The sequence below is a fragment of the Stenotrophomonas sp. TWI700 genome, assembly GCF_039673645.1.
Taxonomy (GTDB): Bacteria; Pseudomonadota; Gammaproteobacteria; order Xanthomonadales; family Xanthomonadaceae; genus Stenotrophomonas; species Stenotrophomonas maltophilia_AA.
The window spans coordinates 57,243-102,707 of record NZ_JBDJMB010000012.1 but is presented as its reverse complement, the minus strand read 5'-3'; the positions used below and the strand labels follow the sequence as shown (position 1 = coordinate 102,707).

The following is a 45,465-nucleotide window of genomic DNA, read 5'->3' as shown; positions in this document are numbered from 1 at the left end:
GGCGGGGGGCCGGAGCTCCACCACCACGCCTAGCCTTGGGGTGCCCCCCCTCCCCGGGTGGTTGCCGCCCCGGGGCCGCCACTACCTTGAACTGTGGCCCCGGCGCTCGGCCGGGGCCCTCCCGCATCAGCCCAGAATCCCAGGCAGATCCAGCCCCTTCTCCTTCGCGCAGTCCACCGCGATCTCATACCCCGCATCGGCATGCCGCATCACGCCCGTGGCCGGGTCGTTCCACAGCACGCGCGCGATGCGCTTGGCCGCGGCCTCGGTGCCATCGCAGACGATGACCATGCCGGCATGCTGAGAGAAGCCCATGCCGACGCCGCCGCCATGATGCAGCGACACCCAGGTGGCGCCGCTGGCGGTGTTGAGCAGGGCGTTGAGCAGCGGCCAGTCAGAGACAGCATCGGAGCCGTCCTGCATGGCCTCGGTTTCGCGGTTGGGCGAGGCGACGCTGCCCGAATCCAGATGATCTCGGCCGATCACCACCGGCGCCTTCAGTTCGCCGTTGGCGACCATCTCGTTGAAGGCGAGGCCCAACCGATCACGATCGCCCAGGCCGACCCAGCAGATGCGCGCGGGCAGGCCCTGGTACTTGATCTTCTCGGCGGCCATGTCGAGCCAGCGGTGCAGGTGCGGGTTGTCCGGGATCAGTTCCTTGACCTTGGCATCGGTCTTGGCGATGTCCTCCGGATCGCCGCTGAGTGCGGCCCAGCGGAACGGGCCGATGCCGCGGCAGAACAGCGGGCGGATGTAGGCGGGCACGAAGCCGGGGAAGTCAAATGCATCTTCCACGCCTTCTTCCAGCGCCATCTGGCGCAGGTTGTTGCCGTAGTCCACCGTCGGTACGCCGAGCGAGTGGAAGCCGAGCATGGCGCGGATGTGGTTGGCCATCGACGCGCGCGCGGCGGCTTCGACTTCCTTCGGCGCGGAGACGCGCTTCTCGTCCCATTCCTCCACGGTCCAGCCCTGCGGCAGGTAACCGTTGACCGGGTCGTGCGCGGAGGTCTGGTCGGTCAGCAGGTCCGGCTTCACGCCGCGGATCAGCAGCTCGTCCAGCACGTCGGCAACGTTGCCGAGCAGGCCGACCGAGAGCGGCTTCTTCGCGGTGCAGGATTCCTCGATCAGGCGCAGCGCTTCGTCGAGGTCATCGGTCCAGGTGTCGAGATACCCGGTGCGCAGACGCATCTCGATGCTGCTCTTGCGGCATTCCACCGCGAGGCAGGAAGCCCCGGCCATCACCGCGGCCAGCGGCTGCGCGCCGCCCATGCCGCCCAGGCCACCGGTGAACAGCCATTTGCCGGCCAGACTGCCGTTGTAGTGCTGGCGGCCCATTTCCACGAAGGTCTCGTAAGTGCCCTGCACGATGCCTTGGGCGCCGATGTAGATCCAGCTGCCCGCGGTCATCTGGCCGTACATCGCCAGGCCCTTCTTGTCGAGCTCGTTGAAGTGGTCCCAGTTGGCCCAGCGCGGCACCAGGTTGGAGTTGGCGATCAGCACGCGCGGGGCATCCACGTGGGTGCGGAACACGCCGACCGGCTTGCCGGACTGCACCAGCAGGGTCTGGTCATCCTCCAGCCGCTGCAGGGTCTCGATGATTTTGTCGTAGCTTTCCCAGTCGCGCGCGGCGCGGCCGATGCCGCCGTAGACCACCAGCTCCTGCGGGCGCTCGGCCACGTCCGGGTGCAGGTTGTTCATCAGCATGCGCAGCGGGGCTTCGGTCAGCCAGCTCTTGCAGGTCAGCGTGGTGCCGGTCGGGGCGAGGATGGTGCGGGTGGAATCGAGACGGGTCATGCAGCACTCCGGGACGTAGCGAAGTCGAGACAGGCATCGAGCACCTGCTGCAGCGTGGCGCGCAGCGGGGCGGCGTGATCGGGATCCAATGGCGTGGGCCAGCTGTGCTCATCCACGGCCTCGGGCTCGTGCATGTAGCCGCGGCAGGCCAGCTCCATCTGCAGCGTGTGCACGCCGCCCGGGATGTCGCTGTAATGGCGGGTGATGTAGCCGCCCTTGAAGCGGCCGTTGCGCACATGGCTCATGCCGCTCATCGCGCACAGGTTGTCGACCACGTCGGTCAAGGCGTTGTCGCAGGTGGTATCGCCGTTGGTGCCGAGGTTGAACTGCGGCAGCTGGCCATCGAACAGGTGCGGGATGTGCGAGCGGATCGAGTGCGCGTCGTACACCACCACGGTGCCGTGCTCGGCGCGCAAACGCGCGATCTCCGCGGCGAGCGCATCGTGGTACGGCACGAACCAGGTGTCGCGGCGGCGCGCGATCTCGGCCTCGTCCGGTCCGTGGCCATCCCGGTACAGCGGCTGGTTGTCGAAGGTGGTCAGCGGGCACAGGCCGGTGGTGTTCTGGCCCGGGTACAGCGAGGTGCCGCTGGGGTCGCGGTTGACGTCGATGACCGAGCGCGACACCGCCGTGCGCACCGTGGTGGCGCCCATCTGCTGCGCGAAGGCATACAGCTCGTGCACCCACCAGTCGGCGTCGCGACGGGCCAGCCACGGCGACAGGAACTGCGAGGCCAGTGCATCCGGGAGTTCGGTGCCGGTATGCGGGAAGCTGACGATCAACGGCACGTCGCCGCGGTGGATCTGCAGCCAGTCCGGATGCGCGGTCATGACAGCGGCTCTAGGGGCGGCAGGATGTCGCCGAGGCCTTCAGCGAGCACGCCGCTGCGCACCAGATTAGTGGCGGCGACCATGTCCGGATGGAAATAGCGGTCGTCTTCCAGCGTCGGCACCTGCGCGCGCAGGCGCTGGCGGACTGCTTCCAGCGCGTTGCTGGAGCGCAGCGGCGCGTGGAAATCACAGCCCTGCGCGGCGGCGAGCAGCTCGATGCCGATCACGTTGGCGGCGTTTTCGGCCATCGCCATCAGGCGGCGCGCACCGTGTGCGGCCATCGAGACGTGGTCTTCCTGGTTGGCCGAGGTCGGGATCGAGTCGACGCTGGCCGGATAGGCGCGCTGCTTGTTTTCCGAGACCAGCGCAGCGGCGGTGACCTGCGGAATCATGAAGCCGGAGTTGAGGCCGGGCTTCGGGGTGAGGAAGGCGGGCAGGCCGGACAGCGCCGGGTCGACCAGCATCGCGGTGCGGCGCTCGCTGATCGAGCCGATCTCGCATACCGCCATCGCCAGCATGTCCGCCGCGAAGGCGACCGGCTCGGCGTGGAAGTTGCCGCCGCTCAGCGCCTCGTTGGTATCGGTGAACACCAACGGATTGTCGGAGACGCCGTTGGCTTCGATCGCCAGCGTGGTGGTTGCCTGGCGCATCACGTCGAACGCGGCGCCCATCACCTGCGGCTGGCAGCGCAGGCAGTACGGATCCTGCACGCGCACGTCGTTGTCGCGGTGCGATTCGCGGATCGCCGAGCCCTGCATCAGGGTGCGCAGCGCGGCGGCGGTGGCGATCTGCCCGCGCTGGCCGCGGATGCTGTGGATGCGCGGGTCGAACGGGGTGTCCGAGCCCTTGGCCGCTTCCACCGAGAGCGCGCCGGTGACCAGCGCCGCACGGAACACAGTGTCGATCGCGAACAGGCCGGCCAGTGCGTAGGCGGTGGAGTACTGGGTGCCGTTGAGCAGCGCCAGGCCTTCCTTCGCGCCGAGCACCAGCGGGGCCAGGCCGACCTTGGCCAACGCCTCGGCAGCCGGCAGGCGCTCGCCATCGACGAAGGCTTCGCCGACACCGATCATCACGCTCGCCAGATGCGAGAGCGGGGCCAGGTCGCCCGAGGCGCCGACCGAGCCCTGGCACGGAATGACCGGAATGAAATCGTGCTGCAGGAACGCTTCCAGCAGGGCCAGCGTCTGCGGGCGGATACCCGAGGCGCCCTGGGCCAGGCTGGCCAGCTTCAGCGCCATCATCAGGCGCACCACGGGGGCCGGCATGGGCTCGCCGACGCCGGCCGCATGCGAGAGCACGATATTGCGCTGCAGGGTTTCCAGATCCTCGCGCTCGATGCGCACGCTGGCCAGCTTGCCGAAGCCGGTGTTGATGCCATACACCGGGGCGCCCTTGGCGACGATGTCGGCCACCGTCTGCGCACTGCGCAGCACGGCCGCGGCCGCGGCCGGGTCCAGCCGCACCCGCGCGCCGTCGTGGATGGCGCGCCATTGCGCCAGGGTCACGGCGCCGGGGTGCAGGGTCAGGGTAGTGCTCATGGAATCTCCAGACATCACAGGGTTCATGCGGGTTGGCCGCGCATCACGCGGGCGTGCAGGGGGTTGAAGCCCATGCGGTAGACAAGGTCGGCGGGGGCCTCGATGTCCCACAGGGCGAGGTTGCAGTCCAGGCCGACCGCCAGCCGGCCGATCCGGTCCTGCCGGCCCAGTGCACGTGCCGCTTCGCGGGTGAACCCGGCGATGCATTCGTCCACGGTCATGCGGAACAGGGTGGCGGCCATGTTCATCGCCAGCAGCGGGCTGGTCAGCGGCGAGGTGCCGGGGTTGGAATCGGTGGCCAGTGCCAACGGCACGCCGGCCGCGCGCAGTGCGGGGATCGGGGGCAGGGTGGTGTCGCGGGTGAAGTAGAACGCGCCCGGCAGCAGCACGGCCACGGTGCCGGCGCTGCGCATCGCGGCGATGCCGTCGGCGTCGAGGTGTTCGATATGGTCGGCCGACAACGCACCATGGCGCGCCGCCAAGGCAGCACCGTGCTGGTTGCTGAGCTGCTCGGCGTGGATCTTGATCGCCAGCCTGTGCTGTTGCGCGGCGACGAAGACCTGCTCGGCCTGCGCGGCGCTGAAGGCGATGTTCTCGCAGAACACGTCCACCGCTTCGGCCAGTCCGGCGGCCGCAACGGCCGGAATCATGACGTTGCAGACCTCGTCGATGTACTCCTGCGCCTCGCGGCCCGGCGGAATCGCATGCGCGCCGAGGAAGGTCGGCACGATCTCGACCGCGCGCCGGCGGCCCAGCTCGCGCGCGACCTGCAACTGCTTGGTCTCATCGGCGAGGGTCAGCCCGTAACCGGATTTGATCTCGATCGTGGTGATGCCTTCGGCCAGCATGGCGTCGAGCCGGGGCAGGCTGGCGGCGAGCAGGTCGGCCTCGCTGGCGGCGCGGGTGGCGCGCACGGTGGAGACGATGCCGCCGCCGGCGCGGGCGATATCGGCATAGCTCACGCCCTGCAGGCGCTGCTCGAACTCGCCGGCACGGTTACCGGCATAGACCAGATGGGTATGGCAGTCGATCAGGCCGGGGCTGATCCAGCGCCCGGCGCAGTCGATGCGCTGGGCCGGCTGCAGATGATCGGCCGAGCCGGCCGCCCCCACATGCACGATGCGGCCATCGGTGGCGGCGATGACGCCATCCTCGATTACGCCCAGGCCCGGGCCGTCGACGGTGATCAGGTTGGCGTGGTACCAGAGGGTGTCACAGTGCATGGCAGCAACCACATCGGTGTATATGTCTATACAATATAGGCGCCTCTTCCGGGATGTCCAGTGATGCCAGCCAACCCCGCACCGATCCTTCGTTTTCACGCTGCCCGCGCGCTGCTGCCACACGGCTGGGCGCGCGATGTACGCATCCTCAGCCAGGGCGGCACGCTTCTCGAGGTGACCGAAGGTGCGTCGGCCGAGCCGGGCGATATCGCGCTGGCGATCGCGCTGCCGGGCCTGGGCAACCTGCACAGCCACGCCTTCCAGCGCGGCATGGCCGGGCTGACCGAGATCGGCGGCAACAGCGGCGACAGCTTCTGGAGCTGGCGTGAGCTGATGTACCGCTTCCTGGCGCATCTGCAGCCCGAGGCCATGCAGGCGATCGCCGAGCAGGCCTATGTGGAGATGCTGGAATCCGGCTTCACCCGGGTCGGTGAGTTCCATTACCTGCACCATGGTCCGGACGGCGCGCCGTATGCCAACCGCGCCGAGATGGCCGAGCGCATCGCCGCCGCTGCCCACTCAAGCGGGATTGGCCTGACCCTGTTGCCGGTGTTCTACGCGCATGCCGATTTCGGTGGTGCCGCGCCGAACCCGGCCCAGCGCCGTTTGATCCACGACGTCGACGGTTTTGCCGCGCTGCTGCAGGGCTGCACGCGCGCGCTGCAGGGCCAGGACGATGCGGTGCTCGGTTTCGCCCCGCACAGCCTGCGCGCGGTGACCGGCGAGGAGCTGTCGGCGCTGCTGCCGCTCAACCAGGGGCCCGTCCACATCCACATCGCCGAACAGACCCGCGAGGTCGATGCCTGCGTGGCCTGGAGCGGCATGCGCCCGGTGCAGTGGCTGTACGAGCACGCGCCGGTGGATGCGCGCTGGTGCCTGGTCCATGCCACCCACATCACCGAGGCGGAGATGCGGCAGATCGTGGCCAGCCGTGCGGTGGCCGGTCTGTGCCCGATCACCGAGGCGAACCTGGGCGACGGGCTGTTCCCGATGCAGGCCTTCGCGCGTGCCGGTGGCCGGTTCGGCGTGGGCTCGGACTCCAACGTGCTGATCGACGCGGCCGAAGAACTGCGCCTGCTCGAGTACGGCCAGCGCCTGCAGCTGCGCGGGCGCAATGTGCTGGCCCCGGGCGATGGTCAGTCCACCGGCCGCTGGCTGTACGAACAGTCGTTGAACGGTGCTGCGCAGGCCTTGGGCGTGAGCACCGGGCTGCAGGCCGGCGCGCCGGCCGACCTGGTCGAACTCGATCCGGACCACCCGGCGTTGATCGCCCGCGACGGTGATGCCTTGCTTGACAGCTGGGTGTTCGCCGCACGTAATGGCGCCGTGCGATCGGTGTGGCGCCAAGGGCGCCAGTTGGTCCGTGACGGTCGCCACCCGCAACGCGAGGCGGTGGCCGCACGGTTCGCCGCGGCACTTCGACCGTTGTTGGGGGTCTGATCCGACCCTCCCATGCAGGAATCCAGAGTGACGGGCAAGAAAGCAGCAACCCTCAATCAGCGCATCCGTGCTGATCTGGAAAGCCGCATCCTCAGTGGACAGTGGGAGCCTGGCTTCCGCATCCCCTACGAACACGAGCTGATGGAACAGTACGGCTGTTCGCGGATGACCGTGAACAAGGTGCTGACCGCGCTGGCCGAGAGCGGCATGATCGAGCGCCGCCGCCGTGCGGGCTCGTTCGTCGCGCGCCAGCCGCCCCACCTGGAACAGGTCGCGCTGGAAATCCCCGACATCGCGATGGCGGTGGAAGCGCGTGGCCATCTCTACGGGTACCAGCTGCTCGAGCGTGCCTACCGGCGCCCGCGTGAGCAGGTGGCCGAGGAAACCACATTGGCCGGCGGCGAGAAGCTGCTGGCGATCCGCTGCCTGCACCTGGCCGATGGCCGGCCGCTGGCGCTGGAGCACCGCCTGATCAGCCCGGTCGGCGTGCCGGAGGTGCTGGCGGTGGACTTCGAGACGACGGCGCCGGGCAGCTGGCTGCTGCAGAACGTCTCGTGGACGCGCGCCCAGCACCGGATCAGTGCCTGGGGCGCCGATGACGCGGCAGCGACGCTGCTGCAGGTCAAACCCGGCACGGCGTGCCTGGTCATCGACCGCCTCACCTGGCGCGGCGAGCAGCCGATCACCTGCGTGCGGCAGATGTTCCTGGGCGATGCCTACGATCTGGTCGCCCGGTTCTCGCCGGGCGCGCGGTGAGCCTTACAGCGTCGTGCACTGCCGCCAGCGGACCGGCTCATCCACGCCCGGGCGCGGGTTGAGCTGGATGCGCACGGTGCGCAGCGCCGGATAGCGGACCACTTCCTCGCAGATCAGCGGCCAGATCGTGTCGATCTCGCCGGTGCGGTTGATCGCCAGCGTCTGCCGGGTCAGCCAGATGCCGCTGGCCACGCCGGGGCGGGTAGCGACGTTACGTGACAGTTCCTGCTGATAGCGGTCCAGCGTGGCGTCGTCCGGGTTGGCGTCCATCGCTGGCGCGGCGGTATCGGCGGCGCGGTCTTCAGCCGCCTCAGGCGCTGGCGGGGCTGTCGTCGCCGCCGCAGCGGGCTGGGCGCTGCCCGCTGCGGGTGCTGTCGCTGCCCACTCCTTTTCCAGCCCGGCGGTCAGCGAGCCCAGCCCGACCAGCAGGCCCAGCGTCACCGCCCCCAGCGCTGCGATCGAGATACGGCGGATCGCCTCGCCACGGGCACCGGCCTCGACACGGGCTTCCATGTCGCCCGGCAGGTAGGGCTTCAGCAGCGGCCACAGCAACGGGCCGTCGAGCACCTCCACCCCCTGCTTTTCAGCGGCGATGCGACCGTCGCGCTCGACCTTGCCCTCGGTGATCAGGATCCCGCCACGGGCACCGGCCAGGCGCGCGGCGGCGCCCAGCTCGTTCACCGCCGCCGTGCCGATCCGGTAGGCGCGGCCGTGCTTGCACGACAGCAGCCAGCGTTGCGGGCCATCGTGCATCAGGAAATCGCTGCGCGGTTCGCGGCTGTCGGCGGCCTCGTCGGGCACGTCCTGCAGGCCGCGCTGCTCGTGCATCGCACGCCGCACGATCAGGGAAAACTCGCGCCAGTGCATGCCGGCCAGGGCATTCAGGCCGAGCTGGGTCTCCTTGCGCTTCCGTTTGATCAGCCAGAAGTAGGCCGTGGCCACGAACCAGGCGATGAGGGCCAACAGCAGGGCCAGGATCCAGGAGAGCATGCAGGGGGATATGAACAGGGAAGTACGACAGACAGTTTATATGCGCCTTTGCACGTCTGCGGCGCGTCGTTTCCGGGGCGTTTCGCATCCGGCGATCACGTCAGTGACGGCGGTCTCACTTTGCGCCGATCCGCCCACCGGGCGCCCACAAAAAACCCGCCAATCCAGAGCCGTGAGGGGAGGGAACAAACGGCGGTGGAAGCGATTGGCGGGTCGGTTTCGATTGTCAACAAAGTTCTGCTGCTTTGCAACAATCGCGGGATCAGGCGTCGGAGGTGGGCGACTGGTGGGTGCCCGGCGACGGTGCGCCGGACGGCGAGGCATTGCGGGCCTCGGCCCGGTTGACCCGGGTGTTCAGCGCATCGATGCGGGCATTGAGCGCGGCGACATCCTCGGCGGTCGGGATGTGCAGGCGCTTGAGCACGCCCTGGACCCGGTCATCGAAGGCCTTCTCGACCTTGTCCCAGGTGCCGCTGGCCTTCTCGCGGGCCTCGCCGAGGTGCTCCTCGACATTGTCGCGCCAGCGCGGCGCATCGCCGGTCTGCTCGCGGTTGCGGGCCTCGATGTTCTCGCCCTCCTTGACCAGGTTGTCGAAGACGCGGCTGCCTTCGGCCTGCGCACGCCCGAAGGCGCCCAGGCCCGCCAGCCAGATCTGCTGGGCCGAATCGGTCAGCTTGCGCGAGAAGCGCTCGGCCTGATCCTGCAGCGAGGGCTTCTCGCCGGGGATGCGATCGTCGAAGTCGTTGGGTGAATTCATGGGGCGATCCCTTGGGTGGACACCCCTGGATCGTATGCATCGCCGGCTTCAAGCGATGTGATGGCCGGCGCCTGTGCGACGCCGGGCCGGGCGTCGGTTCAGCCGAGCTTTTCCTTGAGCACGCGCTGGATCTCGCTCTCCACCATGCCCTTCATCGCCGACAGCAGGAAGCCGAGCTTGGCGGTGACCTGCACCTGCCCGGGCTGCAGGGCGATCTCGCCGTCCACGCCGGAGCCGCTGAAGTTCAGCACGTCGCCGACCCAGTTCGATTGCAGGCCGAAACGCTCGGACAATTTGGCGGCGACGTCTTCGATGGCCTGGCGCGCATTTTCAGCGGGCAGGGAATGGGGATGACGGATATCGATGCTGGACATACGGACTCCTGGCGGACAACAGCGCGGATTTGGGCGTGCATTGTGCGCATCCTCAGGCACAACTCCAAGGTCTGCGTCACACTTCTTCTTCCCTGACATTCAACCTGCTAGGCTGCGCCGCGTGCAGAACCTGCTAGTTCACTTCACTCAACGCCAACACCCCGACCAGCCGCTGCGGCCCGGGGTGCAGCGCATCGTGCGTCATGCTTCGGGCACTGTCCGGCTTGGCGATGACACCCCCGGCACCCTGCTGCTGGCCCAGTTCTGCCTGGACGACCGTGGCCTCTGGCTGCAGGTGGCCAACGGCATCCGTGGCATCCACGTCAACGGCCGCCCCGTGCGCCGGATGGCGCTGCTGCGCGCCGGCGACGCCGTCTACGCCGATGGCGTGGAGATGGTGGTGCAGGGCGATTGCGAGGCGCTGGTCCATGCGCCGCCGCGCAGCGACGATGGCGGCGACGACCAGCGCCTGCTGCGCGGGGTCGGCGGCCAGCACCACGGGCGCAGTTTCACCCTCGACCGCCCGCGCGTGATCGGGCGCGGGCCCGAGGCGGACATCGTCATCGACGACCCGGCCTTCGCCGAGCAGCACGCGCGCCTGGAACAGCACGGCGAGCGCCTACTGCTGCGCGACCTGGGCGCAGGCGAGTCCACGCGGGTCAATGGCGTCACCGTTCGCCATTGCTGGCTGCAGCCCGGCGACCAGCTGGTCTTCGATGCCCAGCACCGCTTCGTGCTCGAAGTCCCGCACGACGGCCGCAAGCGCATCGTGATCGAGGAAGAGGACGATGGCTTCGAAGCACGTCAGCGCCCTGAACCGGTCGCGGCGCCCAAGCGCGTGAGCCGCTGGCCGTGGCTGTTGGCCAGTGCATTGCTGTTGGCGGCCGCCCTTAGTGGCCTCCTCTGGTTTGGGGCGAGGTAGTGCCGGCCGCTGGCCGGCAACCAAGCACGCCCGGCGTGGGCCATTAGATTCGTTTGCAACCAAATTCGCCTTGTCCTGCAAGGCCTAAAGGCTGGTGCGCTGCGGCATACTAGGGGTCTTGCCCCATAGGTGTGACATGACGCGCGCGTTCAATTTCAGTGCCGGCCCTGCAACCCTGCCGGAATCGGTCCTGCGCCAGGCGCAGGAAGAGATGTTGGAGTGGAACGGCGCGGGCGCCTCCATTGTCGAAATGAGCCACCGCGGCCCGGAGTTCATGGCCGTCGCCGCCCAGGCCGAGGCTGATCTGCGCCGCCTGATCGGCATCCCGGACGACTACGCGGTGCTGTTCCTGGCCGGTGGCGCGACCACCCAGCAGGCCCTGCTCGCGCTCAACTTCGCCCAGCCCGGCCAGACCGTGGATTACGTGCTCACCGGGCACTGGGGCAAGACCGCGATCAAGCAGGTCAGCCCCTATGTCACGGTCAATGTCGCCGCGAGCAGCGAGGCCAACGGCTTCCACGACATCCCGGCGCGGGCCGGTTGGCAGCTCTCCGATGACGCGGCCTACGTGCACATCACCGCCAACGAAACCATCCACGGGGTCGAGTTCCGTGATACCCCGGACGTGGGTGACGTGCCGCTGTTCGCCGATTTCAGCTCCTCGATCGCCAGCGAACCGCTGGATGTCAGCAGATACGGTCTGATCTATGCCGGCGCGCAGAAGAACCTCGGCCCGGTCGGCGTATCGGTGGTGATCGTGCGCCGCGACCTGCTCGAGCGCAGTGGCCAGCCGCGTGCGGACATCTTCGATTACCGCTCGCACGTTGCCCGCGATTCCATGCTCAACACGCCGCCGACCTGGAACTGGTACCTGGCCGGGCTGGTGTTCCAGTGGATGCTGGCCGAAGGCGGCGTGGAAGAATTCGCCCGCCGCAACGCGGTCAAGTCGGGCCTGATCTACGGGGCGATCGACCAGTCCGGCGGCTTCTACCGCAATGAAGTCGTCCCGGCCGCACGCTCGCGCATGAACATCCCGTTCTTCCTGCCTGACGAGGCGCTCAACGCGCGTTTCGTCAGTGAATCCAAAGCCGCCGGCCTGCTGGCGCTGAAGGGTCACAAGGCGGTCGGCGGCATCCGTGCTTCGCTGTACAACGCCATGCCGGTGGAGGGCGCGCAGGCGCTGGCCGCCTTCATGCGCGATTTCCAGCAGCGCAACGGCTGACGCATTCGTTTTCCCCGGGGCGCTCGCCGCCCCACTGCACCGGAACCCCCAGATGGCCACCAAACCCGCCAAGCCCAAGGCCGCCATGCCGGCGCCGACCCCGCCCAAGGCTGCTGCCCCCGCGAAGAAGGCCAAGGCCACCAAGCGCGATGCTGCGCCGGCCGTTGCCGCGCCCGTGCTGTCGGACGTGCGCGCCAAGATCGACCATATCGACCGCAGCATCCAGGCGCTGATCGCCGAACGCGCCAACTTCGCCCACCAGGTCGGCAAGGCCAAGGGCAAGCTCGCCGCGGCCGTGGATTACTACCGCCCCGAGCGCGAAGCGCAGGTGCTGCGCATGGTGGTGGACCGCAACGAAGGCCCGCTCAGCGATGAAGTGCTGGTCCACGTCTACCGGGAAATCATGTCCGCCTGCCTGGCCCAGCAGGAACCGCTGAAGATCGGTTACCTCGGCCCGGAAGGCACGTTCAGCCAGCAGGCGGTGCTCAAGCATTTCGGCCGCTCCGCGCTGGGCCTGCCGCTGGCCAGCATCGAAGAAGTCTTCCAGGAAGTGGAAGCGGGCAACGCCGATTTCGGCGTGGTGCCGGTGGAAAACTCGGGGCAGGGCACGATCCAGATCACGCTGGACATGTTCCTGACCTCCAACCTGAAGATCTGCGGTGAAGTGGAGCTGCGCGTGCAGCAGTACCTGATGTCGCGCAGTGGCCGGCTGGAGGATGTCGAGCGCGTGTACGGCCACCCGCAGTCGTTCATGCAGACCTCTTCGTGGCTGCGCGCGAATCTGCCGAAGGCCGAGAAGATTCCGGTCTCCAGCAACGCCGAGGGCGCGCGCCGCGCCCGCAATGCCGAAGATGCCGCCGCCATCGGTGGCGAGAGCGCCGGGCATGTGTACGGCCTGAAGAAGGTAGTGACCAAGCCGATCCAGAACGACGCGGACAACACCACGCGCTTCCTGGTCATCGGCCGCAACATCTTCCCGACCTCCGGCCACGACCGCACCTCGGTGCTGGTGTTCATCCACGACAAGCCCGGTGCGCTGTTCGACGTGCTCAGCCCGTTCGCGCGGCATGGCATCAGCATGAACCGGATCGAGTCGCGTCCGTCGCACAACGCCAAGTGGGAATATGGCTTCTTCATCGATCTGGCTGGCCATGTCGAGGACGAGGCGATGCAGGCGGCCCTGGCCGAACTGAAAGCCCACTCGGCGCAGATCAAGATCCTCGGCTCCTATCCGGTCGCCGTGCCCTGATCCGAACGGCGCAGCCGCTTCGCGCGCTGCGCCCGGTCCGGCGTCCCCCTGGGCGCTGCGGCCCCTCCCGCACTCCGTTGCATCGCCGCCGCGGCGGCCCGCCCCATAGGATTTCCGATGACCGCTTCTCCGTACTGGATCGCCCACAAGGGCCAGCCCCTGCAGGGCAGCCTGACCATTCCCGGCGACAAGTCCGTCTCGCACCGCTCGGTGATGTTCGCCGCGCTGGCCGATGGCGTCTCGCGCATTGACGGTTTCCTGGAAGGCGAAGACACCCGCGCCACGGCGGCGATCTTCGCGCAGATGGGCGTGCGCATCGACACCCCGTCGCCCTCGCAGCGTGTCGTACATGGCGTCGGCGTGGATGGACTGAAGGCGCCGGGCGCCCCGCTGGACTGCGGCAACGCCGGCACCGGCATGCGCCTGCTGGCGGGCCTGCTGGCTGCGCAGCCCTTCGATTCGGTGATGGTCGGCGATGAATCGCTGTCGCGCCGTCCGATGCGCCGCGTGACCGGTCCGCTGGCCGAGATGGGCGCGAAGATCGACACCGAGGCCGACGGCACGCCGCCGCTGCGGGTGCACGGTGGCCAAGCGCTGCGCGGTATTGGATTCGCCTCCCCGGTGGCGAGCGCGCAGGTCAAATCCGCGGTGCTGCTGGCCGGTCTCTATGCCGACGGCGAAACCTCGGTCACCGAGCCGCACCCGACCCGCGATTACAGCGAGCGCATGCTGCGCGCGTTCGGCGTGGACATCGAGTTCTCGCCGGGCAAGGCCCGCCTGCGTGGCGGCCAGCGCCTGCGCCCGACCGATATCGTGGTGCCGGCCGATTTCTCCTCGGCGGCGTTCTTCCTGGTGGCCGCGAGCGTGATTCCAGGCTCCGCGCTGCGCCTGCGTGCGGTGGGCCTCAACCCGCGCCGCACCGGCCTGCTGGCCGCGCTGCGGCTGATGGGGGCCGATATCACCGAAGAGAACCATGCCGAGCAGGGTGGGGAAGCGGTGGCTGATCTGGTGGTGCGGCATGCGCCGCTGCACGGCGCCGAGATTCCCGAAGCGCTGGTGCCGGACATGATCGACGAGTTCCCGGCGTTGTTCGTGGCTGCTGCCGCCGCGCAGGGCAACACCGTGGTGCGCGGTGCGGCCGAACTGCGGGTCAAGGAGTCGGATCGTCTTGCCGCGATGGCGACCGGCCTGCGCACGCTGGGCGTGCAGGTGGACGAAACCGAGGACGGCGCGACCATCCACGGTGGCGGGGTGCTGGGCAGCGGCACCATCGAAAGCCACGGCGACCACCGCATCGCGATGGCCTTCGCGATTGCCGGCCAGCTCAGCAGCGGCGAAGTGCGGGTCAATGACATCGCCAACGTGGCGACGTCCTTCCCGGATTTCGATGGCCTGGCGACCGGTGCGGGTTTTGGGCTTCGCGCCGGTTGAGATAATGCCGGGACCTGCCGCTGCTGCGTCCAGATGTCGGGTATGCGTGGTTGCCGGGCAGCGCCCGGCACTACCTCGGCCTCGCGCCGTCGCGGTGCTTGGCAGAACAGAAAAGGGAGGCCATTGGCCTCCCTTTTCGTTCCTGCTTCAGCGCATCAGGTCAGCGCTCGGTGCGGAAATCCACCGGCACGCGAACCACGCTGGCGACGGCGCGGCCGTTGTGCATCGCTGGCTCGAACTTCCAGTCGCGCACGGTGGTCAGCACCGCGCGATCCAGATCGCGGTCACGCGTGCCGCTGCGCTGCACGATGTTGGCTTCCGTCACCTGGCCGCGGGTATCCACATTGAGGCTGGCCACCACGCTGCCCTCCACACCGCTGCGCAGGGCAGTACGCGGGTAAGCCGGCTTCACGTTGCTTGCCAGTGGACGGGCTTCGCGGTTGCGCACGGCGGGGGTCGCCTTGCGCTGATCGGCGGCCGGTGCGGCCTGGCGTGCCGCCGGGGCGGGCGTCGTTGCGACGGGTGCGGTTTCAGTGGCCGGCAACATACGCTGGCCCACCGGTGCATCGGTGGTATCGCCCGGGGTGGCATAGCGCAGCCACACCAGCGCGGCGGCGAACATCGCCACGATCAACGCGACCCACAACCAGGGCGACGTGCGGCGGTTATGGGGCTCATCGATCACGTCGCGCTGATGCTGCGGCGAGCGGGGCATGTCCGGGGCATGGGTAACACTCATGGCTGACTCCTGGTGTCGATGTGACACCTGCAGTCTTGCCCGTCCCCGGTTGCGGATGTGTCAGCGCACCGTCAACGCGATGACTGCATTCCCATCGAGGTTCAGTTTGCTGAGCCGTTGCAAAATCGCCGCGTCACGCGGCGATGCATCACTGCGGCGTGAAGTCGAAGGGCACTTCCAGGCTGCCAGGCACTGGTACGCCGTTGTTCTGCGCCGGTTGGAAGCGCCAGCGGCGCACCGCGTCGGAGGCCGCGCGGTCAAGATCGCGTGAACCGCTGCGCTGGATCAACGTGACTGCCGAGGGATACCCCGTGGCATCCACATCCACGCGTACCACCACGGTGCCGCGGTCACCGCGGCGCAATGCGGCGGGCGGATAGCTCGGCGGCGGCGACTGGTCGGCGATCGGCTGCGGGCGATCGCTCGGCGTCATCGCGGTCGGCGCTGCCGGTGCGGTGGGCGCAGCGGGCGCGGCCGGCGGCGGGGGCGGCGCGGTCTCCACCAGCTGCGGCTTTTCTTCGTTGGCCGGCGGGGCCTTGGCATCGGGCATGTCGCTGGAGCCGGCAGCGGCGGCCAGCGGCTCGGGCAGCGGCACCACCTCGGCCACCTGCGCAGGGGTCTGCGCGGCCGGGTCGGCCTTGTAGAACTCGTTGTTGCGGCTGCTCAGCCACACCACCAGGAACAGCAGCAGGCCTGCGCCGAATGCGATCGCGGCGATCAGGAGACTGCGGCGGGGCAGCTGGAAGGTGATGTTCTTGCCAGAAGTCGAGCGGGAAGCAGACATGGGGCATACCGTATGGATCACCGCGATTCTGCCACGCCCGGGATGAACCGGCGGCAGAAAAACGCATAACAGGCGATAATCCCCCTCCGTACCCGTCGACCCCTCTGCCGCCATGCTCGATCCAGCCCTGCTCCGCCAACAGCCCGCCGACCTTGCCGAACGCCTGCGCTCCTCGCGCGGTTTCGAGCTGGATGTCTCCGGGCTGGAGTCGCTGGAGGCCGATCGCAAGCGCATCCAGGTGCGTACCCAGGAGCTGCAGAGCCTGCGCAACAGCCGTTCCAAGGCCATCGGCCAGGCCAAGGCCAAGGGCGAGGACGTCTCGGCGATCATGGCCGAAGTGGCCGCGTTCGCCGATGAGCTGAAGGCCTCGGAAGTGGCCCTGGATGCGTTGCGCGAGAAGATCGAAGCGATCGCGCTGGGCATCCCGAACCTGCCGGCCGAGGATGTACCGGCCGGCCAGGATGAATCCGACAATGTTGAACAGAAGCGCTGGGGCACCCCGCGTGCGTTCGATTTCCCGGTGCTGGATCACGTCGAGCTCGGCGCCCGCAACCGCTGGCTGGATGGCGAGACCGCCGCCAAGCTGTCCGGCTCGCGCTTCACCGTGCTGCGCGGCCCGATCGCGCGCCTGCACCGCGCGCTGGCGCAGTTCATGCTCGATCTGCACACCGGCGAGCACGGCTATGAAGAAACCAACGTGCCCGCGCTGGTCAATGCCGAGTCGCTGCGTGGCACCAGCCAGCTGCCGAAGTTCGAGGACGACCTGTTCAAGACTGCCGTGGGCGAATCCACGCGCTACCTGATCCCGACTTCGGAAGTGCCGCTGACCAACATCGTGCGCGATGAGATCATCGACGCCGAGCAGCTGCCGCTGCGCATGACCGCCCATTCGCTGTGCTTCCGTGCCGAAGCCGGCAGCGGTGGCCGCGACGTGCGCGGCATGATCCGCCAGCACCAGTTCGAGAAGGTGGAACTGGTCGCCGCGTGCACCCCGGCACAGAGCGATGAAGAGCACCAGCGCATGACCCGCTGTGCGGAAGTCGTGCTGGAAAAGCTCGGCCTGCCGTACCGCAAGGTGCTGCTGTGCACCGGCGACATGGGCTTCTCGGCCATCAAGACCTACGACCTGGAAGTGTGGCTGCCCTCGCAGGACACCTACCGCGAGATCTCGTCGTGCTCCAACTGCGGTGATTTCCAGGCCCGTCGCATGCAGGCCCGCTGGCGCAACCCGGAGTCCAGCAAGCCCGAGTTGCTGCATACGCTCAACGGCTCCGGCGTGGCCGTCGGCCGCGCGATGATCGCGGTGATGGAGAACTACCAGAACGCCGACGGCAGCATCACCGTGCCGGACGTGTTGAAGCCCTACATGGGTGGGCTGGACGTCATCGGCTGAGCCAACGCCGTGACGCATGAAAAAAACCCGCCGAAAGGCGGGTTTTTCGTTGGTGCCCGTGTAGAGCCACCCCATGGGTGGCTGCAGGTGATGCATGACCGGTACGGCAGCCACCCATGGGGTGGCTCTACGCGGCCGTCATCGGCGTCAGCACGCCCAGCGGCACCCAGCCAGAAGACGTGCCGCCGACCACCTCGCACCACACCCAGCTGTTGAGCACGCGATCACCACGCACGTGCTGGCCCACGTCGACATCCAGCTCGCGCGCACAGTAAGCCTCGGCCGCCATTGCATCGCCCTGCGCGTTCCTGCCGATCACCTGCGCCGGTACCCAGCCTGCGGCCTGGCCCGGTGTCTCGCACAGATACCAGTTGTCCCAGCCTTCGGGCCCCTGATAGCGCTCGCCGACCTGCAGCGCGTCGCCGGGCTGCAGGGTGATCGGGTGGGGGAACTCACTGCGGTGGGTCTGGACGACGCGGTAATCCATGCGGAATCAGCTGTGTGCAAAGGGCCCCCAGCTTAGCGGCCATTCCCGCGACGCTGCAGCGTTGATTGCGTCATCGGTGCGGCTTCCAGAAAGGAAGAGAGGCAGATCAGAAAGCGCCTTGATGAAATGTAGGAGAAGTGGACGGCCAAGTGGGCGGCAGTCGGCGTGGAGGGCCGCAGAGACGGCAGGCACGGGGCTTCGCGAATTGAGCATCCGGTGGCGGCCCGCACGGCCCGCACGTGGCGGTGTGATCGATGCCCATTTCCTGCGGAACACAGCGAACAGGCTGGGCACTGACCTCTACTTCCACAGGACGCCCCGTGAACACAGCGGCCGCACCCCTCCCATCCTCCAATCCCGCCGGCATCGCTGCATGGCTGATGCTGGGCATTGCCTGGCTGTGCTTCCTGATCCCGTTCCCGGGGCTCGGGATGTTCCTCGGCTGGCCGCTTAATATGGTCGCCTTCATCCTGGCCGTCGTGGCGATGGCCAAGGGCGGGGCCGGCAAGGGCATCGCCCAGCTCCTGCTGTCCCTCGTCGTCTCCCCGCTGGTCTATCTGGTGGGCGTGGTGGTGTTCGCCGGCGCCGTCAGCGCGATCACCCAGCCGGCCCTTGATGCCCACGCCCCCGCGGACAAGGGCAGCCAGCAGGACATCGCCATCGCGCCCGTCGCGCCTGTCGAGATCACGGCGCGCCAGCTCTATCGGGACTACGAGGCCAATGAGGTCGCCGCCGACGTCCTCTACAAGGGCAAGCGGCTGCTGATCTCGGGCGACGTTGCCGCCATCCAGACCGACCTGTTGGATGAGCCGCAGGTGCACCTGAAGGCCGGAAGCGTCGAACAGGTGATGATCTCCGGCCTCTCCAGGGAGGAGGCCGGCGTGCTCAGCAAAGGCGACGCTGTGCTCGCGGCCTGCACGGGCAACGGCGTGATCCTGGGCTCACCGGTGACGCGGGACTGCGAACTCCAGTAAAGGCGGAGCTGCGTCCAAAAAAAAGATGGCCCCGGGAGGGGCCATCGGTGCCACACCCACACCGTCACGACGAGGGGGAGGGAACGGTGTGGGTCGCGCGTGGATCAGGCTGCGGCGAGTTCTTCCGGCTGCGGCAGCGCGGCCAGGGCCTGGGCAATCGCATCGGTGCGGTGCTGCGGCGAGTAGGCGATGCCCTCGGCGCGCACGAACTCGACGTTGTCGATGCCGAAGAAGGCGAACACCTGGCGCAGGTACGGGTCCTGGAAATCGGTCGGGGCGCCGGTGTGCAGGCCGCCGCGGCTGCTGGCCACGATCACGCGCTTGCCGCCCGCCAGGCCCACCGGGCCGTTCTCGGTGTATTTGAAGGTGCGCCCAGCCACGGCCAGGCGGTCAATCCACGCCTTGAGGGTGGAGGCGACGCTGAAGTTGTACATTGGGGAGCCGATGACAACCACGTCGGCCTCCAGGAACTGCTCCAGCACCTGCTCGGCGTCGGCCACTTCGGCCGGGTCGGATTGGGCCAGGGACGAGCTGCGCAGGTGCGGAACGGGCTGGGCGTCGAGGTCGCGGTAGCTCACCTCCAGGCCCGGGACCTGGTCGCGCCACTGCTGGACCACGGCGGCCGAGAGCTGGCGGGAGACCGAGTTTTCGCCAAGCACGCTGGCGTCGATGTGAAGAAGCTTCATGGCAATCACCTGATTCTGGCAGAGAGGCGGTAGACGCCGCCGACGGAGAACAGGTTAGGTTGTTGCCTGATTGGAATAAAGGTGGTTGAATACCACGTATTGTTCTATATCTGGAACTTCGGTATGCAAGACCTCAACGACCTCTACTACTTCGCCATGGTGGTGGATCATGGTGGTTTCGCCGCAGCAGAACGTGCGCTCGGCATCCCCAAATCCCGCCTGAGCCGCCGTATCAGCCAGTTGGAAACCGACCTGGGCGTCCGCCTGCTGCAGCGCTCCACGCGCCGCTTCGCGGTGACCGACGTCGGCACCAGCGTGCATCGCCACGCGCAGACCATGCTCGCCGAGGCCCAGGCCGCGCGTGAGGTGGTCGACCGCCTCAGTGCCGAGCCACGTGGCCTCGTCCGCGCCAGCGTGCCCGTCTCGCTCGCGCAGATGCAGCTGCCCAAGTTGCTGCCCAAGTTCCTGGCCCAGTATCCGAAGGTGCGGCTGCAGCTGAACATCAGCAACCGCCGGGTGGACATCATCAACGAAGGTTACGACGTCGCCCTGCGCGTGCGCTCGCGTCTGGATGACGATGGCAGTCTGGTGATGCGCAGCTTCGGCCAGGTGCAGGAACTGCTGGTCGCCAGCCCGAAGTACCTCGATCGCGCCGGCCGCCCGAAGGATCCGGACGAGCTGACCAACCACGTCACCCTGAGCATCAGCGAAGACGAAGCCCGCCAGCGCTGGGAACTGCACGGCCCGGAAGGCGCGGTACGCCGCGTGGACCTGCAGCCGCGCGTAGCCGGTTTCGATTTCCCGCTGCTGCAGAGCATGGTCAAGGACGGGTTCGGCATCACCATGCTGCCGGAAACCGTCTGCGCCGACGCCGTGCGCAATGGCGAACTGGAAGTGGTGCTGCCGGACTGGTCGCTGCCGCAGGGCATCTGCCACGCCGTCTTCGCCTCCCGCCGCGGCCTGCTGCCGGCGGTGCGCGTGTTCATCGACTTCCTGGCCGAGCACCTGCCGCCGCAGCTGGAGGCCTCGCGCCTGGATTGCGGTGGGGCGTGCGAGCGAGCCAAGGAGAAGATCAAGGCCAGTGCCTTGGGTGCGTTGGCGGTGGATGCGGGCTGAGCCCGACCGCTGGCGGGTGGGCAAATCCCACCTGAAATGCGAGAATGCGACCCCCGGCCAAAGCCGGGGAGCCATGCCGGATGGGGCGCTGCCCCGACCGGTTGCCTGGGTTGCAATGACCTGGGCACGCGGGGCGCGGAAGCGCTGCCGATACGGAGAGATGGCCGAGCGGTTTAAGGCACCGGTCTTGAAAACCGGCGAAGGGTCATTCCTTCCGTGGGTTCGAATCCCACTCTCTCCGCCAACCACGCCTAATCCTTTGATTTTTAAATGAAATCATTGGTATTGGCGGATTGGAAAGCAGGAGGCATGCAGAGGAAACACTCGCATGCGGATCCCCATCATTTGAGCCGGTCATCTACCGGCGGCTGGTCGTTCGTCCAGCGCGTCGCCGTAGACATGCAATCGGTGCTCGATTGCAGGCTCATCAAGCGCAGTCTTCAGACGAAGGATCTCGCCCAGGCACCCGTGCGTGCGGTCGTCTGGTCATCCGGCTATGCTCGGCTCTTCGCACAGTTGAGGGATCAACGCGTGACCAAGCTCAGCAAATCGGACGTTGATCTGCTTATTGCTCGACTGACGAGCGCCGAGAACCTCCACGAACTCACGCTCAACCGCACCCGCCAACCGGATGGGGCGGTGACCGAGCAGTGGCAGATCGACAGCCCGAAGGACCTGAAGCTCTATCGGTAGCTGATGGAACTAGAAGCACGGGGTGGTGCAACCGCCCAACCGCCGCGACTCCCAGTGGCCGCCTTCAGCACATTCGGAGCGTCGCACCATGCCAGCCCTGTGCGGCAAGCCTCTGCGCCGCCCATAGAGACAATGACCTTGGGAAAGGCCCGGGACGCGTTCCTGGCGACCGTCAAGGGCTGGACGCTGCCCAAAACTTACACGATCAAGAAGACGGCGGTTGAATCCCTAGTGAGCTTCTTGGGTCCGAAGGCAAAGGTCCATTCCATCACCAGGTCCGATCTGGCGCGGTGGTATCAGGACATGCGCGAGAAGGACGCTTCGACGCCAACGCTCACGAACAAGCAGTCGTATATCGGTGGGCGGTAGGCTTTTTTGAGTGGGCCATGGCGTCGGGTCACTATCCCCGTGGTGACAACCCGGCTAGCGGGCACGTGAGCTATTCCCAGCGCGAGAAGCGGGCCCGGAAGAAGCTCGGTTTCAAAGCCTATGATAGGGGCAGATTCAAGCCTTGTTCGCGCCCGAAGCCTTGGCCGGGCTATCAGAGTCCGCTCGCTGGGCGTCGCTGCTCGGGCTCTACACGGGAGCGAGGGCCTCGGAAGTTGGCCAGCTTCTGATTAAAGACGCGTTCGAGGAAGACGGCATCCCGTGCATCCGCATATCGGACGAGGGCGAACCTCAGAAACTCAGAACAGAGGTGAGCCTTCGGACGGTGCCGCTCCATCCTGAGCTCCTCAAGATGGGCTTCCTGGATTGGGTCGATGGCAAGCGCAAGGTCGATGAAACAAGGCTGTTCCCGGCTGCCAAAGCGACGGCGGTGAACGGGCAGGGTAACTGGATCACCAAAGCCTTTAGTCGGCATCTGGCTGAGGTGGGGAAAGGCTGAGAGCCAGCCAAGCGCGAGTTTCACTCAATCCGAAAAACGTTCATCCAACAGTTGCGGGGGGGCTGGTGCCGTTTCAGGAGCTCCGGGCACAGATCGTCGGCCATGAACTTGATGACGAGCATCATTCGACCTACAGTCGCGATTTTACAGCGTTGGAGAAGCTCAATGGACTCGGTGCGCATTCGCCAGGCTTAGCTTCCCTTGCTTGGGGCTTGCGGTGACACCGCGTGCCTGCACGTTGGCGAAGCATCGGCAATGCGAGGCCCTCGCGTGCCAGGCTGGGTAGAGGTCGAGGCTCAGCACAGATTGCTCGCCGGACCTTGAGCGGTCCGGCGACGAGTCCATAGGCTCCAGTGAGAGCCGTTTTCCAACAGCTTTCGCAGCGCTGCGTGCGCTCCCTCTAGGGGGCAGCAGGGCCTCGGCTGGCGGAGTTTGGTGCTGTGGAGCTACGCCCGGGAAGTTGGGCGCGCAGAGGCGTGGTTTCGGGTAACAGCGCGCAAGCTCTTCGAACGAACTGTGGCCCAGAATCTGTAAGCCTGCCTATGACTACCAAGTCATCATTGATCCGTGACACTCGGTCACCCTCGAGTGGGACGCATGCGTCGTCGTCTTGTAGGTCAAAGAAAAAAGCACTGTGCGCCGCAACCCACTGCATTGCGGGGTAGATCACCGAATTGCTGCTCGACAGGGTGGATGCACCAAGCAAAATTACAAATGCAGAAAACCCCCTAATCAGCGTGATGATTACATTGAGCTGGCCACCCGCGGCTTTTGATCTAGATAGCTTATGGAAACCCCACGCCATACCCAGTAACGCGGGGATTGCGCCAAGAATGGTTGTCATTGCCGCTATTACGGGCACGAGGGAGAGCAGGCTAAGCAGTGCGCTTGAGGTCGGGAAATGTGAAGCCTGCTGGCCTGTTGCTGCATTGACTACGACCCTCGCCACCCCAGTTGCTGTCGCGAGTGCGATGGCCCCAAAAACTGCTGTTGCAAGTTTCATGAGGGGATGGGTCAGTCTGGCGACCACCCAAGCGTAGGCGTCTCCTAGAAAAGCACTAGCCAGCAATGCGCAACTGGCATAGGTGGCGACGTCGGAGGAAGGTGAGTTGGGGGTTTTGAGAAAAAGTGCAATGGAGACAAGCATGCACGACCCGCCGGCCAGGTAGAGCCGAACTGTCCAAGGTCTGGTTAGCCACCACGTCGTGACCCTTTCGCCAAACGGTGCTTTGGTCGATTCCGCGCTTTGCCATTCTTCGGTTTCCATACTCTCCCCCTTGACGTTGTCAGGATAGAGTAGGGGCCTGCGTTCTCAGATCGTGAGACGTTCAGGCTGAGTCGGTGGTTACTGACAGTGACGGGGTGAGATCTGCGCCGTTTGCTCACACCGTCACCTGCAGTCCGCCCGCAGCAGGGGCGAAGTCGGCGGCTGCGAGCTCGGATGGTGTCTCCCCCGTCGTCGTGGTGTCCCATCAAGGGAAGTGGTGCTGACGGATGTTTGATTGATCCCTAGCGACGTAGCAGAGGATTGCCGCGAAGGTGGCGATCCTCCGCTCTGCTTTACTGTTGGTTGTTCTGAGCCTTTGCCGCCTGCAAGCCTTGAATCGCCCCGGCTTCTGTAGACACCCCGAAGCCTCATTTTGATTGCTGCTTTTCGAACTCTACCGGAGACAGCCCGTTGTTGTGTCCGTGCTGTCGTCTGGTGTTGTAGAACATCTCGATGTAGTTGAAGACGTCGGACTTTGCTTCCTCGCGAGTCCCGTAGATCCGGCGCTTGATGCGCTCGCGTTTGAGGAGTTGGAAGAAGCTTTCAGCGACCGCGTTTTCGTGACAGTTACCGCGCCGGCTCATGCTGCTGACGAGTCCATGCACTTTCAGGAAATCTTGCCAGTCGTGGCCAGTGAACTGCGTGCCTTGATCCGAATGCACTAGCAGCCCGGCGGGCGGCTTCCGTCGCCATACGGCCATCATCAAGGCTTGCAGCACCACGTCGGCGTGCATCGTCGATTGCATCGCCCAACCTACTATCTTCCTTGAGAGAAGATCCAGTACCACTGACCTCCTCCCAGTAATTTAGACCAGCCAGAGCTACAAAATTAGGCGACACTCAGGCCCAAGGAGGCCCGTCGCCATGAAGAAGTCGAAGTTCACTGAAGAGCAGATCGCGTTCGCCCTGAAACAAGCCGAGAGCGGCACGACGGTCGAAGAGATTTGCCGCAAAATGGGTATCAGCCAAGCTACGTTCTACGCTTGGCGCAAAAAGTTTGGCGGGTTAGGCGTGTCCGAACTACGCCGGCTACGTCAGCTTGAGGAAGAGAACCGCAAGCTCAAGCAATTGGTCTCCGATTTGAGTCTGGACAAAGTTATGCTGCAGGATGTGCTCTCAAAAAAGCTCTGAGGCCCACGCAGCGCAAGACGCTCATGGGCCACTTGGTCGACCGTTATCGAGTTGGGGTTCGCCGGGCTTGCGAGGTCGTAAAGCAAAGCCGTTCGGCGTGGTATTACCAACCCCGTGAGAATGATGATGCGCCACTACTTCTGCGGATCGAAGAGATTGCTGCCACGCGGGTTCGCTACGGCTTCTGGAGATTATTCGTGCTGTTGCGCCGGGAGGGCTGGAAGGCCAACCACAAGCGCGTCTACCGGCTTTACTGCCAAGCGGGCCTCAATCTGCGGCGTAAGCGTCCTCGCAGACGCAAGGCCGCAGCACACCGCCTGGAGCGCACGATGCTGACGGCTCCAAATCAGGTTTGGAGCATGGATTTCGTGGCCGATGCCCTATTCGACGGACGCCGCTTCCGGGGGCTGACCGTCGTGGACAACTTCACCAAGGAAAGTCTAGCCATCGAAGTGAATCAGCACCTCAAGGGCGAAGACGTGGTGGCCGTGATGGAACGCCTACGCCACCAGCGCGAGCTGCCGCAACGCATCCAGACAGACAACGGCAGCGAATTCGTCCCGATCGTGATGCATCGCTGGGCCTACGACAATGGGGTGACCATGGACTATTCCCGACCTGGCACACCGACCGATAGACAAGGCTTTGCAATCGTCTCCAAGGGTTCGCATTGTTCTGCCTCTAGGGCTTCATCAGATCGGTGCGGTCCTATGCATCCTCCCACTCCAGTCCAGATTGTTGCTTTAGGTAGTGAGATGCCCGGAAGGGTGGGATGTAAGGCGTACTGCGTGCGTCGTTGAGCAGCCGATAAAGCCAGAAGTGTGCGGGTGACTTCGGATCAACGCCTGCTAGCGGTTCATAGCGATAGAAGCCCGGCAGTGGACCTTCCTCGAAGACGATTTGACGCTGGTAGATGGGCCGGACGTAACGGTAGAGTGCCCATGTCAGGTCATTGAGCAGCTCTGCGAGCCAGCTTCCGTAGTAGATGAACATGTTCTCCCCCAGATGTGCACGCAGGTCCTCGATCGCGAACGGCATCAACTCAAAAGCAACGTCGTGACCATTATCAGCCAGTAGCTTTTGGACTTGACCGCAGACGCCGGTTAGCCGTGACATGTTGTGCTTAGCCTGGTTCCCGACGATCTTTAGGAGTCGTAGCCGTGTGACCGATAGCCTTGCGTTGATGTCGATATCGCCGAGCCAGAACTTGGGTTGAACGGTATGTTCTAACCAGGTTCGTAGTTGGGCAGCAGCATGCGCCAGCTCCTGCGCGGACTCTGGAGTAGACAGTCTAGGGGCCGAACCAACGGTCTCAAGAATTTCCAGGCAAGACATATCCGTTGCGGTGCCAAGTAACCTCCTGCTGCCGCCCTCATGAGCAAAGTCCAGTAGCCTGATGTAGAAGAGGTCGCGATGGGGCGTGGACTTGAACCTCACTTCGACTTCGCCCGAGCCATCGGATAGGTGAAGAACGTCCAGCATCGAGCGGTTGACCATGCTTTTCAACGCTTCAAAGGCAATGCTTAGGCCAATCACTTCGAGCGTTTCAGGGGTTTGATCGGCCATGGCGAGACAGTGAGGAATGACCATGCAATGATGACGCATCGGATTGAAGAAAGGGTGCTCATGGACAAGGCGAAGCACGCGCTCAAGACAGTTGAGGAATACGCCGATGCCTTCAGGGACATGGTTAATGAGTGCGTTCAGTGGAAGGCTGAGCCAGCAAGGCGCTTAAAGCTTGAGAAGGACGAGGACTGGAGCTTCGTTTGCGTTGCCATGGACATCTTGGGCGATGCAAGTCTTGCTATTGAGAACGTTCTGAGGTTCGGGCTTGATGGCCCAACCAAATACGATGAAGTGGGCGAAAGGTATCTGCGTCTCTACGGTTTGCTGGGCGCCACCTACAGTCAGCAGAGGGCTGCCCTAAAGCTCCACAAGCTGACCAGTTGTCCTGGGGTAAAGCAGTTTCACGACAAGGCAAAGGGGCTCCGTGCTACGAACCTCCGCCATCAGATCGCAGCGCATAGTCTCGACAATATGGACGAACAAGGCAGGGTTGTTGCTGCCTTCGTCCCTGTGAGGATCGACTTGGGCGGGTTCAACTGCACGGTGACCAAGAATCGCGGGGACGAGATGGATTCCTACGACCTGCTGGCGGCGATCAAAGAGCATTCGGAGTTCGTCACAGATGTCATGGACGTCGTCTACGAGAAGTGCGCAAAGACATTCTTCAAGAACGATTCCACACGGCGGCTGCAGCACCTAGAGAGGCTAGATGAGCTGCGTGTGATACGGGGCGGAGCCCTAGTGTTCAATGCGGGTGGCACTCGCGTGGTCGTGACTGCTGTCAGCATGAAACGCGAGGGGAATGAGGGCGCTAATGGCTAGGCGCGCGAGACACTCAGTCACTAACCTCATACCGTACTAGCTGCAAGGCCAGCTCATTGGCAGGGTCCCGCGAAAGGCGCTTGTGGCGCTGCCGGCGCCCCAGTAGGCCTTTACCTGGGAGAGATCCTCGGCAAAAGCGACCGCCACCCAATGGCGGTGCTCAAGGGGGGGCTATCCTTCACCTCCCAACACCTATGACCATGAATGATCCTTGAGGAGGCTCAACGTGGCGGTGAACGGAACTAGTGAAGCGAGCCTGCGCGGTCCTTCATGTGGTCGATTAGCAATGCTTCGAGTTCCGCGTCATCCAGAACGTGGGCACCGGTTGAAACAACAACGTCCGCCACGCGCTGCCGTCGCTTTAATTCTTCCCGCTTAGCAGTTTCCTTGGCCTTCGCTTCATGGCGCTGGTTGGCTAAAAGCTCCTTTGCTTGTAGCTGTGCCAGTCGTTCCGTCGCTCGGTGGATTCGGTCGTGGTATTGGTTTGTCGCGCTCATCTGATTTCTCCTCTGCGTGCTTTCGAGTGAACCAAAGAAATGGCTCGCGTCAAGTTCGTGCTGGCTTGAAAATTGGAGATCCTCGAAATCGAAAGAATCTGAAAAGCAAAGCTTGAAAGAATGACGCAAGAGCGCACTGAGGCAATGTCTTCGTCATTGCGTGCGCAAAGGGCTGCGCCCCTTGGACCCCAAGCGCTTCGCGCTTGCGAAAGTCGAAAGCCACGGCATAAAGGGCAGGGCACAACTAGGAGCTCTGTATGGCCATTTACCACTCACGCGTCAAAACGTTTAGCCGCGCTCGCGGTGATTCATCAATAGCTGCGGCCGCCTATCGAGCCGGCGCGCTGCTTATCGACCACATGACTGGCAAGCGCCACGACTACCGCCGACGAGGCGGGGTGGCCGAGACCGCCTGCTTCGTTCCAAGCGACGCGCCGAAGTGGGCAACCATCCCCGCGCTGCTTTGGCCCGCTGCCGAGGCCGCCGAGAAACGGAAGAACTCCACAGTAGCCCGCGAGTTCGAGATGGCCTTGCCGCACGAGCTAGATGACGGGCAGCGCACCGAGCTTGTCCGCGCCATCGCCGAGGCCCTGGTGGGCCGCTACGGTTTCGCCATTCAGGCCAGCATCCACACCCCCGGCTCCAACGATGGCCTGAACCATCACGTCCATTTGCTGGCCACGACGCGGCGTTTGACGCCCGACGGTTTTGGCGAAAAGACGCGGGAGCTGGACGGAGGCGCATCGGGACGGGTGGAGATCGAGTGGATTCGCCATACGTTCGCCGCGTCGATCAATGCCCACCTGGCTGCGGCCGGTTTCGATGATCGCGTGGATCATCGATCGCTCGCGATCCAGGCCGACGAGGCCTGGGCCCGGGGCGACTGGGTTGAAGCCATGGTCCTTTCCCGCGAGCCGGCCAAGCACGTGGGCAAGACCGGGTCTGCATTGGAGCGAAAAGGGGGGGGGCTACCGAAAGAGGGGCTCACAACAGCCGCATCGAGCAAGACAACCAAAAACTGTTTGATCAGGTCTTGGAGCAAGCCCAGAGCGAGGGCAGGGTGATGCCTTCTTCCACTGGGCACGGTCAGGAGCAGGCTCGTCGCGACCGGCGGCGACCGCCGGGCATCGAGGACCGGGTCTTCAGGCCAGTCCCAGGACTAGAGATTCAAGGGCTGCGGGGGATGCGGCTATCTGAGGTGTTTGGGGATCCGCGGCGGAAGGATGCACAGGCGCGTCCGGAGCCGACCATCCGCGAGCTGATCTCGGCGGTGTCGCGAGAACTGGTCGAGGTGATTGCTATCCGGTCGGACTTGGCGCTTTCGGCCACCAAGCGCCTGTTGAAGGACTGGGGAGACCGAGCGGCTACCCTGGTAGACACTGCCAGCCTCCGGGCAGGCTTGGTCGGGCTGGTGGCGCGGCTGGAGAGGCTCAAGCGCCGCGTGCTGAGCTTCTCTCGGCGGGTGGAGGGCGTTCGTAGCGCAGAGCGCCTAGCGCACATGGCTGAGAATGCGTGGGAGCAGTTCAATGGCGACTGTCCGCGGCCTGCGAGTGAGCTGGCAGCCGACGACTGGGTTCGGCGGCGCGGCCGGCGGCTGGTTGCCCTAGAGAAGCGAACAGCTGAGTTGAAGACCATGCGGGAAGGTGTATCGCCCGAGGCGCGTATAGCGTGCGAGGAGGCCGTTCAAGTCGCTGTGGAGGAAGTGGAGGACTGGAGCGCACTGACAGCGGTGCGCTGGGCTGAGGCGGCAAGTCCTTCATCTCTGCCGGATGAGCAACGCGTTCCGACACCAAAGCCAGCGCCAAGCGCTCGGCGGCGCCCGCCTTCTCCCTGAGCAGCAAACGGCCCCGCGTAAGCGGGGCCATCTGGGTCAGACGGGTCTTACCGGGAAGACCCTGAGGAAGCGGCGCTTAGTGGAGCCTCGGCTGTCTGCCGGTGGTCGGTGGGAGGGGGCCGTGCCCGTTCTTTGTCCTTCCGGCTCTCCACTGATCCACATGCAGGGGTTCCGGGGCAGGGCATAGCGATCAACGACCACCCGCCGGACGCTACTGACGGGATCCGGCGTTGTGGGCGTGGAGCTTCGGCGCGCGGGACTGACGCCTTCCCATTGCCGTATCAGCTCCCCGGCGACGTCGATCGAGTGCTTTGCATCAAGGGTGCGGTCAGCAAGGTTGCGGGATGCGTCCTGGCGGAGAAGGTGGCCAAGAAGCTGGCCGGCGAGGTGTAGCTGGGTTTCGGGGTGCATAGAAGCTCCATGGAGTTGAGAACGCTTCCATAGAATCAAAGAAGCCCCAATGCGCAACTGCGGCGTCATTGCCTAATTCATTGAGGCTGCCGGCAATAGAACATGGTTAAGGTTGGCCAATCGCCACGCGTTCAGCCCAGTCCTGTCGCCGCCGAGCGCACCTCAATGCTACTGATGCGCAACGCGGCATGAGCCGCAGTCCGAAGTGCTGGATGCAGTCGTGCCGGTCCGCTATGATCGAGGAAACATCCAAAGGAAACCTGCCGAAGAGGCTTTCTGCAAAGGATAGAATTGGTTAGATCCTTGGTGATCCGATCCCACTTTCTCCGCCAATCACCTATGTGCAAACCCAAGGCTGGCGGCGCTCCTACGGAGTGGCCAAGTCGCGCCCCCGCCGAATCGCGCCAGGAGAGTGCCCCATCACGCGCTTGTAGGCCCGACTGAAAGCAGCCTGCGACGCGTAGCCAAGACGCTCTGCCACCACCTCGATGGATTGGCTTTGCTGGCTCAGCCATTGACTCGCCAATTGCATACGCAGCTCAGTCACGTATCGCAGAGGCGCGGTTCCAATCACACTCTGGAACCGGTCTGCAAAGACAGACCGTGAGGTGTTGGATTCCGCAGCCAGTGCTTCGACAGTCCAGTCACGCCCAGGGTCTCTGTGCAGCGCAAGCAACGACAGCGATAGACGAGGGTCGCGCATCGCAACGACCAGGCCGGATGCGCCGTCGCAACCGCGCTCGACCCAGTCACGGACGATCATCGCGGCGACTGCATCCGCCAGGCGGGCGAGTATTCCTGCATAGCCAATACGTCCGGAGCACACCTCGCGCTTCATCGCGTCGACCATCGGCAACAGCCCGGTGAACGGAGTGGCGTTGCCATCGGCCAACATTACCGCCGGCATCACCTTGCTCAACCCTTGCATGCCACCTAGATCGAACACCATGCATCCGTGGAAAAGCACAGCGCTTGGCACGGCATGTGTGCTCGGGCATGTGTCTATCCCGCTCACCGCGTCGCCTAGTGGGGCGGCGTCTATCGTTTCCAGACACTGGACGGGATGGTCCTCGCCCGACAGCAGCGCGTGGCCGTCTCCGCGGGGAAGAAGCACGACATCCCCGGCGGAGAGAAGGTGTTGGCTGCCGTCCGCGCCGCGAAGAATCGCATTGCCGACTGCCAGGTAATGGAAATAGGCATGCCCTGGCTTCGGCGGAAATCCAAGTCCAAAGGTCGGCCCGGTCTGAATGCGTCGGTACTGAACGCCATGCAGCCGCATGCCGGTCAGCAGCTCGCTGATCAGGTCGGAGGTCTGGGGCTGGTGTGGAGCATGGCTCACTGAGGCGGTCCGGGGTTTCGATCAAAAATACAGGCTGGACAATCATAGATCATCCTGACCTGGCTCCCTAGACTCTCGGCTGCACGAATGCACTGGGATCTGTGATGAGCAATAACGTAGTTGATGCCGCAGCCGCGCCTGATTCTGTGGACAGCGGTCGCAAAGAGCCGTCTTCATCGGCATGGGTGGCCGTGTTTTCGCTGGCCACGGGGGTCTTTGGGCTGCTCACGGCGGAATACCTGCCTGCCAGCCTGTTGACGCCGATGGCGGCGGACCTTGGAGTGTCGGAGGCGCTGGCCGGTCAAGCCGTGACGGTCACGGCTGTTGTGGCCCTCTTCGCTGGCCTGCTTGTCCCTCGGCTGACCCGTTCGATGGACCGGCGCCTGGTGCTGTTGAGTTTCACGGCTCTGATGATCCTCTCCAACGCCTTGGTAGCGTTGTCGTCCAGCATGGGCATCCTCCTGGTGATGCGCGTCCTGCTGGGCATCGCGCTGGGCGGTTTCTGGAGCATGGCGGCGGCCGTGGCCATGCGGTTGGTGCCGCCCCAACGCGTGCCTCGCGCGCTTTCCATCATCTTCAGCGGCATTGCAGTCGGCACGGTGGTGTCCGTTCCGTTGGGGAGCTACCTCGGCGGGCTGCTGGGCTGGCGCAGCGCATTCTGGGCGGCGACGGCGGTAGGGGGACTCACGTTTGCGTTCCAGTGGTTCACGCTGCCCCGAATGGCTCCGCGCAGGGCGGCACTCCCGGAGTCGGTGGTGGGGCTCTTGCGCCGGCCAGGCGTTGCGATCGGAATGCTGGGCTGCGTTCTGGCGCACACCGGTCAGTACTCGCTCTTCACTTACATCCGACCCACGCTGGAGAGTCTGGGGCAGATGAGCGCCGATACTCTGGCGCTGATCCTGCTTGGATTCGGCGTGGCGAACTTTGTCGGCACACTCCTGGCCGGCTGGCTCATGGAGCGCAGCCTGAAAGTCACGTTGGTGATCATGCCTGCCCTGGTGGGTGCAGCCGCGCTCGGCATGGTTCTGTTGCCGGTGGGCGTTGGCGGGCTGTCGATCCTGGTCGCGCTCTGGGGTCTGGCGTTCGGTGGCGTGCCCGTTGCCTGGTCGAGCTGGGTCGCGCGTGCGGTGCCGGACCAGGCCGAGAGTGCCGGCGGGATGGTAGTCGCTGCCGTGCAGTCCTCCATCGCAGCGGGAGCCGCCTTGGGCGGTCTGGTGTTCGGGCTGGGAGGCATCGTTGCCGTTCTCACCGGGGCTGCGGCGGTGATGCTCCTCGCCAGCCTGCTCATCGCGTTCCGGGTCAGGGTGAGCCCGCCGACGTTCTCGGCAGGTCCGGCGTTTCATATCTAGTCGACCACATCAGGAACACACGTCGGGATTGAAGGAACGTCGATGTAGTCAGCGTCCTGTCTCCGCTTCCGCTAAAGTGCTCGGCCCTGTTTTAACTGGCGCTCGCTCCCGGGCGTGCACTTGAAGGACGTTGTTGTTGATGGTGGTGAAAGGTCTGGTGGTATTGCTTTTGGTTTTTGCTTCGGTTCCTGGTGTGGCAGCAGAGCTGGTCGGCCGCGCGACGGTCACGGACGGGGACACTCTCACCGTGGCGAAGCAGCGCATCCGCCTCTGGGGCATCGATGCTCCGGAAAGCGCACAGCAATGCACGGCCAAAAATGGGCGCGCGTGGCCCTGTGGCCGGCGGTCCGCCGCGGTGCTGGATGGCTATGTGCTGGACAAGACCGTTCGTTGCCAGCCCAAGGACACCGACCGGTACGGCCGGGTGGTGGCGGAGTGCTTTGTTAAAGGTACGTCGGTCAACCGGTGGATGGTGCGCTCCGGTTGGGCGGTCGCGTATCGCCAGTACGCGACGGCTTTCATCGCAGACGAAGTCGACGCACGCCAGCACCAGCGGAACCTCTGGCAGGGGCCGTTTCAGATGCCAGCGGACTACCGTCGCAGCAAGCGTGAGCAGACCGCGCGACACGCCCCGGTAGCCGCGCAGCCGGCGCCGGGCGGATGCCGCATCAAGGGCAACATCTCCCGCCAAGGCAAGAAGATCTACCACGTGCCAGGCCAGCGGGACTACGAGCGCACGAGCATCGACCCGAGCCACGGCGAGCGCATGTTCTGCAGCCCTGCGGATGCACTACAAGCAGGGTGGCAGCCGGCGAAGCGCTGAGCTTCTCAGACCCTCCCATGCAGGCGGCGGCGCAGCGACCCGGCTGCCGCCGCGATGGCCATCGCAGGCACCGCCAGTACCAGTGCGTACACCAGGCCGGCGAGCAACAACGGACCAACGCCCGACATCACGGCCGCCACCGGCACCTGCAGCGCCATGAGCAACAGTCCCCATAGCCACGCCTTGCGGGGAAAGGAGGCGCCTAGAACGGCGGCGATACCCAGTGCGATGGGATAGACGACGGTCCAGAACGCAGGCGCGTCCCAGGGCTCGCCCCCCGGTGTCCGCCAGGCCACCAGCACCCAGAACACCACGCCGACCTTCAACGTGACAGCACTTGCTGCAAGGGAATTTTCCGTTATCCGCATCGTTGGTCTCCCGCACGAACATCCAGCATGCCATTGTTCGACGGGTGAGCGCTTCTACTTCATTGCCTCCAGCGGCACCAGCGACGCCCACACCAGCAGCAGTGCCAGCCACAGCCAGCGCCAGCGACCCATGCCGTGCCACGCTGCGCGCCAGGGGCCGGGCAGTTTGTCCTGACTCATGTCTGCCGCCTTTTAGCTGCTGATCGCAGCGAATCCACTGTACGAAGTCCGTAGAGATACACGCCGGTGAGGCACAGCCCTGTCACCAGCGTGCCGGCCAGCAACCACAGCAGCCGGATGGGCCACCCACCGAAGCTGCCGAAGTGCAGGGGATCGGCCATTTCGGCGATGCGCTGATGGACCCCCAGCGTACGGCCGTCATGCATGCCGATTACGTGCCCGGTGCGCAGGTCCACGGCAATGTTGTTCGCCCGCTCCCGCACCAGCCAGGCGTCGGCCTCGCCCATGAACAGGATGCTGCCGCCATCGCGTGCGGGGATGGCGCCAAGGATCCGAAGGCTGGGCCATTGCTGGCGGACGGTCCGAACGGCAGCGTCGACGGCGACCGGGTCTACGGCGGCAACGCGGTCATCGTCCTTGGCCAATTGCATGGTCGGTGCGGCCGGTGCATCGCCGCCGAGGGATTCGATCAGATACCACGCCCCGGTCAACCCGATCAGCAGCAGAAACCAGAGCGACCACACCCCGGCCAACCGATGCACATCCCCCCACAGGCGGCGCGGTCGCGAGGCGTCAGGCCGTTTGAAGAAACCGCGCCACCACTTCTTGTAGATGTACAGGCTGCTCAACAGCGACAACAGCAACGGGATGGAAAGTGCCGCCACCAGTGGCACGCCCCAGGCCACCGGCAGCATCAGGTGGCGATGGGTGTTGCGCAGCAGCCGTTGCGTATTGAACCAGCCCGTGTCGCCGGTCACCTGCGCGGTGTAAGGGTTGATCCAGACAAAGCGCCGCTTGCCATCGGGTCGGCGCATCTGCGCACGCGCCGCGAACAGGCGCGTGTGGCCGGCGGAGATGCCTTGCAGCTCCCAGTCCGGATGCGCCGTCTGCGCGGCCTGGATGACTGCCCCCCAGCCGGCTTGTTCACCACCATCGGCGACGCGGATGGGGGAATGCAGCAGCCAGTCGATCTCCTGCGAGAACACCGCCAGCGTGCCGGTAAGGCAGACAAAGCCCATGAACAGGCAGAGTTTCAGGCCGAGCCAGCTGTGCAGGTCGAACCACAGCCGCCGTCCACTTCCACTGCGCGCAGGGCGGTTGGGGGGCGCTGGCGAAGGCGGGCGCATGGGCAGGCTCAGAAAGAGTACGCAGCTTGCACATAGACGCGGCGTGGCTCACCCGGGAAGTGGCCGGTGCGCTCGGTGAAGCCACTGGCGGCATAGACCTTGTCGAACAGGTTCTTGACGTTGGCCTGGAACTGCCACTGCTGCCACTGCGTCTTCCAGCTCATGTCGAACACGGTGTACGGCTTTACCCGTTGGCCATCCAGGCTGACGCGCTCATCCACGTAATCGGCGCCGAAGCCGATGGCGGAATGGATCGCCGGCAGGTCGTAGCGTGTCCACAGGCCGAGCTTGTTCTGCGGCGCATTGGCGAAGCGGTCGCCGGCGGCATCGGTGATGCCGTTGCTGCCGGCATCCTTCACCCGCGCATCGTTGTAGGCGTAGGTCAGGTTGAGTACCCAGCGTTCGGTGACATCGGCCAGCAGATCCAGCTCCATGCCGGTACTGCGTACCAGGCCCAGGGCGGCCAGTTGGTTGACGCCGTCCACGATCTCGCCGGTGGCCTGCACGATATTGCTGCGGTCGATCCGGTACGCGGCCAGGTTCAGGGTCACACGCTCGGCCAGCAGGGATTTCAAACCGACTTCCCATTGTCTGCTGCGCTCCGCATCGAACGGGCCGCCCGACTCGGCGCTCTGGTTGGCCGCGCTCTGGGGCATGAAGCCGCTGGCGATGTTCGCGTAGACATTGACGCCTTCCCGCACGGTATACGTGCTGCCCAGCCGCCAGCTGATGTCATTGCCGTCCACGGCGGTGCCGGCAATGCGGTCATCGTCCTTGAACCCATCCCAGCGCAGTCCGGCCAGCACATGCCAGCGCGGGGTCAGCGTCAGTTCGTCCTGCAGGTAGCCGCCATAGCGCTTGCTGCGTGTGCTCGTGCTGCGCCAGGGCAGGGTGGCCAGGTTGTAGTCGCGCCACGAACTTGCGCCATATACCGGGTTGAACAGGTCGATGCCTGGCACCGGGCCGGCACCCCGCGGCAGGTCGGCGCTGTTGGCCGTCTGCGCGGTGAAGTCGGCATCCTGCTGGTACACATCGGCGCCGAACAGCACTTTGTGCTCGATGTTGCCGGTGCTGACGCGCCACACCGCGTTGCCGTTGGCGGTGAATGCATCGTTGTCGCGGATCTGGTTGCGCAGCTGGCGTGTCATCCATTCGGGCACGCCGTCGCGGTTGCGGTCGATCAGCCCCATCGGCTCGTGGTAGATCTGGTGTTCGTTGTTCTCGAACCAGCGTGCACCCACATCCACGTCGAGGTTGCTGCTGGGCGAGAAGCGATACTGCGCCAACGCGACCTTGGCCCGCATGTCGAGAAAGTCGGTGGCTTCGTTGTGGTTCCAGCGACGGTCGGTCAGAAAACTGCCGTTGTCGTCCACTGGCACGCCACGCAGGCGATTGCCGCCCAGGTTCTGGGTAATGTCGGTGAACTGCAGGGTCAACTCGCCGGTATCGCCCACGTCGAAGGCGAGCGACGCATCACCGATCACGCTTTCGCTGTCCGCGTTCCAGCGCACGCCCTGTTCGGTGTCGCCGTACAGCCCGGCGCGGTAGCGCACGCTGCCAGCAGTGTTCATCGGCCCGGTGGCCTCGATCGACGCAGCCCGGAAATCGTTGTTGCCGGCCTGCAGTTCGATGCGGCGCTCGGGGCTGGCTTTCGGCTTGCGCGTCACGTAGTTGATGACGCCCCCGGCATCGCCGCCGCCATACAGGGCGCCGGCCGGTCCTTTCAGGACTTCCACCCGCTCGATGTTGAACAGCTGCGGCACCGAGAAGCCGGCATAGGGATCGCCGCGCAGACCGTCATACAGCACGTTTTCCTGGCGGAAGCCGCGCAGGGTCACGCCGGCATAGCTGAAGAAACTGATGCCGCTGATGCTGCGATACAGGTCGGTGATCTGGCGGGCCGCCTGGTCTTCAATCAGCTCACGCGGCACCACTTGGATGGACTGCGGCACCAGCGCCAACGGCGTGTCCGTACGCGTGCCCACCGTGGCGTCGTCCACCCGGTAGAGGGTCTGGGCGCGACCGAGTACCTGCACGGCGTCCAACTGCTGCACATCGGCGGAGGAGGGCGGGGCGGCATGGGCCGAAATACAGGCCAAGGTAAGGGCCAGGCCCAGGGCAGAGAGACGAAGCGATGGGCGGGTCATCGGGCGCGGGGAGGGGTCAGGTGCGAATGAGAAATATTAACATGCAGGGCGAGTGAGTGAGGGTGGCTCGACCAGAGATCCGGGCTGCCTGGCTCATTCGTCCGGTTGCATGAGGTCTTGGTCACGCGCGCCAAAGCGATTTGATCCCGGCGTAGGGGGAAGCAGCATCAGCGGGAAGAACACGAACACGCCCAACGGCACGAGGATGAGAAGCGCCAGCCAACCGGATTCGTCGATATCGTGAAGCCGCCGGATCGTGACGGCGATCAGGGGGATCACGAGCACAGGGGCCAGCAGCGCCGCCAGCACCATGCCCGTGATGACCCATCCGGCACTGTAGGTCCACATCATCAGGGCGTAGCAACCGCCAAGCGCGCCGAAGGCAAGCAGTGAGAACGCCCAGAACTCCCTGCGGCTGGCGCGCCCGGAGAACGTGCTGTAACGCCTCAGCGGGAGAAGTGCCAGTGCGATGCCGCGGGTCATGCGCGGCCGGCGGAGAGGTGTGGTGGAAAAGATCGATGTCATGCGGGCTTTACCCAGATAGCCTGTCGAAGATCCGGCGTGGCCACGGAGCACGGCCGTCGCGCGCCCGGAGACGCGTCGTGCAGCACGTCATGCGCCGCATGGTCGATAGATAGCACAGGGCAATTCAGTGCCTGCTGAATCGCGCTGGCGAAGTGTGCAACCGCAACGCTGTTGGGCATCGGCGGCGACCGCTCCTGCCTGCCTCACAGGATGCAGCCGGTGGGCGGGCGCATGATGCCCTCAACCCAGCCCTGGAAGCGCTATGTCCACTCCCGCGCCCGAGAACGGAAAGTACGACGTGATCATCATCGGCGGCAGCTACGCCGGCATGTCGGCAGCGCTGCAGCTGGTCCGCGCCCGGCGCAAGGTGTTGATCATCGACGGGGGAAAACCGCGCAACCGGAATGCGCGCGTCGCCCATGGGTTCCTCGGCAGGGAAGGCCTGCCGCCGGCGGACATCGCCTCCCAGGCCCGCGACGAACTGCTGCGCTATCCGACCCTGACGTGGCTCACCGATACTGCGGTGTCGGCACAGGTGATCGATGACGGCGGAAGCTTCCAGGTCACGGTCGAGGAGGGCCAGACCTTCGTGGCGGATCGCGTGATCCTGGCCCACGGGGTGACCGACGACCTGCCCGGCATCGACGGCATCGGCGAACGCTGGGGCCGGAGCGTTTTTCATTGCCCTTACTGTCACGGCTACGAGGTGTTCGAAGGGCGCATCGGTGTGATTGGCTGCGCAAAGGATGGCGGCGCGGCCCAGGCCCTGTTGCTCTGCGACTGGGGTCGGATCACGCTGTTCTGCAGCGAGGCATCCGCCAGGATCGATGCGGAGCAGCATGCACGGCTGGAGGAGTGCGGCGTCGTGATCGAATCGGCGCAGGTGACACGCGTGGAAGACACCGCCACGGTGGTGCTCGCCGATGGGCGGCGGGTGGAGGTGGATGCGCTCTTCATCTCGCCGCATTCGCGGCTGTCCACGGATCTCGCCGGGCAGCTGGGCTGCGAGTTGAAGGATGGCGGCTGCATCACCACCGATTCGGCCAAACAGACGACGGTGCCGGGCGTGTTTGCCTGCGGCGATGCGGCCCGGATGGCGGGCAGCATCGCGTTGGCAGTGGGCGAGGGCGCGCTGGCAGGTGTAGCGGTGCACCACTCGCTGATGGGGCTGCTGGAGTAGCCGGTGCCCGAACGCGCTCAGCTGGCGGGGGGAATCAGCTCGGCGGGGAGTAGGACCTGCACGGGGAGACGCTGCGTGTTTCCAGGCGCAGGCGTGTAGCGCTCCACGAAGAAGCCACGCGCAACGATCGGTGCTACGGGATCATTTTCGGCGCAATCCGTGCACTCCGCGCTGATGACGGTGCCCGTGCTGTCGATCCGGACAGCGTAGGTCTTGTTCCAGGGAACGGCCTGCCTGTTCATTTCAGGCGGCACGATGATGTCCATGCCGGCGGCTTCGGCGAGGGGAAGGGACGTCGCGTGGTCATAGATCCAGTAGTCGCGGAGCTCCTTCGTGCCCTTCAGAACGGGACCGTCGCTGGCCGCGGCGGCAGGTACGAGGGCGGCGCCCACGAGCAATAGCAGGATGTGTCGATTCATTTCAGGCGCTCCTTATCTGACTGCCGGTCCGCCGTGACGGCAATGACAGTGCCGTCCTGGCGGGCATCACTCGCGTCGAGTGTGTTGATCCTACTGAAGGCACGCTGGTGCGAGATGTCAGAAAAGTCTGAAATCATGGTTTTAATGTAACGGCTAGTGTTACATTTAAGGCCCAAGGTCTGGTGGTCGCATGTCCTTCTCTGATCCCGATGCCGTCGCCCAGTACGCCGACAACCTGGTCCGCCAGGTACCCGGCGTCCAGGCGCTGCACCAGATGACCCACGTCCTGCTGGCCGAATACGTGCCAGCGCACGGTCGCGTATTGGTCCTGGGGGCGGGCGGTGGCATGGAGCTGAAGGCGTTCGCAGAAGCGAGTCCTACCTGGCGCTTCACCGGGGTGGACCCTTCCGCCGAGATGCTTGGATTGGCGAAGCGCGTTCTGGGCGTTGAGCTGTCCTCCCGCGTAGACCTCATCGAAGGCTATATCGACAGCGCGCCGGATACCGCGTTCGATGGTGCCACCTGCTTGCTGACGCTGCATTTCCTGTCAGCGGAAGAGCGTCTCGAGACGCTGTGCGCACTACGGCGTCGCCTCAAGCCAGGTGCACCGTTGATCATCGCGCACCACAGCGTGCCGAGCGATCCGTTGGAGAAACACAGGTGGTTCCAGCGCTGGGCTGCGTTCGTGGCGGCGCGCGGTCTGGTGGGAGAGACGGCAGCTGCACGTGCCGACAGCATCGCCAATCGGCTGCCCACGTTGTCGCCGGAGCAAGAGGTCGCGATGCTGGAGGAGGCGGGATTCGAGCGGCCGGGTCTGTTCTATGCCGCGCTGTCATTCCGAGGTTGGGTGGCGTACGCCGGCGATGTACACGGCTAGCCTCCCACTGCTCTCCGCCCGGGTCGGGTCAGAGAGCGGTGGGGTCACGACTCAGCGGCGAGCGTCGTCCCGCGCCTTGCCCACGTCGCTTTGGACTTCGCCAACACCCTTCTGGATCTTGCCTTCCACTTCCTTCGTCTTGTCGCCGGTGACCTTGCCCACGACTTCCTTTACGGTGCCCTTGACCTGGTTCTTGGCGCCTTCAGTGCGATTCTTGTCCATGGTTGACTCCACGATTGATTAGAGAGAGGGCCCGTGTTGCTGGGCATCTCCACCGTGACGGGAAGGCGGTGGCGCGAAGGTGAAATCCGCCGCGGCCCCGGAATCCGTTCAAGCGCCGGAAAGGTTGACGCTCACGCGCGCTGCACTTCATTCATCCGCATCGCGCTCGTCCCCTCCATCGTCTTCCCATTCCTGCGCCTCGGCGGTTCCTGCCGCGGCATCCGGATCGACAGGTTCCAGCAGCGTGTAATCGTCACGCGCGGGATCGCGGAAGGCACGGCTCACCGGATACGCCTCCAAGGCCGGCCTGGACGTTCGGGCACTCAACGCCGCGGGCGTTTTGAAAGCACCGCTGAGCCAGTCAAGCGCCGTACCCGCATCGATGAAGATCGGTCCATCCGGGGTCAGTGGCGCAGGGATCGCGGTGTTGGGGCCGGTCAATACGGTGAAGCTGTCCAGCTGCTGGCCGTCGTCGCCTTCCCAGTGCTCCCAGAGACCCGCCGCCAGCAGGGCCAGGCCATCGCTGCGCTGCACGAACAGCGGCCACGGCGGTCGGCGCTGCCGGTCCCATTTGTAATAGCCGCTCAGGGGCAGCACGCACGGGCGCTGCGCCCACGCCTGCGCGTAGATGCGGCTGCGGGGCGCGCGATCCAGGCGGGCGGTGACGGTCGTGTAGGGCGTGGCAGGCTCCTTGGACCAGCGCGGCACCAGGCCCCACACCATGTCGGCCACCGCGATCGAACCATCGTGGTCACGCGCGAGCACGGTCGCGGTGCCGCCCTTGCCGATGTTGTAGTGGTCCGGCGCGGTCGCCACCACGCGTGCCAATGCGGCGGGAAGCCCGTCGGGCAGGGAGGCTGTATCGGCGATGGCTTGGGCGAATCGACGCATGCGTGGTGCAGTGTCCAGTGTGCTCAGTTGTCGGGATGCGGCTCCCCGAGCGCCGCGCGTCGTGCCTGGAACACCTCCGGCGTCTGTGGCTTCACGAACAACGCCACCAGCTCGGGGTACTCGGCCTTCACCGCCTTCTCGATCCGCGTGATGCACGCCTCGATCTGCGGTGTGGTGCGATCATCTTCGAATTCCGCACTCAGCATCGCCACGACCTGGTCCGGGCCCATCTGCATTGTGGTCACGCCATTGGCGCGGCGCAGATCGGCATCGGAGCTGGCCACGGCGAGGATGCGCTTGGCCACGCTAGGGTGTGCCGGCTCGCCCACCAGCAGGCCTTTGGTTTCGCGGGCGAGCAGGAAGGCGGTGACGGCCAGCACGCCGGCGATGCACAGCGAGGCCACGCCATCCAGGATCGGCATCTCCAGCAGCTGCGCGGCGAGCAGGCCGACCAGCGCGAAGCCCAGGCCGAGCAGGGCGGCGCTGTCTTCCAGCAGCACGGTGAACGTGGAGGGATCCTTGCTGCGGCGGAAGGCTTCGAAGTAGCCCAGCGAACCCTTGGTGGCGCGGAACTCGCGCAGCGCGATCCACCACGAGGTGCCCTCGAACACGATCGAGACGCCGAGCACGATGTAGCTGATCAGATGGTTGGTGGCCGGCTCGGGATCGCGGATGTGCTGGATGCCTTCATAGGCCGACACGCCGGCGCCGGCCGCGAACACCAGCAGCGCCACGATGAAGCTCCAGAAGTACAGTTCGCGCCCGTAGCCGAAGGGATGCAGGGTGTCCGGCTTCTGCTCCGCCCGGCGCAGGCCATACAACAGCAGCAACTCGTTGATGGTGTCCACCAGGGAGTGGACGCCCTCGCTGAGCATGGCCGAACTGCCGGAGATGCCGGCGGCGACGAACTTGGCGATGGCGATGGCGAGGTTGCCGGCGAGGGCGGCATAGATGACGAGACGGGAGCCAGTCGGCTTGGCCATGGCGGTCGGCGGGAGCGGGGAGGGTGCGCGCATCATCGCCAACGGCGCGTCCCGGGCGCGTGCACGCGGGCGACCGTGCCCGCTGCGCTCACAGCAGCGACCGCACCGAACTCACCAGCTGCTTGAGCGTGAAGGGCTTGCGCAGCAGTTTGATGTCGTCGCCGCGGAAATCGGGACGGGCACCCGCAGCCCCGGCGTAGCCGGTCACCAGCAGGATGGGCATGGCCGGGTGCAGCGTGGTGGCGATGGTGGCCAGGTCGCGGCCATCCATGCCGGGCAGGCCGACGTCCGATACCAGCAGATCGAACGGGCCGTCGCGCTTGAGGCATCCCAGTGCGGTTTCAGCGTCGGCGACATCGAGGACATCGAAGCCGTCGTCGCTGAGGATGTCCTTGGTCATCTCCCGGATGGGTGCGTCGTCTTCAACCAGCAGGACGCGGCATCGCGGGTGGGTACGGGCAGCACTCATTGCGGGTGGAGATCCTCGTGGCGTGCAGCCACCTGTGCGGATCTCCACCTTAGCGCCCGTGCGTGTTAGCCGGCCGTGCATCGCACGCCTGCCCGGCGTCATGACGGCCGGGAACTCCTGTCACGGCTCCCGCCTGGCGCGGGGGCGTCAGTTCAACGCGGCACCGTTGTGGGCGGCGCTTTCATCCTGCAGCGAGGTGCGGATGGAGCGCGCCAGATCGCTGCGGGTGAACGGTTTGGCCAGCAGGGCGATGCTGCGGCCGACCGTGCCGCTGGCGTCGATATCGCGCGGATACCCCGAGGTGAACAGCACCCGCAGGCCGGGCTTGCGGGCCAGCGCCTCCTTGGCCAGCGCCCAGCCGGACATGCCCGGCATCACGATGTCGGAGAACAGCAGGTCCACGCGCACGTCGGTCCGGTCGAGCAAGCGCAGCGCGGACGGGCCGTCATGGGCTTCGAGCACGCGATAGCCCAGCTGGCGCAGGGTGTCCACGGTATAGGCCCGGACATCGTCATTGTCCTCGGCGACCAGGACCGTCGTTTCCTCCTCGACCTCGAAGGCGTCCAGCGCCTGGGCGTCGGCCATGCGGGTGCTGGGCAGGGCGGCCGCCGAACGCGGGAACAGCAGCGTGATCGTGGTGCCGGTGCCCTCGGCGGAATCCAGCAGGACGTGCCCACCGGACTGCTTGGCGAAGCCGTACACCATGGACAGACCCAGCCCGGTGCCGCGGCCGACCTCCTTGGTGGTGAAGAACGGCTCGAACACGCGCGCCATCACCCCCGGCGACATGCCCTGGCCGGTGTCGCGCACGCGGATCATGGCGTACCGGCCGGGGGGAACATCGGGATGCTGTGCCGCGTAATCCTTGTCCAGGTGGATGTTGTCGACCTCGATCGTCAGGCGGCCGCCCTCGGGCATGGCATCGCGTGCGTTGACCGCGAGGTTGAGGATCGAGGCCTCGAGCTGGCTCGGATCGATCTCCACGCACCAGATATCCGGGCTGTGCAGCATGTCGATCTGCACCAGCTCGCCCAGCGATCGCTTGAGCATGTCCTGCATCCCGCGCATCTCTTCGTTCAGATCCACCGGCATGTTCTTCAGCGGCTGGCGGCGCGAGAACGCGAGCAGGCGCTGGGTGACGTTGGCCGCGCGCATGACGCCCTTCATAGCGTTGTCGAGCGCGCGCGAGGAATTGCCCGCCGTGTCACCGAGCCGGTCGGTCAGCATCTTGGCGTATTCGATGTTGCCGGCGATCACGGTCAGGATGTTGTTGAAGTCATGCGCGATGCCGCCCGTCAGCTGGCCTACCGCCTCGATCTTCTGGCTGTGCCGGAGCGCTTCCTCGGCCTGACGGCGCGCGGTGGTTTCAACGGCCTCGGAGACGACGGCGGTGATCCGCGCCTGATGATCGAACAGGGGCCGGAACGAGAAGTCGAACGTGCGCTTGCCGGTCGGCAGGCGCAGCTCCAGCTCATGCCGCGAAGCAGTGCCGGCCGCGGCCTCGAGGATGGCGGTGCAGACCACGCCGGGCACACCGGGCGTATCGGCAAACCACGCCGATTCGCAGTACAGGTTGCCGCGCACGTCCTGCTTGTCGGCCAGGATGGCGGCCAGCGAGGCGGAATTGGTGTCGATGATGTAGCCATCCAGCGTCAGCAGGTTCTGGTGCTGGAAGCTGGATTCGAACAGGGCCTGCAGCCGGCTTTCGCTGCGGTGCAGGGCCGAGGTCCGCTCATCCACCTGGCGCTCCAGCGATTCGTTGCTGGCCTTCAACAGGGCCTGCGCCTGCTTGAGCTCGCTGATGTCGCGTGCCATGGCGTAGTAACCCACCACCGACCCGTCGGGGCCCAGCTCGGGCACGCAGTCCACCTGTGCATGGCGGGGGGTACCGTTGCTGCGCAGCGACAGCATGTCGAAGCTCACCTTCTCACCGGCCAGTACGCGAGCGAGATGCTGCTGGATGCCGTTGAAGCTGTCCTCGCCGATGATCTCGCGCGTATGCCGGCCGACCACGGTGTCCGGGGTCAGCCCATGCCACTCGAAGTAGGCATTGTTGGCGAAGCGGTAGCGGTGGTCGTGGCCGAAGTAGGCGATCAGCGCTGGCAGTGAATCGGTGATCAGTTTCAGCCGTTGGTGGCTGTCACGCAGCTCGGCTTCCACGCGCAGCAGCCGGCGGCGCTCCTGCGCCTCCTGGATGGCCCGGACGACCGCATCGGGGAGCCGCTGCAGGCGCGACTTGACCACGTAATCGCGCGCGCCGCGCTTGAGCGCTTTCACCGCCAGCTCTTCGGTGAGCGTGCCGGAGACGAAGATGAAGGGCGTCTCGGGCGCGATCTCGCTGGCAAGCGTGAGGGCCGCGTCGCCGTCGAAGCCCGGCAGCACATGGTCGGCCAGGATCACATCGAAGGAGGCCGTGCCCAGGGCGTCGAGCATGCCCTGGTGCGACCAGGTGCGCTCGGCCGTGAACGGCAGGCCGGCGCGCCGCAGCTGCGCGCTGATCAGCTCTGCATCGAGCGCGCTGTCTTCGACCATCAGGATGCTGATGGTCCCTGTTGTGGCAGCCTCAGCCATCGCTTCTACTCTTCCCGCCGAACAGCGTGCCGTGCGGCGGCGGCTGGTTGGTGATGCCCCAGAACATGCCCAGCCCCTGGATCGCCTCCAGGAATTCCTTGAAATCCACTGGCTTGACCACGAAGGCGTTGACGCCCAGCTCGTAGCTGCGGATCAGGTCCTGCTCCTCCCGCGAGGAGGTCA

At 65.5% G+C, this 45,465-nt stretch carries 41 protein-coding genes, 1 tRNA gene and 3 pseudogenes (1 of these 45 cut by a window edge); 18 read left to right on the top strand and 27 right to left on the bottom strand.

Annotated features, from left to right (window positions below; genetic code table 11):
* Positions 1–126: 126 nt before the first annotated feature.
* Genes hutU through hutI form a run of 4 tightly spaced genes read right to left on the bottom strand, consistent with a single transcriptional unit; the run spans position 127 to position 5,385 of the window.
* The gene (hutU, locus tag ABE473_RS11140) at positions 127–1,794 is read right to left on the bottom strand and encodes a urocanate hydratase (RefSeq protein ID WP_346489505.1); all 1,668 of its coding nucleotides are present in this window, start codon (positions 1,792–1,794) and stop codon (positions 127–129) included.
* Positions 1,791–2,624, bottom strand: coding sequence for an N-formylglutamate deformylase (gene hutG, locus ABE473_RS11135; protein WP_346489504.1), 834 nt, complete (start codon positions 2,622–2,624; stop codon positions 1,791–1,793). The genes hutU and hutG overlap by 4 nt, the downstream gene beginning before the upstream one ends.
* The gene (hutH, locus tag ABE473_RS11130; protein ID WP_346489503.1) at positions 2,621–4,162 is read right to left on the bottom strand and encodes a histidine ammonia-lyase; all 1,542 of its coding nucleotides are present in this window, start codon (positions 4,160–4,162) and stop codon (positions 2,621–2,623) included. The genes hutG and hutH overlap by 4 nt, the downstream gene beginning before the upstream one ends.
* A gap of 23 nt (positions 4,163–4,185) precedes the next feature.
* Positions 4,186–5,385, bottom strand: a complete 1,200-nt coding sequence (gene hutI / locus ABE473_RS11125) for an imidazolonepropionase (RefSeq protein WP_346489502.1) — start codon at positions 5,383–5,385, stop codon at positions 4,186–4,188.
* A gap of 63 nt (positions 5,386–5,448) precedes the next feature.
* Here hutI and ABE473_RS11120 point away from each other — a divergent pair, with 63 nt between their 5' ends.
* Positions 5,449–6,825: a formimidoylglutamate deiminase gene (locus ABE473_RS11120; protein WP_346489501.1), complete on the top strand. Its 1,377-nt coding sequence runs from the start codon at positions 5,449–5,451 to the stop codon at positions 6,823–6,825.
* 27 nt (positions 6,826–6,852) lie between these two features.
* On the top strand, positions 6,853–7,581 hold the full coding sequence (hutC, locus tag ABE473_RS11115; RefSeq protein ID WP_346489500.1) for a histidine utilization repressor: 729 nt from the start codon (positions 6,853–6,855) through the stop codon (positions 7,579–7,581).
* Positions 7,582–7,584: 3 nt separating this feature from the next.
* Here the strand turns inward: hutC and ABE473_RS11110 are convergent, their stop codons facing one another.
* From ABE473_RS11110 to ABE473_RS11100, 3 genes are all read right to left on the bottom strand, one after another.
* Complete coding sequence (locus ABE473_RS11110; RefSeq protein ID WP_346489499.1) at positions 7,585–8,571, bottom strand: restriction endonuclease; 987 nt, start codon at positions 8,569–8,571, stop codon at positions 7,585–7,587.
* Between the two features lie 262 nt (positions 8,572–8,833).
* Positions 8,834–9,328, bottom strand: a complete 495-nt coding sequence (locus ABE473_RS11105; protein WP_176988510.1) for a phasin family protein — start codon at positions 9,326–9,328, stop codon at positions 8,834–8,836.
* Positions 9,329–9,426: 98 nt separating this feature from the next.
* Positions 9,427–9,702, bottom strand: coding sequence for a polyhydroxyalkanoic acid system family protein (locus tag ABE473_RS11100; RefSeq protein WP_176988511.1), 276 nt, complete (start codon positions 9,700–9,702; stop codon positions 9,427–9,429).
* Between the two features lie 121 nt (positions 9,703–9,823).
* Here ABE473_RS11100 and ABE473_RS11095 point away from each other — a divergent pair, with 121 nt between their 5' ends.
* The 4 genes from ABE473_RS11095 (at position 9,824) to aroA (ending at position 14,526) form a co-directional block, all read left to right on the top strand.
* Positions 9,824–10,624 (top strand): FHA domain-containing protein, encoded by an 801-nt coding sequence (locus ABE473_RS11095; RefSeq protein WP_176988512.1) that lies wholly within the window; start codon positions 9,824–9,826, stop codon positions 10,622–10,624.
* Positions 10,625–10,760: 136 nt separating this feature from the next.
* Positions 10,761–11,846, top strand: coding sequence for a 3-phosphoserine/phosphohydroxythreonine transaminase (gene serC, locus ABE473_RS11090; RefSeq protein WP_346489498.1), 1,086 nt, complete (start codon positions 10,761–10,763; stop codon positions 11,844–11,846).
* Positions 11,847–11,931: 85 nt separating this feature from the next.
* Positions 11,932–13,095: a prephenate dehydratase gene (gene pheA, locus ABE473_RS11085; protein WP_346489509.1), complete on the top strand. Its 1,164-nt coding sequence runs from the start codon at positions 11,932–11,934 to the stop codon at positions 13,093–13,095.
* A 117-nt stretch (positions 13,096–13,212) separates the two neighbouring features.
* Entirely contained in the window at positions 13,213–14,526 is a 1,314-nt protein-coding gene (gene aroA / locus ABE473_RS11080) for a 3-phosphoshikimate 1-carboxyvinyltransferase (protein WP_346489497.1), read from the top strand.
* A 160-nt stretch (positions 14,527–14,686) separates the two neighbouring features.
* Here the strand turns inward: aroA and ABE473_RS11075 are convergent, their stop codons facing one another.
* Positions 14,687–15,265 carry an energy transducer TonB gene (locus ABE473_RS11075; RefSeq protein ID WP_346489496.1) on the bottom strand — a complete coding sequence of 193 codons (579 nt, stop codon included), beginning with the start codon at positions 15,263–15,265 and terminating at the stop codon, positions 14,687–14,689.
* Between the two features lie 148 nt (positions 15,266–15,413).
* Positions 15,414–16,049, bottom strand: coding sequence for an energy transducer TonB (locus ABE473_RS11070; RefSeq protein ID WP_346489495.1), 636 nt, complete (start codon positions 16,047–16,049; stop codon positions 15,414–15,416).
* A gap of 112 nt (positions 16,050–16,161) precedes the next feature.
* Here ABE473_RS11070 and serS point away from each other — a divergent pair, with 112 nt between their 5' ends.
* Positions 16,162–17,442 (top strand): serine--tRNA ligase, encoded by a 1,281-nt coding sequence (gene serS, locus ABE473_RS11065; RefSeq protein WP_346489494.1) that lies wholly within the window; start codon positions 16,162–16,164, stop codon positions 17,440–17,442.
* Positions 17,443–17,569: 127 nt separating this feature from the next.
* Here serS and ABE473_RS11060 read toward each other — a convergent pair whose 3' ends face one another.
* On the bottom strand, positions 17,570–17,929 hold the full coding sequence (locus ABE473_RS11060; protein ID WP_346489493.1) for an SH3 domain-containing protein: 360 nt from the start codon (positions 17,927–17,929) through the stop codon (positions 17,570–17,572).
* Positions 17,930–18,249: 320 nt separating this feature from the next.
* Between ABE473_RS11060 and ABE473_RS11055 the strand changes: the two genes are divergently transcribed.
* On the top strand, positions 18,250–18,903 hold the full coding sequence (locus ABE473_RS11055; RefSeq protein WP_346489492.1) for a hypothetical protein: 654 nt from the start codon (positions 18,250–18,252) through the stop codon (positions 18,901–18,903).
* Between the two features lie 104 nt (positions 18,904–19,007).
* On the opposite strand, the gene ABE473_RS11050 is transcribed toward ABE473_RS11055, so the two are convergent.
* On the bottom strand, positions 19,008–19,589 hold the full coding sequence (locus tag ABE473_RS11050) for an NAD(P)H-dependent oxidoreductase (RefSeq protein WP_346489491.1): 582 nt from the start codon (positions 19,587–19,589) through the stop codon (positions 19,008–19,010).
* Between the two features lie 123 nt (positions 19,590–19,712).
* Here ABE473_RS11050 and ABE473_RS11045 point away from each other — a divergent pair, with 123 nt between their 5' ends.
* The 3 genes and pseudogenes from ABE473_RS11045 to ABE473_RS11035 all read left to right on the top strand — a co-directional run bounded on the left by ABE473_RS11045 (position 19,713) and on the right by ABE473_RS11035 (position 22,505).
* Positions 19,713–20,705, top strand: a complete 993-nt coding sequence (locus ABE473_RS11045; protein WP_176988522.1) for a LysR substrate-binding domain-containing protein — start codon at positions 19,713–19,715, stop codon at positions 20,703–20,705.
* Between the two features lie 154 nt (positions 20,706–20,859).
* A tRNA-Ser gene (locus ABE473_RS11040) sits at positions 20,860–20,949 on the top strand.
* 65 nt (positions 20,950–21,014) lie between these two features.
* Positions 21,015–22,505 (top strand): annotated as a pseudogene (locus ABE473_RS11035) (site-specific integrase).
* Positions 22,506–23,919: 1,414 nt separating this feature from the next.
* Here the strand turns inward: ABE473_RS11035 and ABE473_RS11030 are convergent.
* Positions 23,920–24,342: pseudogene (locus ABE473_RS11030) on the bottom strand (IS3 family transposase); the annotation flags it as partial.
* Positions 24,343–24,415: 73 nt separating this feature from the next.
* On the opposite strand from ABE473_RS11030, the pseudogene ABE473_RS11025 reads away from it, so the two are divergent.
* Positions 24,416–25,317: pseudogene (locus ABE473_RS11025) on the top strand (IS3 family transposase); the annotation flags it as partial.
* Between the two features lie 73 nt (positions 25,318–25,390).
* Here ABE473_RS11025 and ABE473_RS11020 read toward each other — a convergent pair.
* Positions 25,391–26,248, bottom strand: a complete 858-nt coding sequence (locus tag ABE473_RS11020; protein ID WP_346489490.1) for a hypothetical protein — start codon at positions 26,246–26,248, stop codon at positions 25,391–25,393.
* 60 nt (positions 26,249–26,308) lie between these two features.
* On the opposite strand from ABE473_RS11020, the gene ABE473_RS11015 reads away from it, so the two are divergent.
* Entirely contained in the window at positions 26,309–27,070 is a 762-nt protein-coding gene (locus ABE473_RS11015) for a hypothetical protein (protein ID WP_346489489.1), read from the top strand.
* Positions 27,071–27,312: 242 nt separating this feature from the next.
* Here the strand turns inward: ABE473_RS11015 and ABE473_RS11010 are convergent, their stop codons facing one another.
* Positions 27,313–27,567 carry a hypothetical protein gene (locus ABE473_RS11010; protein ID WP_346489488.1) on the bottom strand — a complete coding sequence of 85 codons (255 nt, stop codon included), beginning with the start codon at positions 27,565–27,567 and terminating at the stop codon, positions 27,313–27,315.
* 257 nt (positions 27,568–27,824) lie between these two features.
* Between ABE473_RS11010 and mobQ the strand changes: the two genes are divergently transcribed.
* A complete protein-coding gene (gene mobQ / locus ABE473_RS11005; RefSeq protein WP_346489487.1) occupies positions 27,825–28,631 on the top strand; it encodes a MobQ family relaxase in 807 nt (268 codons plus the stop codon).
* 1,548 nt (positions 28,632–30,179) lie between these two features.
* Here the strand turns inward: mobQ and ABE473_RS11000 are convergent.
* Positions 30,180–31,151: an AraC family transcriptional regulator gene (locus ABE473_RS11000; protein ID WP_346489486.1), complete on the bottom strand. Its 972-nt coding sequence runs from the start codon at positions 31,149–31,151 to the stop codon at positions 30,180–30,182.
* Positions 31,152–31,255: 104 nt separating this feature from the next.
* On the opposite strand from ABE473_RS11000, the gene ABE473_RS10995 reads away from it, so the two are divergent.
* A complete protein-coding gene (locus ABE473_RS10995; protein ID WP_346489485.1) occupies positions 31,256–32,500 on the top strand; it encodes an MFS transporter in 1,245 nt (414 codons plus the stop codon).
* A 139-nt stretch (positions 32,501–32,639) separates the two neighbouring features.
* Positions 32,640–33,323, top strand: a complete 684-nt coding sequence (locus ABE473_RS10990; RefSeq protein ID WP_346489508.1) for a thermonuclease family protein — start codon at positions 32,640–32,642, stop codon at positions 33,321–33,323.
* 5 nt (positions 33,324–33,328) lie between these two features.
* On the opposite strand, the gene ABE473_RS10985 is transcribed toward ABE473_RS10990, so the two are convergent.
* The 5 genes from ABE473_RS10985 to ABE473_RS10965 form a co-directional block, all read right to left on the bottom strand.
* Positions 33,329–33,691 (bottom strand): hypothetical protein, encoded by a 363-nt coding sequence (locus ABE473_RS10985; RefSeq protein ID WP_346489484.1) that lies wholly within the window; start codon positions 33,689–33,691, stop codon positions 33,329–33,331.
* Between the two features lie 54 nt (positions 33,692–33,745).
* Positions 33,746–33,871, bottom strand: a complete 126-nt coding sequence (locus ABE473_RS10980) for a hypothetical protein (protein ID WP_257018564.1) — start codon at positions 33,869–33,871, stop codon at positions 33,746–33,748.
* Positions 33,868–34,998, bottom strand: coding sequence for a PepSY-associated TM helix domain-containing protein (locus tag ABE473_RS10975; RefSeq protein ID WP_346489483.1), 1,131 nt, complete (start codon positions 34,996–34,998; stop codon positions 33,868–33,870). Before ABE473_RS10975 ends, ABE473_RS10980 begins: the two co-directional genes overlap by 4 nt.
* Positions 34,999–35,006: 8 nt before the next feature.
* Positions 35,007–37,145 (bottom strand): TonB-dependent siderophore receptor, encoded by a 2,139-nt coding sequence (locus ABE473_RS10970; protein WP_346489482.1) that lies wholly within the window; start codon positions 37,143–37,145, stop codon positions 35,007–35,009.
* Between the two features lie 93 nt (positions 37,146–37,238).
* The gene (locus ABE473_RS10965; RefSeq protein WP_346489481.1) at positions 37,239–37,670 is read right to left on the bottom strand and encodes a DUF805 domain-containing protein; all 432 of its coding nucleotides are present in this window, start codon (positions 37,668–37,670) and stop codon (positions 37,239–37,241) included.
* Positions 37,671–37,932: 262 nt separating this feature from the next.
* Between ABE473_RS10965 and ABE473_RS10960 the strand changes: the two genes are divergently transcribed.
* Entirely contained in the window at positions 37,933–38,850 is a 918-nt protein-coding gene (locus ABE473_RS10960) for an NAD(P)/FAD-dependent oxidoreductase (protein WP_346489480.1), read from the top strand.
* Positions 38,851–38,867: 17 nt separating this feature from the next.
* Here the strand turns inward: ABE473_RS10960 and ABE473_RS10955 are convergent, their stop codons facing one another.
* Entirely contained in the window at positions 38,868–39,269 is a 402-nt protein-coding gene (locus ABE473_RS10955) for a hypothetical protein (protein WP_346489479.1), read from the bottom strand.
* 190 nt (positions 39,270–39,459) lie between these two features.
* Here ABE473_RS10955 and ABE473_RS10950 point away from each other — a divergent pair, with 190 nt between their 5' ends.
* The gene (locus ABE473_RS10950; RefSeq protein ID WP_346489478.1) at positions 39,460–40,146 is read left to right on the top strand and encodes a class I SAM-dependent methyltransferase; all 687 of its coding nucleotides are present in this window, start codon (positions 39,460–39,462) and stop codon (positions 40,144–40,146) included.
* A 51-nt stretch (positions 40,147–40,197) separates the two neighbouring features.
* On the opposite strand, the gene ABE473_RS10945 is transcribed toward ABE473_RS10950, so the two are convergent.
* The 6 genes from ABE473_RS10945 to ABE473_RS10920 all read right to left on the bottom strand — a co-directional run.
* Complete coding sequence (locus tag ABE473_RS10945) at positions 40,198–40,368, bottom strand: CsbD family protein (protein ID WP_019184192.1); 171 nt, start codon at positions 40,366–40,368, stop codon at positions 40,198–40,200.
* A 147-nt stretch (positions 40,369–40,515) separates the two neighbouring features.
* Complete coding sequence (locus ABE473_RS10940) at positions 40,516–41,259, bottom strand: SOS response-associated peptidase family protein (RefSeq protein ID WP_346489477.1); 744 nt, start codon at positions 41,257–41,259, stop codon at positions 40,516–40,518.
* Between the two features lie 23 nt (positions 41,260–41,282).
* Positions 41,283–42,242 (bottom strand): cation diffusion facilitator family transporter, encoded by a 960-nt coding sequence (locus ABE473_RS10935; RefSeq protein WP_346489476.1) that lies wholly within the window; start codon positions 42,240–42,242, stop codon positions 41,283–41,285.
* 88 nt (positions 42,243–42,330) lie between these two features.
* Positions 42,331–42,711 (bottom strand): response regulator, encoded by a 381-nt coding sequence (locus ABE473_RS10930; RefSeq protein WP_179458622.1) that lies wholly within the window; start codon positions 42,709–42,711, stop codon positions 42,331–42,333.
* A 147-nt stretch (positions 42,712–42,858) separates the two neighbouring features.
* Positions 42,859–45,282 carry a PAS domain-containing protein gene (locus ABE473_RS10925; RefSeq protein WP_346489475.1) on the bottom strand — a complete coding sequence of 808 codons (2,424 nt, stop codon included), beginning with the start codon at positions 45,280–45,282 and terminating at the stop codon, positions 42,859–42,861.
* On the bottom strand, positions 45,275–45,465 hold the end of the coding sequence (locus ABE473_RS10920; RefSeq protein ID WP_179458624.1) for a response regulator. It continues 283 nt past the right edge of the window; 191 of the gene's 474 nt are visible here — the last part of the coding sequence; the start codon falls outside the window, past its right edge; the stop codon is at positions 45,275–45,277. Before ABE473_RS10920 ends, ABE473_RS10925 begins: the two co-directional genes overlap by 8 nt.

What these genes read in the sequence shown, in the direction of transcription:
- ABE473_RS10955 (WP_346489479.1), bottom strand. Translation starts at nt 39,269, where the DNA reads ATGAATCGACACATCCTGCTATTGCTCGTGGGCGCCGCCCTCGTACCT.
- serC (WP_346489498.1), top strand. Translation starts at nt 10,761, where the DNA reads ATGACGCGCGCGTTCAATTTCAGTGCCGGCCCTGCAACCCTGCCGGAA.
- ABE473_RS10945 (WP_019184192.1), bottom strand. Translation starts at nt 40,368, where the DNA reads ATGGACAAGAATCGCACTGAAGGCGCCAAGAACCAGGTCAAGGGCACC.
- ABE473_RS10940 (WP_346489477.1), bottom strand. Translation starts at nt 41,259, where the DNA reads ATGCGTCGATTCGCCCAAGCCATCGCCGATACAGCCTCCCTGCCCGAC.
- ABE473_RS10965 (WP_346489481.1), bottom strand. Translation starts at nt 37,670, where the DNA reads ATGACATCGATCTTTTCCACCACACCTCTCCGCCGGCCGCGCATGACC.
- ABE473_RS10970 (WP_346489482.1), bottom strand. Translation starts at nt 37,145, where the DNA reads ATGACCCGCCCATCGCTTCGTCTCTCTGCCCTGGGCCTGGCCCTTACC.
- ABE473_RS10930 (WP_179458622.1), bottom strand. Translation starts at nt 42,711, where the DNA reads ATGAGTGCTGCCCGTACCCACCCGCGATGCCGCGTCCTGCTGGTTGAA.
- serS (WP_346489494.1), top strand. Translation starts at nt 16,162, where the DNA reads ATGCTCGATCCAGCCCTGCTCCGCCAACAGCCCGCCGACCTTGCCGAA.
- aroA (WP_346489497.1), top strand. Translation starts at nt 13,213, where the DNA reads ATGACCGCTTCTCCGTACTGGATCGCCCACAAGGGCCAGCCCCTGCAG.
- ABE473_RS11015 (WP_346489489.1), top strand. Translation starts at nt 26,309, where the DNA reads ATGGACAAGGCGAAGCACGCGCTCAAGACAGTTGAGGAATACGCCGAT.
- ABE473_RS11045 (WP_176988522.1), top strand. Translation starts at nt 19,713, where the DNA reads ATGCAAGACCTCAACGACCTCTACTACTTCGCCATGGTGGTGGATCAT.
- ABE473_RS10985 (WP_346489484.1), bottom strand. Translation starts at nt 33,691, where the DNA reads ATGCGGATAACGGAAAATTCCCTTGCAGCAAGTGCTGTCACGTTGAAG.
- ABE473_RS10990 (WP_346489508.1), top strand. Translation starts at nt 32,640, where the DNA reads ATGGTGGTGAAAGGTCTGGTGGTATTGCTTTTGGTTTTTGCTTCGGTT.
- ABE473_RS10935 (WP_346489476.1), bottom strand. Translation starts at nt 42,242, where the DNA reads ATGGCCAAGCCGACTGGCTCCCGTCTCGTCATCTATGCCGCCCTCGCC.
- ABE473_RS11050 (WP_346489491.1), bottom strand. Translation starts at nt 19,589, where the DNA reads ATGAAGCTTCTTCACATCGACGCCAGCGTGCTTGGCGAAAACTCGGTC.
- ABE473_RS10950 (WP_346489478.1), top strand. Translation starts at nt 39,460, where the DNA reads ATGTCCTTCTCTGATCCCGATGCCGTCGCCCAGTACGCCGACAACCTG.
- hutH (WP_346489503.1), bottom strand. Translation starts at nt 4,162, where the DNA reads ATGAGCACTACCCTGACCCTGCACCCCGGCGCCGTGACCCTGGCGCAA.
- ABE473_RS11105 (WP_176988510.1), bottom strand. Translation starts at nt 9,328, where the DNA reads ATGAATTCACCCAACGACTTCGACGATCGCATCCCCGGCGAGAAGCCC.
- pheA (WP_346489509.1), top strand. Translation starts at nt 11,932, where the DNA reads ATGCCGGCGCCGACCCCGCCCAAGGCTGCTGCCCCCGCGAAGAAGGCC.
- ABE473_RS10960 (WP_346489480.1), top strand. Translation starts at nt 37,933, where the DNA reads ATGTCCACTCCCGCGCCCGAGAACGGAAAGTACGACGTGATCATCATC.
- hutI (WP_346489502.1), bottom strand. Translation starts at nt 5,385, where the DNA reads ATGCACTGTGACACCCTCTGGTACCACGCCAACCTGATCACCGTCGAC.
- ABE473_RS11020 (WP_346489490.1), bottom strand. Translation starts at nt 26,248, where the DNA reads ATGGCCGATCAAACCCCTGAAACGCTCGAAGTGATTGGCCTAAGCATT.
- ABE473_RS11060 (WP_346489493.1), bottom strand. Translation starts at nt 17,929, where the DNA reads ATGGATTACCGCGTCGTCCAGACCCACCGCAGTGAGTTCCCCCACCCG.
- ABE473_RS11075 (WP_346489496.1), bottom strand. Translation starts at nt 15,265, where the DNA reads ATGAGTGTTACCCATGCCCCGGACATGCCCCGCTCGCCGCAGCATCAG.
- ABE473_RS11010 (WP_346489488.1), bottom strand. Translation starts at nt 27,567, where the DNA reads ATGAGCGCGACAAACCAATACCACGACCGAATCCACCGAGCGACGGAA.
- ABE473_RS10995 (WP_346489485.1), top strand. Translation starts at nt 31,256, where the DNA reads ATGAGCAATAACGTAGTTGATGCCGCAGCCGCGCCTGATTCTGTGGAC.
- ABE473_RS11070 (WP_346489495.1), bottom strand. Translation starts at nt 16,049, where the DNA reads ATGTCTGCTTCCCGCTCGACTTCTGGCAAGAACATCACCTTCCAGCTG.
- ABE473_RS11120 (WP_346489501.1), top strand. Translation starts at nt 5,449, where the DNA reads ATGCCAGCCAACCCCGCACCGATCCTTCGTTTTCACGCTGCCCGCGCG.
- hutU (WP_346489505.1), bottom strand. Translation starts at nt 1,794, where the DNA reads ATGACCCGTCTCGATTCCACCCGCACCATCCTCGCCCCGACCGGCACC.
- mobQ (WP_346489487.1), top strand. Translation starts at nt 27,825, where the DNA reads ATGGCCATTTACCACTCACGCGTCAAAACGTTTAGCCGCGCTCGCGGT.
- ABE473_RS10975 (WP_346489483.1), bottom strand. Translation starts at nt 34,998, where the DNA reads ATGCGCCCGCCTTCGCCAGCGCCCCCCAACCGCCCTGCGCGCAGTGGA.
- ABE473_RS11100 (WP_176988511.1), bottom strand. Translation starts at nt 9,702, where the DNA reads ATGTCCAGCATCGATATCCGTCATCCCCATTCCCTGCCCGCTGAAAAT.
- hutG (WP_346489504.1), bottom strand. Translation starts at nt 2,624, where the DNA reads ATGACCGCGCATCCGGACTGGCTGCAGATCCACCGCGGCGACGTGCCG.
- ABE473_RS10980 (WP_257018564.1), bottom strand. Translation starts at nt 33,871, where the DNA reads ATGAGTCAGGACAAACTGCCCGGCCCCTGGCGCGCAGCGTGGCACGGC.
- ABE473_RS10925 (WP_346489475.1), bottom strand. Translation starts at nt 45,282, where the DNA reads ATGGCTGAGGCTGCCACAACAGGGACCATCAGCATCCTGATGGTCGAA.
- ABE473_RS11110 (WP_346489499.1), bottom strand. Translation starts at nt 8,571, where the DNA reads ATGCTCTCCTGGATCCTGGCCCTGCTGTTGGCCCTCATCGCCTGGTTC.